This is a genomic window from Streptomyces sp. 1331.2, from assembly GCF_900199205.1.
Taxonomy (GTDB): domain Bacteria; phylum Actinomycetota; class Actinomycetes; order Streptomycetales; family Streptomycetaceae; genus Kitasatospora.
In genome coordinates this window covers 1-55776 of record NZ_OBMJ01000002.1, presented here as the reverse complement: position 1 = coordinate 55776, position 55776 = coordinate 1, and the positions used below count along the sequence as shown (strand labels likewise).

Annotated in this window: 53 protein-coding genes, 1 pseudogene and 5 CRISPR repeat arrays (1 of these 59 only partly in view); of the genes and pseudogenes, 26 read left to right on the top strand and 28 right to left on the bottom strand. The window is 71.4% G+C overall.

Annotated elements, in window-relative coordinates; translation table 11 throughout:
* Together CRP52_RS33320 and CRP52_RS33315 are read left to right on the top strand one after the other, a co-directional pair.
* Nucleotides 1–417, top strand: the 3' end of a protein-coding gene (locus tag CRP52_RS33320; protein ID WP_097240578.1) for a hypothetical protein. 831 nt of this gene lie to the left of the window's left edge; 417 of the gene's 1248 nt are visible here — the last part of the coding sequence; its start codon lies beyond the left edge, outside the window; its stop codon occupies nt 415–417.
* Entirely contained in the window at nt 414–1244 is an 831-nt protein-coding gene (locus tag CRP52_RS33315; RefSeq protein ID WP_097240577.1) for a hypothetical protein, read from the top strand. Before CRP52_RS33320 ends, CRP52_RS33315 begins: the two co-directional genes overlap by 4 nt.
* A 38-nt stretch (nt 1245–1282) precedes the next feature.
* Here the strand turns inward: CRP52_RS33315 and CRP52_RS33310 are convergent, their stop codons facing one another.
* On the bottom strand, nt 1283–1858 hold the full coding sequence (locus CRP52_RS33310; protein ID WP_097240576.1) for a TetR/AcrR family transcriptional regulator: 576 nt from the start codon (nt 1856–1858) through the stop codon (nt 1283–1285).
* A 63-nt stretch (nt 1859–1921) separates the two neighbouring features.
* Here CRP52_RS33310 and CRP52_RS33305 point away from each other — a divergent pair, with 63 nt between their 5' ends.
* Nucleotides 1922–2506, top strand: a complete 585-nt coding sequence (locus CRP52_RS33305) for a GNAT family N-acetyltransferase (protein ID WP_097240575.1) — start codon at nt 1922–1924, stop codon at nt 2504–2506.
* A gap of 47 nt (nt 2507–2553) precedes the next feature.
* On the opposite strand, the gene CRP52_RS33300 is transcribed toward CRP52_RS33305, so the two are convergent.
* On the bottom strand, nt 2554–3273 hold the full coding sequence (locus tag CRP52_RS33300) for a TetR/AcrR family transcriptional regulator (RefSeq protein WP_097240574.1): 720 nt from the start codon (nt 3271–3273) through the stop codon (nt 2554–2556).
* A 110-nt stretch (nt 3274–3383) separates the two neighbouring features.
* Between CRP52_RS33300 and CRP52_RS33295 the strand changes: the two genes are divergently transcribed.
* The 7 genes from CRP52_RS33295 to CRP52_RS33270 all read left to right on the top strand — a co-directional run bounded on the left by CRP52_RS33295 (nt 3384) and on the right by CRP52_RS33270 (nt 10253).
* Nucleotides 3384–4445 carry a medium chain dehydrogenase/reductase family protein gene (locus CRP52_RS33295; protein WP_097240573.1) on the top strand — a complete coding sequence of 354 codons (1062 nt, stop codon included), beginning with the start codon at nt 3384–3386 and terminating at the stop codon, nt 4443–4445.
* Nucleotides 4446–4545: 100 nt separating this feature from the next.
* Nucleotides 4546–5010: a hypothetical protein gene (locus CRP52_RS33290; protein ID WP_097240572.1), complete on the top strand. Its 465-nt coding sequence runs from the start codon at nt 4546–4548 to the stop codon at nt 5008–5010.
* 280 nt (nt 5011–5290) lie between these two features.
* Nucleotides 5291–5686 (top strand): hypothetical protein, encoded by a 396-nt coding sequence (locus CRP52_RS38680; protein WP_179853103.1) that lies wholly within the window; start codon nt 5291–5293, stop codon nt 5684–5686.
* Nucleotides 5686–7452: an alpha/beta hydrolase gene (locus CRP52_RS33285; RefSeq protein WP_179853102.1), complete on the top strand. Its 1767-nt coding sequence runs from the start codon at nt 5686–5688 to the stop codon at nt 7450–7452. Before CRP52_RS38680 ends, CRP52_RS33285 begins: the two co-directional genes overlap by 1 nt.
* A complete protein-coding gene (locus CRP52_RS33280) occupies nt 7449–8081 on the top strand; it encodes a hypothetical protein (protein WP_097240570.1) in 633 nt (210 codons plus the stop codon). The genes CRP52_RS33285 and CRP52_RS33280 overlap by 4 nt, the downstream gene beginning before the upstream one ends.
* Before the next feature lie 53 nt (nt 8082–8134).
* A complete protein-coding gene (locus tag CRP52_RS33275) occupies nt 8135–8614 on the top strand; it encodes a hypothetical protein (RefSeq protein WP_097240569.1) in 480 nt (159 codons plus the stop codon).
* 340 nt (nt 8615–8954) lie between these two features.
* Nucleotides 8955–10253 (top strand): PQQ-binding-like beta-propeller repeat protein, encoded by a 1299-nt coding sequence (locus CRP52_RS33270; protein WP_097240568.1) that lies wholly within the window; start codon nt 8955–8957, stop codon nt 10251–10253.
* A gap of 36 nt (nt 10254–10289) precedes the next feature.
* Here CRP52_RS33270 and CRP52_RS33265 read toward each other — a convergent pair whose 3' ends face one another.
* On the bottom strand, nt 10290–12713 hold the full coding sequence (locus tag CRP52_RS33265; RefSeq protein WP_257033177.1) for an ATP-binding SpoIIE family protein phosphatase: 2424 nt from the start codon (nt 12711–12713) through the stop codon (nt 10290–10292).
* A gap of 137 nt (nt 12714–12850) precedes the next feature.
* Between CRP52_RS33265 and CRP52_RS33260 the strand changes: the two genes are divergently transcribed.
* Both CRP52_RS33260 and CRP52_RS33255 read left to right on the top strand, forming a co-directional pair.
* The gene (locus CRP52_RS33260) at nt 12851–13057 is read left to right on the top strand and encodes a hypothetical protein (RefSeq protein WP_097240567.1); all 207 of its coding nucleotides are present in this window, start codon (nt 12851–12853) and stop codon (nt 13055–13057) included.
* 80 nt (nt 13058–13137) lie between these two features.
* A CRISPR array of direct repeats spans nt 13138–13836; the repeat unit is 28 nt; unit sequence GGCTGACCCCCGCTGGCGCGGGGACGAG.
* Nucleotides 13837–13965: 129 nt separating this feature from the next.
* The gene (locus CRP52_RS33255) at nt 13966–14235 is read left to right on the top strand and encodes an HAD hydrolase-like protein (protein ID WP_097240566.1); all 270 of its coding nucleotides are present in this window, start codon (nt 13966–13968) and stop codon (nt 14233–14235) included.
* Here CRP52_RS33255 and CRP52_RS33250 read toward each other — a convergent pair.
* The 5 genes from CRP52_RS33250 to CRP52_RS33225 form a co-directional block, all read right to left on the bottom strand.
* Complete coding sequence (locus tag CRP52_RS33250) at nt 14216–14551, bottom strand: hypothetical protein (RefSeq protein ID WP_097240565.1); 336 nt, start codon at nt 14549–14551, stop codon at nt 14216–14218. The genes CRP52_RS33255 and CRP52_RS33250 overlap by 20 nt on opposite strands.
* A gap of 617 nt (nt 14552–15168) precedes the next feature.
* On the bottom strand, nt 15169–15930 hold the full coding sequence (locus tag CRP52_RS33245) for a bestrophin-like domain (RefSeq protein WP_143685894.1): 762 nt from the start codon (nt 15928–15930) through the stop codon (nt 15169–15171).
* A 268-nt stretch (nt 15931–16198) separates the two neighbouring features.
* Nucleotides 16199–16561 carry a hypothetical protein gene (locus CRP52_RS33235; RefSeq protein WP_143685893.1) on the bottom strand — a complete coding sequence of 121 codons (363 nt, stop codon included), beginning with the start codon at nt 16559–16561 and terminating at the stop codon, nt 16199–16201.
* A 24-nt stretch (nt 16562–16585) separates the two neighbouring features.
* The gene (locus tag CRP52_RS33230; RefSeq protein ID WP_143685892.1) at nt 16586–16957 is read right to left on the bottom strand and encodes a hypothetical protein; all 372 of its coding nucleotides are present in this window, start codon (nt 16955–16957) and stop codon (nt 16586–16588) included.
* Nucleotides 16958–17547: 590 nt separating this feature from the next.
* Nucleotides 17548–18090, bottom strand: a complete 543-nt coding sequence (locus CRP52_RS33225; protein WP_097240560.1) for a hypothetical protein — start codon at nt 18088–18090, stop codon at nt 17548–17550.
* A 245-nt stretch (nt 18091–18335) separates the two neighbouring features.
* Between CRP52_RS33225 and CRP52_RS33220 the strand changes: the two genes are divergently transcribed.
* A complete protein-coding gene (locus tag CRP52_RS33220) occupies nt 18336–19367 on the top strand; it encodes an asparaginase (protein WP_257033176.1) in 1032 nt (343 codons plus the stop codon).
* Between the two features lie 83 nt (nt 19368–19450).
* Here the strand turns inward: CRP52_RS33220 and CRP52_RS33215 are convergent, their stop codons facing one another.
* Genes CRP52_RS33215 through CRP52_RS33205 form a run of 3 tightly spaced genes read right to left on the bottom strand, consistent with a single transcriptional unit; the run spans nt 19451 to nt 22095 of the window.
* Nucleotides 19451–19984, bottom strand: a complete 534-nt coding sequence (locus CRP52_RS33215; RefSeq protein WP_097240558.1) for a hypothetical protein — start codon at nt 19982–19984, stop codon at nt 19451–19453.
* On the bottom strand, nt 19981–21684 hold the full coding sequence (locus CRP52_RS33210) for an alpha/beta hydrolase (protein WP_097240557.1): 1704 nt from the start codon (nt 21682–21684) through the stop codon (nt 19981–19983). The genes CRP52_RS33215 and CRP52_RS33210 overlap by 4 nt, the downstream gene beginning before the upstream one ends.
* 3 nt (nt 21685–21687) lie before the next feature.
* The gene (locus CRP52_RS33205) at nt 21688–22095 is read right to left on the bottom strand and encodes a hypothetical protein (protein WP_097240556.1); all 408 of its coding nucleotides are present in this window, start codon (nt 22093–22095) and stop codon (nt 21688–21690) included.
* A 492-nt stretch (nt 22096–22587) separates the two neighbouring features.
* On the opposite strand from CRP52_RS33205, the gene CRP52_RS33200 reads away from it, so the two are divergent.
* Nucleotides 22588–23724 (top strand): DUF4185 domain-containing protein, encoded by a 1137-nt coding sequence (locus tag CRP52_RS33200; RefSeq protein WP_097240555.1) that lies wholly within the window; start codon nt 22588–22590, stop codon nt 23722–23724.
* A 41-nt stretch (nt 23725–23765) separates the two neighbouring features.
* Here the strand turns inward: CRP52_RS33200 and CRP52_RS33195 are convergent, their stop codons facing one another.
* The 3 genes from CRP52_RS33195 to CRP52_RS33185 form a co-directional block, all read right to left on the bottom strand.
* A complete protein-coding gene (locus tag CRP52_RS33195; RefSeq protein ID WP_097240554.1) occupies nt 23766–24467 on the bottom strand; it encodes a DUF4328 domain-containing protein in 702 nt (233 codons plus the stop codon).
* A gap of 106 nt (nt 24468–24573) precedes the next feature.
* Complete coding sequence (locus CRP52_RS33190) at nt 24574–25872, bottom strand: damage-control phosphatase ARMT1 family protein (RefSeq protein ID WP_218893209.1); 1299 nt, start codon at nt 25870–25872, stop codon at nt 24574–24576.
* Nucleotides 25873–25962: 90 nt separating this feature from the next.
* The gene (locus CRP52_RS33185; protein WP_097240552.1) at nt 25963–26535 is read right to left on the bottom strand and encodes a TetR/AcrR family transcriptional regulator; all 573 of its coding nucleotides are present in this window, start codon (nt 26533–26535) and stop codon (nt 25963–25965) included.
* Between the two features lie 126 nt (nt 26536–26661).
* On the opposite strand from CRP52_RS33185, the gene CRP52_RS33180 reads away from it, so the two are divergent.
* The gene (locus CRP52_RS33180; protein ID WP_097240551.1) at nt 26662–27102 is read left to right on the top strand and encodes a nuclear transport factor 2 family protein; all 441 of its coding nucleotides are present in this window, start codon (nt 26662–26664) and stop codon (nt 27100–27102) included.
* A gap of 217 nt (nt 27103–27319) precedes the next feature.
* On the opposite strand, the gene CRP52_RS33175 is transcribed toward CRP52_RS33180, so the two are convergent.
* Nucleotides 27320–27715, bottom strand: a complete 396-nt coding sequence (locus CRP52_RS33175; protein ID WP_097240550.1) for a hypothetical protein — start codon at nt 27713–27715, stop codon at nt 27320–27322.
* 180 nt (nt 27716–27895) lie between these two features.
* On the opposite strand from CRP52_RS33175, the gene CRP52_RS33170 reads away from it, so the two are divergent.
* Nucleotides 27896–28891, top strand: a complete 996-nt coding sequence (locus tag CRP52_RS33170; RefSeq protein ID WP_143685891.1) for a winged helix-turn-helix domain-containing protein — start codon at nt 27896–27898, stop codon at nt 28889–28891.
* A gap of 526 nt (nt 28892–29417) precedes the next feature.
* Here the strand turns inward: CRP52_RS33170 and CRP52_RS38675 are convergent.
* Both CRP52_RS38675 and CRP52_RS40680 read right to left on the bottom strand, forming a co-directional pair.
* Entirely contained in the window at nt 29418–30431 is a 1014-nt protein-coding gene (locus CRP52_RS38675; protein ID WP_179853101.1) for a hypothetical protein, read from the bottom strand.
* 655 nt (nt 30432–31086) lie between these two features.
* Nucleotides 31087–32055, bottom strand: a complete 969-nt coding sequence (locus CRP52_RS40680; RefSeq protein ID WP_179853100.1) for a hypothetical protein — start codon at nt 32053–32055, stop codon at nt 31087–31089.
* Nucleotides 32056–32394: 339 nt separating this feature from the next.
* Between CRP52_RS40680 and CRP52_RS33150 the strand changes: the two genes are divergently transcribed.
* On the top strand, nt 32395–33120 hold the full coding sequence (locus CRP52_RS33150) for a uridine kinase (RefSeq protein ID WP_097240546.1): 726 nt from the start codon (nt 32395–32397) through the stop codon (nt 33118–33120).
* A 501-nt stretch (nt 33121–33621) separates the two neighbouring features.
* Nucleotides 33622–34626: a CRISPR direct-repeat array (repeat unit 29 nt; unit sequence CGGCTGACCCCCGCTGGCGCGGGGAGAAC).
* A gap of 91 nt (nt 34627–34717) precedes the next feature.
* Nucleotides 34718–36760: a CRISPR direct-repeat array (repeat unit 29 nt; unit sequence CGGCTGACCCCCGCTGGCGCGGGGAGAAC).
* Nucleotides 36761–37558: 798 nt separating this feature from the next.
* Here CRP52_RS33150 and CRP52_RS33145 read toward each other — a convergent pair.
* Nucleotides 37559–38323, bottom strand: a complete 765-nt coding sequence (locus CRP52_RS33145) for a D-Ala-D-Ala carboxypeptidase family metallohydrolase (protein ID WP_097240545.1) — start codon at nt 38321–38323, stop codon at nt 37559–37561.
* 94 nt (nt 38324–38417) lie between these two features.
* Between CRP52_RS33145 and CRP52_RS33140 the strand changes: the two genes are divergently transcribed.
* On the top strand, nt 38418–38834 hold the full coding sequence (locus CRP52_RS33140) for a hypothetical protein (RefSeq protein WP_097240544.1): 417 nt from the start codon (nt 38418–38420) through the stop codon (nt 38832–38834).
* Nucleotides 38835–39003: 169 nt separating this feature from the next.
* Here CRP52_RS33140 and CRP52_RS40945 read toward each other — a convergent pair whose 3' ends face one another.
* On the bottom strand, nt 39004–39330 hold the full coding sequence (locus CRP52_RS40945; protein ID WP_373560583.1) for a hypothetical protein: 327 nt from the start codon (nt 39328–39330) through the stop codon (nt 39004–39006).
* Here CRP52_RS40945 and CRP52_RS40065 point away from each other — a divergent pair.
* Both CRP52_RS40065 and CRP52_RS40675 read left to right on the top strand, forming a co-directional pair.
* Nucleotides 39256–39540, top strand: coding sequence for a hypothetical protein (locus CRP52_RS40065; RefSeq protein ID WP_097240543.1), 285 nt, complete (start codon nt 39256–39258; stop codon nt 39538–39540). The two genes, CRP52_RS40945 and CRP52_RS40065, sit on opposite strands and share 75 nt — an antisense overlap.
* 148 nt (nt 39541–39688) lie before the next feature.
* Nucleotides 39689–40144: direct repeats of the CRISPR family, unit length 29 nt; unit sequence CGGCTGACCCCCGCTGGCGCGGGGAGGAC.
* A 93-nt stretch (nt 40145–40237) separates the two neighbouring features.
* A CRISPR array of direct repeats spans nt 40238–40694; the repeat unit is 29 nt; unit sequence CGGCTGACCCCCGCTGGCGCGGGGAGGAC.
* Nucleotides 40695–41441: 747 nt separating this feature from the next.
* Nucleotides 41442–41696, top strand: coding sequence for a hypothetical protein (locus tag CRP52_RS40675; protein WP_306458927.1), 255 nt, complete (start codon nt 41442–41444; stop codon nt 41694–41696).
* Nucleotides 41697–41848: 152 nt separating this feature from the next.
* On the opposite strand, the gene CRP52_RS33125 is transcribed toward CRP52_RS40675, so the two are convergent.
* The 3 genes from CRP52_RS33125 to CRP52_RS33115 all read right to left on the bottom strand — a co-directional run bounded on the left by CRP52_RS33125 (nt 41849) and on the right by CRP52_RS33115 (nt 43784).
* Nucleotides 41849–42334, bottom strand: a complete 486-nt coding sequence (locus tag CRP52_RS33125) for a hypothetical protein (RefSeq protein WP_097240542.1) — start codon at nt 42332–42334, stop codon at nt 41849–41851.
* A gap of 247 nt (nt 42335–42581) precedes the next feature.
* Entirely contained in the window at nt 42582–43064 is a 483-nt protein-coding gene (locus CRP52_RS33120; RefSeq protein ID WP_097240541.1) for a RidA family protein, read from the bottom strand.
* 159 nt (nt 43065–43223) lie between these two features.
* A complete protein-coding gene (locus CRP52_RS33115; RefSeq protein ID WP_121179343.1) occupies nt 43224–43784 on the bottom strand; it encodes an NUDIX hydrolase in 561 nt (186 codons plus the stop codon).
* Between the two features lie 880 nt (nt 43785–44664).
* Between CRP52_RS33115 and CRP52_RS33105 the strand changes: the two genes are divergently transcribed.
* On the top strand, nt 44665–45084 hold the full coding sequence (locus CRP52_RS33105; protein ID WP_097240539.1) for a CPCC family cysteine-rich protein: 420 nt from the start codon (nt 44665–44667) through the stop codon (nt 45082–45084).
* Nucleotides 45085–45475: 391 nt separating this feature from the next.
* Nucleotides 45476–47178 (top strand): annotated as a pseudogene (locus tag CRP52_RS33100) (rhamnogalacturonan lyase B N-terminal domain-containing protein).
* 436 nt (nt 47179–47614) lie between these two features.
* Here CRP52_RS33100 and CRP52_RS33095 read toward each other — a convergent pair.
* From CRP52_RS33095 to CRP52_RS33080, 4 genes are all read right to left on the bottom strand, one after another.
* Nucleotides 47615–48343, bottom strand: coding sequence for a hypothetical protein (locus tag CRP52_RS33095; RefSeq protein ID WP_143685889.1), 729 nt, complete (start codon nt 48341–48343; stop codon nt 47615–47617).
* A 103-nt stretch (nt 48344–48446) separates the two neighbouring features.
* Nucleotides 48447–48683, bottom strand: coding sequence for a hypothetical protein (locus tag CRP52_RS33090; RefSeq protein WP_097240537.1), 237 nt, complete (start codon nt 48681–48683; stop codon nt 48447–48449).
* Nucleotides 48680–49099, bottom strand: a complete 420-nt coding sequence (locus CRP52_RS33085; RefSeq protein ID WP_097240536.1) for a polymorphic toxin-type HINT domain-containing protein — start codon at nt 49097–49099, stop codon at nt 48680–48682. Before CRP52_RS33085 ends, CRP52_RS33090 begins: the two co-directional genes overlap by 4 nt.
* Entirely contained in the window at nt 49096–49728 is a 633-nt protein-coding gene (locus CRP52_RS33080) for a hypothetical protein (RefSeq protein ID WP_097240535.1), read from the bottom strand. The genes CRP52_RS33085 and CRP52_RS33080 overlap by 4 nt, the downstream gene beginning before the upstream one ends.
* Before the next feature lie 241 nt (nt 49729–49969).
* Here CRP52_RS33080 and CRP52_RS40060 point away from each other — a divergent pair, with 241 nt between their 5' ends.
* Entirely contained in the window at nt 49970–50092 is a 123-nt protein-coding gene (locus CRP52_RS40060) for a hypothetical protein (RefSeq protein ID WP_257033174.1), read from the top strand.
* 100 nt (nt 50093–50192) lie between these two features.
* Here CRP52_RS40060 and CRP52_RS40940 read toward each other — a convergent pair whose 3' ends face one another.
* Both CRP52_RS40940 and CRP52_RS38665 read right to left on the bottom strand, forming a co-directional pair.
* Nucleotides 50193–50636 carry an ALF repeat-containing protein gene (locus CRP52_RS40940; protein WP_373560582.1) on the bottom strand — a complete coding sequence of 148 codons (444 nt, stop codon included), beginning with the start codon at nt 50634–50636 and terminating at the stop codon, nt 50193–50195.
* An 86-nt stretch (nt 50637–50722) separates the two neighbouring features.
* Nucleotides 50723–52579 carry an ALF repeat-containing protein gene (locus CRP52_RS38665; RefSeq protein WP_179853099.1) on the bottom strand — a complete coding sequence of 619 codons (1857 nt, stop codon included), beginning with the start codon at nt 52577–52579 and terminating at the stop codon, nt 50723–50725.
* Nucleotides 52580–53059: 480 nt separating this feature from the next.
* On the opposite strand from CRP52_RS38665, the gene CRP52_RS38660 reads away from it, so the two are divergent.
* The 3 genes from CRP52_RS38660 to CRP52_RS33050 are packed head-to-tail and all read left to right on the top strand — an operon-like array spanning nt 53060 to nt 55655.
* Nucleotides 53060–53554, top strand: coding sequence for a hypothetical protein (locus CRP52_RS38660; RefSeq protein ID WP_097240532.1), 495 nt, complete (start codon nt 53060–53062; stop codon nt 53552–53554).
* A 40-nt stretch (nt 53555–53594) separates the two neighbouring features.
* The gene (locus tag CRP52_RS33055) at nt 53595–54113 is read left to right on the top strand and encodes a hypothetical protein (RefSeq protein WP_097240531.1); all 519 of its coding nucleotides are present in this window, start codon (nt 53595–53597) and stop codon (nt 54111–54113) included.
* Between the two features lie 42 nt (nt 54114–54155).
* A complete protein-coding gene (locus CRP52_RS33050) occupies nt 54156–55655 on the top strand; it encodes a trypsin-like serine protease (RefSeq protein WP_097240530.1) in 1500 nt (499 codons plus the stop codon).
* Nucleotides 55656–55776 lie beyond the last annotated feature (121 nt).

The following is a 55776-nucleotide window of genomic DNA, read 5'->3' as shown; positions in this document are numbered from 1 at the left end:
TACCTGCTCACCCCGGGTCTGACCGCGCTCCACGAGTCGCTGGCCCTCGGACGGATGCCGCTCGCCCTCCACGAGCAGCACTACGCCCACCTGTTCACCGTGCGTCAGCTCGACGGCACCCTCTTCGGCCGGACGGCAGGGCGGTTCGCCGACGTCCTGCCGGACCACCCGGTGCCCGAGGACGACTTCGCGGGGACGCAGGCCCTGATGGAGATCGCCGGGCGGATCCGCGAGGACGACGCCCTGTACGCGAGGTTCCGGCGGAGCATCAACGGGCGGATCGAGCAGTACGTGTCGCTCACCCCGGCACAACACCGGGGCGGGGTCGGGGAGTTGCGGACCTTGTTGGACGGCGATCCGCTCCCCGAGGTGCTGGCCAGAACCATCCCGCGTTCCCACGGGAGGCACCTTCCGTGAGTTCCGCCTACTTCGCGCTCCGCGAGCGGCTGCTCGGGCCGTTGGGAGATCAGCTGCTCACCACCGACCAGCTGTGCGAGGCCGGTCGGGTCATCTGCGGTCGCCCCGAGGGCCTGTCGCTCTACGGCGTCCCCGCCCCCGAGCTGACCGCCCGGGGGCTTCGCGTGTTGGGACGGACTGCGGTCGAGTGCAGCAAGGACCCGCACCCCTCGGTCGTCGCCGAGCTGATTGCCGAGCTGACGGCCGGGCTGACGGCTGAGCCGACGGCCGAGCTGACGGCGGAGCCGGCTGCTGAGTTCCGGCGCCCGTTGGGCCGGCGCCCGATGGTGGTCGACCTGTTCTGCGGGTCGGGGAACCTCGGTCACCACCTCGGCCGGCGCCTGGGCCACCCCGTGTACGCCGCCGAACTCGACCCGCTGGTGTACGCCACCGCCAGCCACAACCTCGACCGCGTCGGCTCGTCCGTCGTCCTCCGCCTTGCCGACTACCGTGAGGTGCTCGCCGCGCTCCCTGCCCGCAGCGAGTGCGACACCTACGTCGTCGAGCCGCCATGGGGCGCGGCCTTCACCCCGGACGGTCTGGATCTGACCCGGACCGAGCCACCGGTCCCGCAGATCCTCGACGACGTCCGCCGATCCCGCGACGGCCTGCCCTGTCTGGTCGTGATCAAGACCAATGACCGGATCGTCAACGGTTCGCTGGACGGCTCGTTCGAGGGCGGCGTCCACCTGCGGTCCTTCGTTCCGGAGCCGGTGCTGCCGACGGGCCTCAATGCGGAGTTCCACATCTACCGTCTCGGTGAGCGGCCGCCGGGTCCGTCACGGTGACCTGCGGGCGAGGGAGGTCGGTTGGGCGTCAGCGTCAGTCAGGGGAGGGCGGCGTCGAGGAAGGCGTGCCAGGCGGTGTGGACGCGTTCGGTGTGGATGCCCTCTTCGGTGTCGTCGGCGAGGAGGTCGAGGAGGAGGCCGCGGAGGACGGCGAGGACCACGGTGGGGTTCGCTCCGGTGCCGGTGAGGACCCGTCGCAGGGGTGGCAGCCACTCGTCCAGGGAGGTTGTGCCGAAGTCCTGCCAGGGGCCGGAGTGGCCGAGAGCACGGACGTAGCCCTCGAAGAACAGGCGCAGTGCGCCGCGGCGTTCGGGCTTGGTGAGCCACGTCCAGAGGAGTTCGAGGGTTTCGCGGGCGTTGCCGCCCTCGGCCTCGGACTGTTCCAGCAGCGCCAGTTGTTCGGCCCGGCCGACCGCCAGGACCTCCCGGACCAGTTGCTCCTTCGAGCCGAACAGGTAGAGCAGCACGCGGGGGCTGGAGCCGATCTCGGCGGCCAGCGGGCGCAGGGAGAGGTCGGAGACGTTGTGCTCGGCGACGTAGCGGACGGTCGCGGCGAGGATTTCCTCGCGGCGTGGCGAGGACGGGCGGGTGGGTGCATTGGCGGGGGCGGTCACGTGGTCTATCGTTCCACTGAAACGAGTGTTTCAGTGAGCGTTCCAGTGAGAGGGGATGCCACCATGGCTGACACCGCATCCGGAGCCGAAGCCGGAGCCGCATCCGGAGCCGAAGCCGGAGCCGGGGCCGAAGCCGGGGCCCGAGTCGACGTCGCCGGTATTCGCGAAGCGCTCAGGCCCGGCGACCTCGGCGCCGTCGCCGCCCTGCACGGCGTCCTCTACACCCGTGAGTACGGCATGGACGAGACCATGGAGGCCTACGTCGCCGCCGGCATGGCCGAGCTGGTCCTCGCCCGGGCCCGTGAGGGCGGCGCCGGGCCCGGCCGGCTCTGGGTCGCCGAGCTCGACGGCCGGGTGGTCGGCGCCGCCGGTCTGGTCCGGGCGGAGGAGCGTCCGGGCTGGGGTCAGCTGCGGTGGGTGCTCCTCGACCCGGACGCCCGGGGCCGGGGTCTGGGCGGGCGGCTGCTGGCGACGGCCCTGGACGAGGCGCGCGCCCGCTCGTACGAGGGCGTGCTGCTGTGGACCGTCGCCGGGCTCGACGCCGCCCACCACCTCTACTCCAAGGCCGGCTTCGAGCTCACCGTCTCCCGGCCCGCCCGCAGGTTCGGCCTCGACACGGTCGAGCAGCGGATGGACCTGCGGTTCTGACGACCGGTTCGGACGACTGGTTGCGCCGACCGGTTCTGACAAGCGGTTCAGGCGTCCTTCAGGTGGGCGAGTGCTGAGACGAGGCGGTCGGCGATGTCCGGCGGCCAGGGGAAGGCGCGGGTGACGGCGCGCTGGTGGGCGAGGCCGTGCAGGCCCAGCCACAGGGCGACGGCGTCGCTGGACGGGTCGGTGCTGGTGGCCTGACCTGCGGCGACGCAGTCGCTGATGGCGGTGGCGATGACCTCCAGGGCTTCCGCACCGAGGGCGGTGAGGTCCGCCTCGGTGATGGAGCTGTCGCCGAGGGTCGGAGTCCAGAGGCCGCCGAACATGGTGCGGTAGCGCCCGGGGTGGGTGCGGGCGTAGTCCAGGTAGGCGTCGCAGATCGCGCGCAGCCGGCGGCGGGGGTCGTCCTCACCGGTGTCCTGCCCGTCCGCCGCGGAGTGAGCGGAGCGCAGGTGGCGTTCCAGCTCGGCGAACTCCCGCTGGACCACGGCCAGGACGATGGCCGGCTGGTCGGGGAAGTGCGGGTAGATGGACGGGGCGGCGATCCCGACCCGGCGGGCGACGGAGCGCAGGGTGATGGCGCGTTCGTCGCCGCTCTCGTCAAGGAGTTCCACGGCGGCGGTGATGATCTCTTCGCGCAGGCGCCCACCCTCGCCGCGGCGGTTGCGTGTGCGGGTCGGCTTCGCTGCGGCGGCTCCCGGTACGGAGTCTTCTGATGCGGCGGCTTCCGGTGGGGCCGTTTCCGTTGTGCTGGTTTCCTTCACGCTCGTCACCTTACGCCGTGAAGCTTACGGGCGTGAAGCCTTGCGGGCGTAGCCTTACACCTGTAGCTTTACGGATGTAAGCACGTCGGTCCGCACCGAGGAGTCCTGCCATGACCGGTCCCACCACCGCCCGCGCCGCTGCCACCACCGTCGCCACCGAGATCGTCCTTCCCGGCCCGGTCGAACCGAGCGGCCTGGAGGTCCGCACCCGCCCGCTGCCGGCCCCCGCGGCCGGCCAGGTCCTCCTGCGGATGGACGCGACCGGCGTCTCCTTCGCCGAACAGCAGATGCGCCGCGGCAAGTACTACGACCAGCCGCCGTTCCCCTTCGTCCCCGGCTACGACATCGTCGGCACGGTCACCGCCACCGGCCCCGGCGTGGACACCGCGCTGACCGGCCGTCGGTTCGCCGCCGTCACCAAGACCGGCGCCTGGGCCAGTCACCTGCTGATCGACGCCGCGGACCTGGTGCCCGTGCCGGACGGCGTGGACGCGGCCGCGGCCGAGACCGTCGTCGTCAACGGCATCACCGCCTGGCAGATGTTGCACCGCCTCGCCGCCGTCCGCCCCGGAGGCACCGTCGTCGTCCTCGGCGCCAACGGCGGCGTCGGCTCCACCCTCGTCCAACTCGCCCGGCACGCCGGGATCACCGTGATCGGCACGGCCTCCACACGCCACCACGAGGCCGTACGCGCCCTCGGCGCCACCCCGGTCGACTACCGCGACCCGCACTTGTACGACCGGATCCGGCAGCTCGCGCCCGACGGCGTCGACGCGGTGTTCGACCACGTCGGCGGCCCCGGCCTGGTGGACTCCTGGCAGCTGCTGCGTCGCGGTGGCACGCTCGTGTCCTACGGCACCGCCGCGACCAAGGACGAGACGGGCAACTCGCGACTGCCCGTCCTGAAGCTGTTCGCCCGCCTCCTGCTCTGGAACGGCCTCCCCAACGGCAGGAGCGCGCACTTCTACAACATCTGGGCGGGCCGGCGCCGCCCCGAGGCCTTCCGGCGCCGCCTGGGCGCGGACCTCACCCAGGTGCTGCGTCTGCTGGCCGACGGCGTCCTCACCCCGCAGATCGCCGCCCGGATCCCGCTGGGCGAGGCGGCCGCGGCGCTGGAGCTGGCCGAGTCCCGTACGGTCGCGGGCAAGGTCGTCATCGTCCCGAGCGCGTGACGGGCCGTCGGCGCCCCTGCGTCCAGCAGCTCGCTCCTGTCTATGGGCTGTCTGCTGTTGTTATTTGTGTTCGGCGCTCCGGACTGGAAGGCTGCCCGCCATGAAGATCACGATCACCGTGGAGGACCCGACCCCCGAGGTCCTGGAGAAGCTGCTCGCCCTCGCAGCCGTGCCGGCAGCCGTCGTGACCGCGGTGCCTGACGACCGCTGGACGCCGGAGCGGGCCCGCTCGTACTACGACCGACTGCCGCCCCGGGCGCAGCAGATCCTGCTCCAGGTCATCGAGGGCGACGGCGAGTGCGGCGCCGAGGAGTTGAAGGCGAACGGCCGCAGCCTGCGGGGATCCACCGGCGCGTTCCGCCGGGTGCTCTCCGAGGGCAAGCGAACCGGGATCTGGCCGGAAGGCCTGCCCGTACCCGTGGTGTCCCACGTCGTCGGCGGGCAGCTCAAGAAGATCGAGATGCCGGGCCGCGGCACGGAGCAGTACGTACTCCCGGAGTTCGAGGAAGGCCTGGGCGATCTGCGAAGCGGCGGCGGCAGCGGCGGCGGCAGCGGCAGCGACTGACTGACCAGCCGTCAGGGATCGCCCGGTGATGCCGCGGGGCTGTCGCATGCCGGCGGGCTTGGGGGCGAGTGAGTGGGTGTGAGTCGTGCCCTGGTCGATGCGGTGAGGCGGTGCGACCGATCGGCGGCTGCGTCCCGGCTGCCGCCGGGGGTGAGCCGAGTCTGCTACCTTCACCGTGCGCGAAACGATCATTCGTGCGAATCATGCGAAATGCATCGCACGTGCGACCGGGGCGTTCCGGAGAAGCACCGAAGGTCGACTGACGGGGGGACGGACATCCATGAACGCGTACGCAGGTACGGGCGGGCCGGGCGGGTTCTACGCGCCGCCGACGGCCCCGGGCGCGCCGGTGCTCGGGCCGACCTTCGGGGTCAATCCGGCGGACCTGGACCCGGCGGCCAAGGCCGCGAAGGAGAGCGGTGAGGCGATGCCCGCCGAGCTCAAGGCGATCCACCAGCCCTCCGACACTGCGGCCGCTGCGCTGTCGGGCTGGCAGGTCGGTGCCGCGCTGCACAACTGCACCGCGGCATGGGAGGACCTGCTGAACAAGCTCGCCTCAGAGGTCGACGGCGTCGCCCTGAAGCTGAGCCAGACCGCCACCGACTACCGCAACGCGGACAAGAACGGCGCCACGGGCCTGAAGCCCTCCGGGCTGTTCCCGCAGGGGGCGAGCTGATGGTCTCCCTCGCCCAGCTGCGCGACAGCGACCTGTCCGGCCTGCTGCCGGCGGCCACCGCCTACGACACCCTCGCCACCAACTTCGGCAAGCATGTCCAGACCATGCAGCACGAAGTCCTCAAGCACGTCCTCAATGCGAACTGGGTCGGCAACGCCGCCGGTGCCGCCAACGCCTCCCTGCAGCGCACCAGCAACCGCCTGGACGCCGCTCACACCGAGATGTCAGCGGTCTCCGGGCTGCTGCGCGAGGCCTCCGAGAGCTTCCTGCTCGCCCAGTCCAAGCTGAAGGCGGCACTGCAGGAGGCACAGAACCTGGGGCTCACCGTCGCCGAGGACGGGACGGTGTCCTGGCCCGCCCCGTCCAAGGCCGAGAGGAACGACCCGGAGTACAACGTCCCCCAGCAGGCGAGGGCGCTGGCGAACCGGATATCCGGGGCCGTTACGGAGGCCGGCAACGCCGACCAGAAGATCGCGGGGCTCCTGAACTCCCTGACCGAACGCGCCCGCAACGGCACCGGGCTGGACACCGACAAGGCCGCCGCCGACCTGAAGGCCGTCACGCAGCAGGGCGTCGACCTGATGGCCGCGGGCTTCCCGCCCGCCGGCGCCTCGCCCACCGAGGTCAACAGCTGGTGGAAGGGCCTGACGCCCGACGAGCAGCAGCGGCTCATCGAGGCCCACCCTGACCTGCTGGGCATGCGCGACGGCATCCCGGCAGCGGCCCGTGACCAAGCCAACCGGCTGAACCTTGCCCACCTCATCACCAAGTACCAGCAGAAGCCGAACCTGACGGACGACGAGAAGCAGAAACTGGAAGGCTTCCTCGCGATCAGCAAGCGCCTGGAAGCGGACAAGGACAAGCAACCCCCTCGTTTCCTGCTGGGCGTCAGCGAGGAGGGCCAGGGCCGGGGCATCCTGTCCTTCGGGAACCCGGACACGGCGAAGAACGTCAGCGCGTACGTGCCAGGGCTGGGCACCACGCTCGGTGCCGTCGGCGGCAAGGACGGCGACCGTGCCCTGAACGTGTGGAACGCCGCGCACAACGCCGATCCCAACGCCGAGGTCGCGTCGATGGTCTGGCTCGGATACGACCCGCCGCCGGGCCTGGAGAAGCTCGCGGACGGCGACACCCGGCCCCTGGAGGTGATGGACGCCGACCGCGCCGCCAAGGGCGGGGCCGCCTACGACAAGTTCATGGCAGGCCTGCGCGCCACCCACGACGGCTCGCCCGCACACCTCGTCGCCCTCGCGCACAGCTACGGTTCCACCACCGTCGGCCTGGGCGCGCAGATGAGCGGTGGCACCGGAGCCGATGACGTCATCCTCGTCGGCTCCCCCGGCACCGGCGCCGCCAAGGCCTCGCAACTCCACATCGACCCCGGCCACGTGTGGGTCGGCGACGCGGAGAACGACCCGGTCAGCCACCTGCCGTCGAAGGGCCGCGTGGCCAATGACATCCAGGGCGCAACGGGAGGTTTCCTCGCGGGCCCGGTCGGGAGCCTCGTCGGCGGCTATGTCGCCGACAAGATGTACGACTGGTTCGGCCCCGAGGACCAGCTCTGGTTCGGTCAGGACCCGGCAAGCAAGGGCTTCGGCGCCAACCGCTTCGCCGTTGCCGACGGGCCGGAGCTCTCCTTCGACTCCCACTCCGACTACATGACCGACCCCAACGACTCGACGTCGAAGACCCTGGAATCGGTCAACAACATCGGCCAGATCGTGGCCGGGAAGTACGACCACGTCACGAGGCAGGACCACCGATGAACGACCGTCCGAGCCTGAGTCGCCGTCCGGGCACCGCCCTGCGCTTGTCGGCAGCCCTCGCATTCCTCGCCGTCGGTGCCACCGCCTGCGTCGGCGGCGCCGGAACGGGCGCCGACCGGGGCGAGGGGGAGAGTCCGGGCCCCCTCATCCCGCCGGCCCAGGCCCTGCAGACACTCGACTCCCTGCTGGAACAGACCACCGCGGGCGTGCAGCCGGCGCTGCAGTACTGGGACGCCTGGCCGCAGGCCACCGTGCAGTACTCCAAAGGCCTCGACGAACACTCCCTCGGCTACGCCAAGGCCTCCCGCCAACGCCACGTCAAGACGAAGGTCGCCCCCGGCAAGTACGGCGCACTGCTGGACGCGGTGCGCAGCACCTGGCAGGCCAAGGGCTACCGGGTCGAGACGGGGCCCGCCAACCTGCAGGCCCTGTTCGCCACCACGCCCGAGGGCAACGGTGTGAGCATCACGATCCACCCCGCCGGGAACATCGACATCGGGGCCACCGTCAGCCCCGTCCCGGTGCCCGACGGCCGGGACCTGTTCGGCACCCCCACTCCCGACCCGGTCATGGCCAACGGAAACCCGGACGTCGTGCCCACGTACGAGGACCCGTACTGGTCCGCCTGATCACCGCGCCCTTCCAAGGCCGCCGTTCGCCCCATCGTTCCGAAAGCTTCCGTATGACCCCCGAACAGGCCGTCCAGGTACTCGACGCGCTCCTCGACGAGGCGATGTCCGCCATCCGTCCGCCGCTGCGGTACTGGGACGGCTGGCCCCGTTCCACCGAGCAGACCGCAGGCCCGGACAACCACTCCCTGGGCCACGCCGTCGCCACCCGCGACCGGTACGTCATGACCAGGGTCGCTCCGTCCAAGTACGGCGCGCTGCTGGGCGTCACCGAACGCGGCTGGCAGGCCCTGGGGTACCGGATCACCGCCGTCAACCCCCGCCAGCCCGCCATGTTCGCCGCCACGCCCGCCGGGTACGGCGTGTGCGTGCTCATCGGCGCCGCGGGCAACATCACCTTCCAGGCCACCGTCGGCCCCATCCCCGTCATCCGCGACCGAGACCCCTTCGGCCCCTACGTGCCCGAGCCGACCCTGCCCAACGGCAACCTCGACATCATTCCCCGCTACGAGGATCCGTTCTGGTCGCACTGAATGCCCGCACCGGCTGCCCGAAGGTACGGTTGGCCGCTGATCAGCCGTGGCGGGGAGGCTCCAGCGGTCAGTCACTCCATCGACAACCCGGGTCGCGCAGGGCCCAGCCGTCGAGCAGCAGCAGGCCGGGCGCCTCGGCTTCACCCCCCACCGGCGAGACCGAGCGCTACGTGGTGGCCACCGGGTCGGGGTGGTACGGGAACACAGGAAGCGGCTCTGTCACGGGCAGCGACCGTACCACCGCCCGCTGAGTCGTTCGGGAGCGGCGGGCTCGGGGTGGCCACGTAAGATCGTTTTCGGCGCTGCTGCGTCGACGAACGCATGGGGGGCGACGTACATCATGGGGATCTCGGATCGACCTGCCGCCGAGGACGCTGAGGCCGCAGGGACCGCTGGTGGCGCGGGCGTCCCGCCTCGCCGGCCCGGGCGGCGGGCCCTGCTCGCCGGCGGCATCGCGCTCGCGGTGGCCGGCGGCGCGGGGTTGGCGCTGTCCCGGCGGGACGGCGGGCCGTCGCAGGCCGCCCCCGCCGCGGCCGACTCGCCGTCGACCACGCCGCTGCGGGAGTCGCCGACGCCGATGGCCCCCCGGGCGGACTCCGGTGCGCCCGAACCGCTGTGGACGTTCACCTCGGACGCCGACCTGGTGCCCGCCTCGACGCTGGTCGCCAACGGCACGCTCTTCACGCTGAGTTCCCACCTGACCGCGATCGACACCGCGACCGGCTCGGTGAAGTGGGCCGGCAAGGGCGTCAACACGCTGTACACGGCCGCCGGCGCCGGGCTCGTCTTCGTCGGCTCCTTCCAGGGCGCGACCGGCTACGACGCGGCCACCGGCGCGGAGACGTGGCTCAACGTCAACCGTCAGGCCAACGCCGACGACCTCTCCAACGTCTCCGTGCTCCGCGCCGACGACAAGGTGCTGTACGCGGTCGCCCGGGTCAGGCCCGTCGGGGCCACCACGTCGCCGAAGCTCGACCTGCTGGCCTTCTCGATCGACACGCACGAGAAGCTGTGGTCCCTGCCGGTGGAGGTGGGGGCCGGGCCGCAGTACCTCCACCACGCGGTCGCGGACGGCAACCTGTACTACACCGACGGCAGGTGCAACCTGGTCGCCCGCAACGGCCAGGACGGCCGACAGCTGTGGCTGGTCGAGACCGGCGCCACCAGCTCGATCACGCCCGCTGTCGCCGACGGCCGCGCCTACTGCCGCACGGGCAGCAACGGCCTGCGGGCGGTGAACCTGGCCGACGGCAGGCGGCTGTGGGAGATCAGCACCGCCGACGGCGGCACCAAGGCGTTCCCACCGGTGACGGCCGCCAGCGGCACGGTCTACGGCGGCAACGGTACGGCGGCGGCCTGCGCCTGGGACTCCCGCACCGGGCAGCAGCTCTGGACCAGCCCGATGCCCTTCCGGCCGACCATGACCGAGCCCGTGCTCGTCCAGGACACCCTCTTCGTGGCGGGCCTGGCCGGCGACGGCGTGCACGCGGTCGACGTGAGGACGGGCCGACCGCGGTGGACCTTCACCGTGGACGCGATCTCGCCGGCCGCCCAGAACCAGCCGTGGGGCCTGGCCACCGACGGGCAGCGGCTGCTCGCCAAGCTGGGCTCGACGGTCTTCGCCCTGCCGGCGGCCTGACGCCGGTCCGGCGCCGGACCGGGGCCCGCTCGCCGCCTACGTCCGGGGCAGCGGCAACTCGAAGAAGACGACCTTCCCGACCGCCTTGCGGGCCGTACCCCAGCGCTCGGCGAGCTTGGAGACCACGACGAGGCCGCGGCCGCCCTCCTCCAGCTGCCCGCCGGGCTCCATCGACGGCAGGTTGTGGTTGTCGTCGCTGACCTCGACCAGCAGCCTGTCCGTCCGGATCAGCTGCACCTGCACACCGTCCCGCGCCACCCGGATCGCATTGGTCACCAGCTCGGACACCAGCAACTCGGTGGTGTCCATGAGTGCTTCGAGGCCCCAGGCCTCCAACTGCTCCAGGACCAGCCACCGTACGCGCCGCACCACCGCCGTCTCGGGTTCGAGCTGCCAGGTGGCCACGTCGGCCGACGGGATCCCGACGAGGCGCGCCACCAGCAGGGCGATGTCGTCGGTGCGGTCGTCCGGCCGGAAGTGGGCGAGAACGGTGTCACAGACCTGGTCGGGGCTCTGCTGCGGGTCGATCAGGCCGCTGCAGAGCGCGGCCAGACCCTCCCCCAGGCCGCCGTCGCGGAACTCGACCAGTCCGTCCGTGAAGAGCACCAGCATCGACCCGTCCGGGACGTCGACGGCGGCGGTGACGAACGGCACCCCGCCGACGCCGATCGGCGCGCCCGAGGGGATCTCCAGCAGCTCGCCGACGCCATCCGCGTGCACCAGCACCGGTGGGACGTGACCGGCGCTGGCCAGCTCGCAGGTGCGGTTGATCGGGTCGTAGACCGCGTACAGGCAGGTGGCGAGCTGTTCGGGCCCGAGCATGTGGGCCAGGTTGTCCAGGTGGCGCAACAGCTGACCCGGCGGCAGGTCCAGGCCGGCCAGCGCGTGGATCGCGGCGCGCAGCCGCGCCATCGTCTGGGCCGCGTGCAGGCCCTGGCCCATCACGTCGCCGACCACCAGGGCCACCCGGCTGCCGGGCAGCTGGATCGCGTCGAACCAGTCACCCCCGACGCCGCCCCTGCGCTCACCGGGCAGGTAGCGGTGGCCGAGCCGCACGCCGGCCATCGCGTCCGGGAGCGTCGGGAGCATCGACTTCTGCAGCGTGGCCGCCATCCTCAGCTCCGCGCCGTGCAGGCGCGCGATGTCCATCGACAGGGCCGCGCGGACGACCAGGTCCTGCAGGTGGTCCGCGTCGCCGTGCCCGAACGGCCCGCGGCCGGCCAGCCGGACCAGCCTGACCACGCCGAAGACCGTGCCGCGGACGGACAAGGGCAACGCCAGGACGGAACTCCCCACCGCCTCGGACAGGAACGGCGCGCCCGGGGGAAGCGCCGGATCGACGACCGCATCGACGACCGCATCGACGGCCGCATCGACGGCCGCCTCGGAGCCGGTCACCGGCACGAGCACCGGGGCGTTCTGCTGCAGCGCCCGGCCCTGCGGGGTGGAACCGGGCGCCGTCAACAGGTCGCCCTCGACGGGCTCGCGGCCCCAGCGGTCGGAGAGGCCCGGCGTACAGGCGAGCGAGACCCGGCGCAGCAGCGTACGGTCACCGGGCCGTTCCGAGGGCAGCGCGGAATCGTCCGTCAGACCGGCGACCAGGTCCACCGAGGCGAAATCGGCCACCCGGCGCACCAGCAGCGCGCACAGCTCGCCGGCGACCGCCCCCAGATCCAGCGAACGCTCCACCCGCTGCCCGAACTCCCTGCTCAGAGCCATCCGTACGGACTCCAACTCGGTGTGCGGTGCCTGGAGCCGCCCTGCCGTCCGCTCCGCGTCGAGCGTCGCCTCCGCGGCCAGCAGCCGGGCCTCCAGCCGCACACAGCGCTCCTCCGCCGCGTGCTTGAGCGACTGCGCACGCGCGAGCTCCGCCCGCAGGGCCTCCAACTCCACCTTGAGGCCCAGCAGTTCGTCCCTGACCCCGCTTGCCCCGTCCGGCTCCCCGTACAACTCCAGCGCACCCACTGCACCCGACGCGTACTGGGCGGTGGCCCAGTCCGACTCCAACTGCCGGTAGCGCTGCTCGGCCTGATGCGCCTGAGCCTCCGTCGCCTCCAGAGCGCGCAACAGGTGCCGCTCGCGCACACTCGCCAGATGCAACTCCCGCTCGGCCGACCCGAGCTTGTCCCGCAACTGCTCCACCTCGTGGCGCGAAGCGTTGCGCACCCGCAACGCCTCCATCCGCAACCGGTGCGCCTCCTCCTGGACCTCGGCCGTCACCGGCTTGCCGCCGAGCTCCCCGACGTGGCGCAACAACTCGTCCACGAAGTCCTTCGGGGCGATCCGCTGACCCCGGAAGTACCGCGAGACGGAGCCCTTGTCACGGCTGCAGCGGGCCGCGTACCTGGTCAGCGTGGTGCCCAGCACGGCGAACAGCCGCCCGATGAACTCGACGAACGCCCGCACCTCCGGCTCCGGCGGCTCGTAAGGCTCCGGAACCTCCCCGCGTCGCTCCAACACCCGCAACCCCTCCGGCCTTCTCCGCCACCGCCGCGTTCCGTTGCCGCCGATCGGCAACACGTTGCCCCTGGCGCAACGCCGCCACCGGACGAAAGCGTAGGCGCCGAGCCCAAGTCCCCGCAGCCGAAGGACAATTGATGATCACCGCCATCGCCCGCCAGCTGGTCGCCTGCCAGCGCACCCTCATCGTCGCCCTGGCCCTCATCCCCCTGATCCTGGCCCTCACCGCCTCCCTCCCAGCCCTCGCCCTCCTCCCCACCCTCCCCCACGGCACGGCCCGCTCCGCCGCCCTGATCACCCACTTCCGCCGCTGGACGGAAACGGTCCTCACCACGAGCCGCTGACCCGGCCGCACGCCGTAGGCGGCTGCCCCCGCTGGCGCGGGGATGAGTTGATGCCCTGCTCGGTCATCAGCGCCGTGTACGGCTGACCCCCGCTGGCGCGGGGATGAGCCGCCAGCTATGCGAAGGGCGGCTTCGAAGTCTGGCTGACCCCCGCTGGCGCGGGGACGAGGCGGCCATGTTCGGCATGACCGCCGCGCAGATCGGCTGACCCCCGCTGGCGCGGGGACGAGTGCGCGGCAGCCTCGGCGCCGAGTTCAGCGGCCGGCTGACCCCCGCTGGCGCGGGGACGAGACCTGAGACAGGTACTCCTCCCACGCCTCTTGCGGCTGACCCCCGCTGGCGCGGGGACGAGCCGGCGGTGGCACGCTGGAGGCCGACTCGGCCCGGCTGACCCCCACTGGCGCGGGGACGAGATGACCATCGCCCACGCCGAAGTCAAGACCCGTGGCTGACCCCCGCTGGCGCGGGGACGAGAGGATAGGAGCCCCGTTCTCGTCACGGACGGGCGGCTGACCCCCGCTGGCGCGGGGACGAGCACCGGCACTACTGGCACAGCACCCCTGGCGACGGCTGACCCCCGCTGGCGCGGGGACGAGGGACCTGGCGAACGCCTTCGGTTCCGGCATGGTGGCTGACCCCCGCTGGCGCGGGGACGAGACGCCCTCGACGCGGCGTGATGCACAGGACGCCAGCTGACCCCCGCTGGCGCGGGGACGAGCGGGTGCGGGGCCGGCCTTCGAGTTCACCGGTCGGCTGACCCCCGCTGGCGCGGGGACGAGGCTTTCTGACCTGCAACGTAGCGTCGTCTTTGCTATTTCTTTGCCATGATCGACGGTCGCCGAGGCGCTGGGCTTCGGTGAGTTGTTGTGGTGTCAAAGAGCGTGTAGCCCATCGTGCCATGTCTCCCGATGGTGGCGTGGGCGACAGTACGGGAGTTCCACCGCCTCACGGTTTGGCAGGAGCGGGGCCAAGGGGCCAGGGCCCCAGGGATCGGAGACCGGCTCGACAACGACGTGCTCCCCGCCGCGAAGGCGGGGATGCGGACGGCGCTGATCCGACGCGGCCCGTGGGGCTGGATCCATCAGCACGACCCGGCCGCCGAGCAGGCGACGGTCCGGATCGACTCGCTGACGGAACTGCCGGAACTGATCGCCGAGTTCAACGCTGCAGCGAACTGAGCGTCGCCGACCAGGAGTAGAGTCGGCGGTCCACGTGCTGGATGGCCGCCGATTCCTGCCACGGGGCGAGCGCTCGCCGGGCCTTGCGCACGCGCTCCATGCCAGGGGCGTACCACGTGACGGCCGACTGATCGAGCGCCTGCTCCAGCAGCGCGCACGCGGTGCGATCGGCCAGGGCCTGGTGGTCCCAGAACAGGCGCCACATCGACAGCGCGAGCCCGCGCGAGATGCGTGCCAGGCGGCCATGAATGCGCATGGCCTCGCCCAACTGAGCTTCCGAGATCGTCTCGCGGCGGAGGCCCGCTTGCTCCGCCAAATCCTCCTGCGGGCTGACCCCCGCTGATGCGAGGACGAGGTACGGGAAGGTCCGCCGAGTGGCGTACAGCGCGCGGCTGACCCCTGCTGGCGCGGGGACGGAGCAAGAGGGCGGGATCGGGACCGGTCTCAAGCCTGGCTGATCCCGCTGATGCGGGGACAAGGCGGTGAACGCCGACCGGCCGACCGACAACCCCGGTTGACCCATGCGGGGATGACGCGTTTCGACTGGGGTGCGGCCGGACAGTTGCCTGGCTGACCCCCGTAGGCGCGGAGGTGAGACCACGCTGGTCGCCTTGCGGGACGCCTGAGGGCTCCGCACTGCCTCGACGTGGGGACGAAGGGGGGGTGCGCTTCACCCCCGGAACAGCGCACCCAGCCCATCGTCAGCCTCCCCGGCCGCTGCGCCGAGCCGAGCTGGACACGGCCTGATCGCGCCCCGCCCCCGGCCCGTCACTCTCACAACCCAACCAGCGCGACACACTCGACGTGTCCCACAGCCCGACAACCGACCCGCAGAGAGCGCGACGCGACCAGACGCCGCGGCTCATGAGACACCTCCTGCCCGTGGCCGAGCAGGACCCGCGAAACCCGTCCGCGGGCAGGGCGCCGCCGGTGTCAGCCGCCGGCACCCACATCGGCGAAGGACGCCGGACTCAGGCCGAGCGGGCCTCCAAAGGGGGAGTTCAAGGCGTAGATGAGGACGAGCATGAAGGCGATGAGACTGGTGAAGCCCATGGCCAGCACCAGGTGGGTCCCGTTGCGCTCGACCCCGAAGAGGAACATCAGGCCCAGGGTGAGAGCACCACCGGCGAGCAGGCCGAACCACATCACGCCCGACATGCCCCGGCCCCCGGCCACCTCACGACCGTGGCGTGCCTGGTAGGCGTCGGAGATCCGCCCGATCGCCAGCTGGCCGACCAGCTGTTGCTCGTTGGTCGTGGGCTCGAAGGACGTCCACGCGTTCTGCACCTCGTGCAGGAGGGTCCAGCCCCGCGTGCCCAGCGGCTTGTTCTGCTCCATCAGGGGCCACTCCTCGGTCCGGACATAGGTGGCGTAGGCGTCCGCCGCCTGATGGACCTGCTGAGCGGCGGTCGGCGGCAGCCCGTCGGCGAGCAGATACGTCTGGTGCAGGGCCCCCACCTCGGCGCTGATGTTCGTGTAGGCGTCGTCCTTGGCCTCCCACACCCAGACCAGCGCGACGCCCAGCACCAAGGCGTACAAGACGCCGACCATCATCGTCAGGTACTCGGCAGTGTTGTCGCGCGCTTCTGCGGCCGGCGCCGACCGCCTGGCCCTGCGGGCGTTGAGCAGGACGGCGCCCCCGGCGATGACGACGAATCCGGCGACGATGGCGAGCACTCCGATTACGTGTCCCACGGGCCCCTCGCCCTTCGGTCGGTAGGGCGGCGCCTACCGCGACGCCACGCGATGGCCGCGGCGGCGATCGCGGGAACGAACAGGAACAGGAAGAACAGGACGATGGCGCTGCGCGGCAGCGAGGCGATGCCGTGGTCGAAGGGGCCGGAGCGCAGGAGGGGTTTCGGCCCCTGCCCCCCGCCTGGCGTTCCCGGGGAGGCGGAGGGCTTCGGCGACGCGGTACCGGAGGCGCCCGGCGAGGCACTGGGCGAGGCGCTCGGCGAGCTCTTCACCGGGTTTCGCCCGTTCCCGACCGCCCCGGTGCCGGATGACCCCGCTCCAGGCACTCTGGCTGCACCCGCGGATCCCCCGGCGGCGGGAACTCTGGCGGACGGCGCACCGGCCGCCAGGGCACCGGCACCGGCGCCGGTTCCCGAAGTACCGGCTGCTGGTGCCCCGGCGGCAGCGGCACCAGCAGCAGCACCACCTCCGACCCCCGGAGCACCAGCCGCAGATCCGCCGGTGGCAGGCGCGCCACCACCCCCGGGTCCACCGGCGGCAATCGCACCGCCGGCGCCGGCACCGGCAGCTCCGGATCCCGAAGCACCGGCTGCAGGTCCGCCGGCAGCAGGGACACCGGCAGCAGGGACACCGGCACCCGCCCCCGGAGCACCGGCTACGGGAGCACCGACAGCTCCGGCACCGCCAACAGCCGCACCCCCACCCGCAGGAGCACCGGGTACCCTCGCGCCGCCTGCGGGAGCGCCAGGCCCAGGAGCGCCGGGCGCAGCCCCCGGCACCGGAACGCCAGGCCCAGGCACCCCAGGCCCGGGAGCACCGGCCCCAGGCGCCTCAGATCCAGGCACCCCTGGCGCAGGAGAGCCGGGCCCGGGAGTACCTGGAGCAGGAGAGCCGGGCCCGGGAGCACCTGGAGCAGGAGAGCCGGGCCCGGGAGCACCTGGAGCAGGAGAGCCGGGCCCGGGACCACCTGGAGCAGGAGAGCCGGGCCCGGGACCACCAGGTGTCGGACCACCAGGCCCGGGGACACCGACTCCGCACGCAGGTGCTCCGGAAGCTGCCGAAGGGGCCGATCCGCCCGTCCCCGGCCCGTCGGAGAGCACGGCGACCGACCCGACCGAAGGCAGACCCGCGGCCGAGCCGGCCAGCACCAGGCCGGCGGCAGCCGCAGAGAGGGACAGTTTCCAGCCGGGCATATGATCTAGTTACCGCCAGGAGGGCGGCCTGCGTGCTGCCGACACGCCTTCCCTCAGGCATTGAGCCGCGCCGGTCACACCAACAGGGGTAACGGCAGCGAGACCGCTGTGAGGCCTACGACTCGGGAGGCTGCGCACCGTCGGGACCGGCGTCGGCGGTGCCGGGGGCGATCTGCCGGGCGCTGTTCGGCGATGCTGCCGTAGTGGTCGGTGACCTCGATGCCCACGGCCGGTGGGGTCTGCCCGGCGGGCGGGAATCCCGCAGACGCCGACGAGGGCGGCGGACGGGTGGCGGTCGGAGCAACCCGTGCGCACGGATCGACCGGCTGCGCATCGTCAACGGACCGGACGAGAACCGCATCGAGCTCGGCGCGGCTCATCCGGACTACGTGCGGTACGGGCTGGGCCGTTGAGGGCGTCAGCGTCAGTCCCGGTCCAGGCCGGAGAGGACTTCGGCGATCAGGCGGGTGGCGAAGCTGTTGTCGTCGTTGCCGGAGATCCGGTTGATGTGTTCCGCGAGCAGGACGGCCGTGGCTTCCAGGGGGTTCATCTCGGCGTCGGTCCAGGGGCCGTACTGGGCGCGCCAGAGGTTGGGGCTCAGGCCGGTGCCTGCGGCGACGAGCAGGGCGGCCATGGTGGGGACGACTTCGGGGCTGAAGGTCCTGGGCATCATGCGCATGGTGCCCACCAGGGCGGGCACCACGTACTCGACGACGTCCTCGTCGTGGTGTTCGAGCGTCCCCCGCAGCCAGTTCATGTACATGTAGATGAGGGTGCAGGTGCCGTCCAGGAGCGACTTGAGCCCTGTGGGGCCCATGGACGCGGCGAACTGGTTGACCATCCGCTGGTGTTCGGGGTCCGTCCCGCTCTTGCCGTCGTACACGGCCTTGAGGCGCGAGTCGACCACCATGAGTGCGGCGCTCACATCGCCGGCGGGAGCGTGTTTCGGGTCGCAGGACGATGACATGGGGCTCCTTCTCGTACGGATACGGCACGTAGCGCTGCGTGTTCGCAGGGTAGACCTCTGATCGGCCCGGGATTCGGGGAAATCCGATGGAGGGGCCTTTGGTGATCACGTGCGGAAGGACGTGGGCCTTTTCAGGACTCTGATTGCTCATTCGTGACGGTAGATTGCCCCGAGGCCAGTCGGCCACCGCCACACCGCTGCGGGGGCTGCGCGGGCGGCGGCACCCGGACAAGGAGGCAACGGCGTTGGCTACGAGGACAGTTGCGATCTTCTCCCTGGGCGGCACGATCGCCATGACCACCGATCCGGCCACCGGCGGGGTCGTGCCCGCGCTCTCCGCCCACGACCTCCTCGCCGCCGTCCCGGCACTGCAGGAGCTCGACGTCGAGCTGCGCGTCCACGACTTCCGGCGCCTGCCCGGGGCGTCTCTCGCCTTCGGTGACCTCCGCGCGCTCTCGGAGGCCGTCGCCGACGCCTTCCGGAGCGGCTGTGACGGGGTGGTGGTCACCCAGGGCACGGACACCATCGAGGAGACCGCCTACCTGCTGGACCTCTGGCACCCCGGCGAGCAGCCGATCGTCGTCACCGGGGCGATGCGCAACCCCACCCTGCCCGGTGCGGACGGCCCGGCGAACATCCATGCGGCCGTCATCGCCGCCGCGGCGGCGGAGCTGCGGGGCGCCGGGGCGGTGGTCGTCCTCGGCGACGAGATCCACGCCGCCCGCACCGTCCGCAAGTCCCACAGCACCAGCCCGGCCGCGTTCACCTCCCCGGCGACCGGGCCGCTCGGGCGCCTCTACGAGGGGCGGGTCCACCTCCACGGCCCGCTCGCCCCGCGGACGACCTTCCCGCGGCCGACCTTCCCGCGGCCGGCCGCCGGGCCGGCCGCCGGCTCGACGGTCGGCGACGCCGTACGCATCGGCCTGTACGGCGCGACGCTCGGCGACGACGGCGCCCTGCTGGCCGCGATGGCCGAGGCCTGCGACGGGCTCGTCATCGCCGCGTTCGGCGTCGGCCACGTGCCCGAGGCCTACGTGGGCATCCTGGAGCGGGCCGCGGCGCGGATCCCCGTCGTCCTCGCCAGCCGGATCGGCAACGGGCCCGTCTTGGAGGGGACGTACGGTTTCCCCGGCTCGGAGAAGGACCTGCTGGCGCGCGGACTGATCCGGGGCGGTCACCTCGACGCCTACAAGGCCCGCCTGCTCCTGCACGTCCTGCTGGAGCAGGGGCGGAAGACCGACGAGATCGCCGCCGCCTTCGCCGCCACGGCCCACTGACGCCCTTCGGCGCCGCGGCCCACTGACCCCTTCACCGGGACGGGGCCTCACCCCCGCCCCGGTGAAGGGGGTCAGTCACCCCGTCACGCCGGCGGCGTCCCCTTCGGCCAGACGCAGGGCGACCTCACCCGCAGCGTGAGGTCGTGACTGGTCTCGGCGACCCCGTCCAGGGTGGCGAGGAACTGGTCCTTCGGGTTCCTCAGCTTGATCCAGTCGTTGTGGAAGTTGGGCGGGTCCTGGACCGGCTGGAAACCCTGCCCGGTCAGGAACGTGCGGTAGGCCGTCACCGCCTCCGCCTTGGCCGCGGCCGGCACGTCACCGAAGTCGTACCCCCGACCGGTCTGCGTCCTGCCGTGCGGGCCGACGTCGTTGGCCTCGCACTCCAGGTCGCTGAAGTCGCCCAGGCTGTTCGTCGGCTTGACGGGCAGTGCGGCCAGTACGGCGGCGAGGTAGTCGTCGACCTGCTTCCTGGCCTGTTCCAGCGTGATCGTGGGCTTGGACCGCTCGTTCACCGTGCTCGCGCCGCAGGCGTTCAGGGCCAGCACGGCGACCGCCAGTACGGCCCCGGCGGTGACCCGCTTCCTCAGGCGAATGGACCCTCCGGCCTTGGCACTCACGAGACCTGCTTTCCGGCGATGATCTGCCCCATGGAGGTCAGGGTGGGTGACCCGTCGTTCCAGTAGTCGGAGTGTCCAGCCTCCGGGTCGGTGGGCAGGACGTGCGCGCCGAACTGGGGGACGGTGGTCTGCCGGCCGTGGATCAGGTGGTGGTCGCCGTCGCCCATGCCCCACGAGGTGGAGACGTTGTCGACGATGTTGTCCCACATCCCGCCCGGGTCGACGGCGGCGGCCCAGCCGATCGCGTCGGCGGGGCTCTGCGCCGCGTACACGTGGGACGGGTCGATGCGCAGCTCCTTGGCGTTCTCGACGCCGCAGCCGGGGCTGGCGATGAGGACGGCGTTGTCGACCGGGAGGCCCTTGTCCCGCATGGCGTATCCCACGGTCGTGGTGCCGTAGCTGTGGGCGAGGACGGTGTTGTTGGCGATCTTCCCGTCGTGCGTGGCGTGCAGCCCGAGCTCGAAGTTGCGCAGCTTGTCCTCCGCGTTCTTCGCGTACGTGTCGTCCGCGGCCTCGGGGACGATGTTCTGCGGCGCGTCGTAACCGACCCAGGTGATCGACGAGTTGGTGCTCTTGTCGCCGGCCTTGCGGTTGGCCTCGTCGGCCGACTGGACCATCAGGTCGGAGCGGTTGATGTCGCTGCCGATGCTGCCGAGCCGCGCGCCGGTCCCGGGCACGTACGTGGAGACGTTGTCGGCGGTGTCGGGGTTGTTGACCGCGATGATCGCATGGCCCTTGCCGTTGGTGTCGAAGCCGAGCAGGAAGGTGGGCGGGTGCGAGGCGTCGACCGGCTTGTTCAGCCGGTCCTCGATGGCCGTCACACCGTGCATCTTGTCCTGGAGGTCGTCGCGGGTGGACTTCCACTTGGTGTACTCGGGGTTCTCGATGCGGTCCTTGCCGAACCCGATGAAGTGCGACGGCTCCGGGCCGAGGCCGTCGAGCTGACGCTGGAGGTCCTGCTTGCCGCGCTGCAGGTTGATCCGGTTGGCCTGGTCGCGGGCGGCGGCGGGGACGCCGTCGAGGTTGCCGACCTGGTCGGGGTGATTGAGGATCATCCGGTGCTGCTGCTCGTCGGTCAGGCTGTTCCACCAGGCCTTGACGTTGTTCGGGTCGGTGCCGGCGGCCGGCACCTCCTCCAGCTTCTTCGCCGCGTCCGTGTCGGCCTTGACCGTGGCGGCGTCGAGCCCGGTGCCGTTGCTCGCGTTGGTGGCGAGGTGGGCGAGCCGGGCGTTGATGGTCTGGTCGGCGTGGTCGGCCTCGGTGAGCGCGGCGGTGATGCGCCGACTGATCTCCTGGGCCTGTGCCTCGGCGTCCTTGCCCGCGAAGTTCGCCGAGGCGGGGTCGTTGTCCCAGGTGATCCGCCCGTCGGGGGCGACGTTCAGCTTCTTCGCCTTCGCGTCGTCCAGGGCGTTGACCAGGTGCGCCTGCGCCGCCGCGAAGCCCTCGGAGGCGTCCCGCAGGGCGGTGCTGACCAGCCCGAGCTCCTGCTTGGCGGCCTGGAGCTCGTTCTCCAGCAGCTGGATCCGCGCCTTGGCGTGGTCGGAGGCGGTGCCCGTCCACTGCGAGTTGTTCAGCCGCTTGACGACCTCCAGCTGCCACGACTCGACGTGCTGGCCGAAGGCGGTGGAGAGGGTGTCGAAGGCGGTCTTCGCACTGGTGAGGTAGATGAAGTCGGCGTCGTAGAGGGTCTTGATGTCCATCGCTTACTGGGCCGCCTTCGCGCTGGTGCCGGCGGGCTTCACGGGGCCCGGGACGAAGGTCGTGTTGAACGGGTCGGGCTCGCTCGGGGCCGGCGCGGACGGGTTCTTCATGCTCCCGTGGATGTCCTGCTCGACCTGACGGTAGTAGGCGGCCGAGGAGGCCAGCTTGGTGCCGACGTCCCCCATGTCCCCGCCGAGCTTGTCCAGCAGCGTCTTCCAGTTCGTCCCGCAGTTCTGGATGGCGGTCGCCGTGAGCCAGCCCTTCAGCCCGCCGGCAGCCTGGTTGCACGGCTCGGTGATCTTCCCGGTCTCGCCCGGTATGAGCCCTCCGATGTGCTGGGCGCTCTGCCCGCAGCCATCCAACTCGGCCGGGTTGACCTTGAACGCCAAGGCCATGTCCGGATCGGCCATCTCTTTCCCCCGTTGTTCCGTGTTCCGTCCGGCCCCGGGCGTCGCCGCCCGTGGCCGTGTTCCATCGACAAGATCGTTGAGGGGGGATGGTAGCCGGTCGCATTTCGGCCGGGATAGTCGGGTTCGGGCACGCCTGCGGAGTTCATGCGGAATCGATCCCACGGGCGGTACGGTGCACGACAGTTGGGGTGGGGGCGGTCGGTCGCCCCGGCGGCGACCGGCGACGCCGCAGGCGTCCGACGATGCCGGCCGACATCGATCACGGCTGCCCCCGCGGGTGCGGGGACAGGTCGAGCGGCACACCACCCTCGGTCGGTCGGAGCGACCCGTATTCCGATTGTGAACTTCCCTGGCGCATAGCTCATTTGAGTGAAGGTTCGTTCACCGATGGACCGAGCGGCGGCGGAGCCCCGTAGCCTCGGTGGCGGCCCGTCGCCACCGAGGCTACGGCGCTCCCATCCGTCGACTCGGAAGGTCAAGGTCATCGACGACATGACGCATTCATCGGGCGGGAACGACGCGACCACCGGCGGGCCGTCCCGCCGCAGGCTGCTCAGGATCGGCGTCGGCGTCGCGGCGGGGCTCGGGGCCGGGGCGGGGGTCCTCGGTTCCGGCGCCCGGGCGGCGTTCGCCGGCGGCCCGAACGACCCGGCCGGTCCGACGATCGCGACCAAGCTGAAGAACCTCAGCGGTCCCGGCGAGACCGGGTCGCTCGGCGCGCCGTGGACCGACCTCGGCATCCCCGTACGGTGTCCGGACGGCACCATGCTCTTCGTCTGCGGCGACACCTTCGACGGCGACCGGGTCGGCGACGGCAACTGGTACGCCCCGGTGGGCCTGCGCTCCGGCAGCGCGGACCTGGACAACCTGCGGATCGACGGCGTCGTGGGTGGGGGCCACGCCAGGAGCCTCGTCGACGAGCCGCACACCCCGGTCGGCGACGACAAGGCCACGACGGCGATCCCCTCCGACGTGTTCGTGGTCGACGGCGTGATGTACATGCACCTCATGCGCGGCGTCATCTTCGACACCCACCACACCGACTTCTGGCGCTCCACCGACAACGGTGAGACCTGGGAGTACCTGTGCCAGTGGCCCGGCGACCTGTACGGCGGCCAGTTCCAGCAGAAGACGTACGCCGTCGCCGACGACGGCTACTGCTACGTCCTGTCCACGGTCTTCAACCGCGAGGTGGAGTCGGGGATGCTGCTGCACCGGGTGCGGAAGGAGAGCCTCGGCAACCCGGACGCCTACGAGCCCTGGGGCTACGACGGCGGCTGGCGGTGGAACGCGCCCGCCCCGACGACGGTCTTCGGCACCCGCAGGTGGGGCGAGATGTGCTTCCGCGCCATGGACGGCAAGTACGTCCTCACCTGGCTGAACATGAACCCGCTGTCGATCAGGGCGATGGTCTTCCCGCTCCCGACCTCGGACCTGACCACCACTCTGGAACAGGCCATGATCCTGCCCTGCGACCCGGGCCAGGAGATCGGCAACCTCGTCGCCGCCCCGTACGGCGGCTTCGTCATCCCGGGTTCGACGTTCGGCAACTTCCACATCGTCGTCAGCCAGTGGTACGACCCGACGAACTACCGGATCATGCAGTACCGGATCAACATGCTCTCCTGACCCTGCGTGCCGCACTCCGCCGGCGTGACCCGTCGGCTGGTTCAGCTGCGGGCGGTCGAGGAGGCCACCCCGTACGCCCGGGCCGCGGACTCGGCGAAGCGCTGCTCCTGCATGGCCGTCACCTTGCGGACCACCAGGACGGCGAAGACCGCCGCGGCCAGTTTGAGCAGCTCGGAGGCGACCAGCCACAGGACGGACTGCTGGTAGGTGTCCGCGTACTCCGCCTTCGCGTTGTACTGGGCACCGATCCGGCCGAGCACGGCGGCCGCGAGGAAGGTGCCCCACCAGAGGTTGAGCAGCGTCTGGGGGAGCGGCGGGCGCACCCCGAGCTCATCCGGGCGAGCGCCCGCCTGCCAGATGTCGCCGGCGATCTGGCGGGGGAACCAGAGCGCGACCACGGGGGTGAACCATCCGCCGATCGCCCAACCCCGCTTGTACCGGTGCCCGTGCGGGTGGAGCGCTTCGGCGTTCACCCGCACCAGGTAGAACCAGGTGATGAACGCAGCCGCCGTGGCCACCATGACCAGCGTGTTGATCAGGCTCGCGTTGGAGCGGAGCTGGTCCACGTCGCTGATCGCGGCGGAACCGGCCAGTTCGGCGTTGGTGAGGAGGTCGCCGGCGACCTCGTACATGCGGAAATCGGCGACGAGTGAGAACAGCGTCGCGGCACCGCTTGCGGCGAGCAGGGCCGTGGCGGCGATCGAGGCGACTCGCGGCGAGCTGTAGGCGGCGGGGGAAGACATCGGCGAAGGGCTCCAGGTCCGGACCGGATTGACGAAGCGCCACCCTAGGGGTGGAACACTCGTTCGCACCAGGCCATTTCGCGGATCGATCTCCCCGCGTGCCCGGCTACCGCCGCGTGTCGACCTGGACGACCGCGTGGCGCCCGTTGGTGCGCCACGGGGTGCCGGTGGCGTCGAGCCGGGCGACGGTGGCGGCGTCGACCCCGACGATCACCTCCGACTTCAGCGTCCGCAGGGCGGCGACGGCCGACGGGAAGTACCCCGTCGTGTCGGCGAACGGCGTGGTGGGCGGCCGGAGCCGGTCGCCGACGAGGCGGCGGTAGTTGAGGTCCCCCTTGAAGACCGTCAGCGCCGCGTCCGCGAACTCGGCCCGGAGGTCGGCGGGCAGGTCGTGGAACGGCAGCGGCGCGCAGAAGAACGGGTGCGTACGGACGGCGAGCGCGCCGCTGCCCATTGCCTGCCACAGCCGTTGGCCGACCGCCGCGGCAGCCTGCGGGGGAGGCGTGGCCGATGCGGGCGACGCGGGCGACGCGGGCCGCGCGGGCCGCGCGGCCCGCGCGTTGCGAAGGCGGTCGAGGGCGGCGAGGACGTCGGTCATCGTCGCGTCCGACACGTAGTACGGCTGCGGCTTGACGTACAGGACGACCTGCGCCGCCAGGCCGTGGGTCAGGAGGTGGTCGATCAGCACGAGGTCGGGCAGCAGCTCCCGCCCCGCGTTGTCCGCGACGACGCAGACCCGCCCCTCGCCCCCGGCCCGCTCCAGCGTGGCCCACAGCAGCGCGCTGTCGTCGGCGACCAGGTCGGAGACGGCCGGCCCACCGGGCTCCGCGGTGATCCGGAAGCTGAGGTCCGCCCGGTTGCCCCACAGCGCGGAGGACAGCAGCACCTCCGCCCGCCGGGCTTGCGGCAGCCCGTCGATCCCGTCCAGCGCGGCCAGCTCTTCGTCGACGGCCGACCCGGCCAACTCGGCGGCCTTGAAGGGCGCGAACGGGTCGACGCCCTGCCACGCGCCGGGCCGGAAGTACCCGGTGGCGTCCAGCAGCCGGCGGTAGAAGTAGCTCTCCGCCCACAGGAACGGCGCCTCGCCCCACGGCCGGCCCCACAGGGCCTCACCCCACCGCGCCCACCGGGCGGCGTCCGCGGCGTCCGGCCCGTCCACGACGGCGTCCGCGGCGTCCGTGGAGTCTGCGAGGCGGGGGCGCAGCGGTTCCAGGACGCCGGTGGTGCTCTCCACGAGCAGCCGCTCGACCGCCGCCCGCTCGGCGGGCCCGTACGGAAGGGCGTCGAGGACCTGCCGGACGAGCGCGGGGTGGCGCTCGTGGAAGACGCCCCAGGGGAAGGACCCGGGGACGTCACTGCGGATCAGGGGCGCTTCGGCCACGAAAGGCTCCGTCTCTCTCACCATCATCATCGTCGGGCGGGCGGGCGGGCGGGCAGGCAGTCGGTCAGGCGGGCAGTCGGTCAGGCGGGCGACCAGGGGTCCGTACAGCCGTGCTCACTGCGGCCGCAGCCCGGCGAACACCACCTCGAAGACCCGTTCCCGTCCCGCCGGGTCGCCCGCGAGCTGTTCGACCGCCGTACCGACGCCGACGAGCAGCGCGATCAGCTCCGGCAGCCCCACCTCGGAGCGTACGGCCCCGACCCGCTGCGCCCCGGCCAGCAGCTCGGCCAGCTGCGCGCGCATCACCGTGCTCGACTCCCGCAGGGAGGCGTGCACGTCCACCCCGGCATCGGCGAGGGCGCGGGTGAACTCCTGCTTGCCCGCGGACTGTTCGACCACCAGCCGGAAGCCGGCGAAGAAGGCGTCGGCGGGTTCGGCCTCGGCGGCCAGCTGCGCGGTGCGGGCGGTGATCGTTTCCAGCCTGCGGACCACGACGGCTTCCAGCAGCGCCTCCTTGGTGGGGAAGTGCCGGAAGAGGGTGCCCACGCCGACCCCGGCGGCGCGGGCGATCTCCTCGGTGGGCACGCCGACCCCGCGGGTGGTGAACACCTGGGTGGCCGCGTCGAGCACCTTGGCCCGGTTGCGGGCCGCGTCCGCGCGCAGCGGGCGTTGCGACGTGTCGCTCATCAGACTTCTCTCCCTCCTGCTCCGCACCGGTCCCGATTCAACCCTGGACAACCGGAGTGGCCAGTCCGTATCGTTCTAAGCGGAGTCGCTGGTCCGATTCTAGCGACGCGATCCCGGGGGTTGATCATGTCCGAAACGCTGTCTCCGCGCGAGGTCTTCCTCAAGCTGCTGGAAGGCATCACCACCGGCCGGTTCACCGAACTGGCTCAGCTCTACGCCGAGGACGCCGTGGTCGAGACCGTCTTCCAGCCGGTCGGGCCACGCCGCTTCGAAGGGCGGGCCGTACTCGCCGAACGCTTCGACGAGGTCGGTGTGCAGACGCCGCTGGAACTGCGGGCGTCGAACGTGGTCGTCCGGGAGACCGACGACCCCGAGGTCGTCGTCGCCGAGTTCGACTACCACGTGCTCCACCGGACCACCGGGCGCAGCTTCGAGTCCGCGAACGTCCAGATCCTCCGGGTCCGCGACGGCCTGATCGTGCACAGCCGCGACTACCACGACCACCTGGCCCTCGCCGTCGCCGGCGGCAACCTGCCCCAACTCGTGGCGGCGCTGGAAGACAAGTGACACCGGCACGGAGGCGGCTGGCGCAGGCCGGAACCCCGCCGGCCGGCCCGACCCCGTAGTGCGCGACTTCCTGGAACGCAACGCCGTACTGACCACGGAGGAGCGCGGGACCGTCGACCGGCTGTCCGCCGGACGGACCCGGGGGTACAGCCGGGCTCAGAGCGCCGGTGCCCGGCCATCGGGTGTGGGGGACGATGGCCGGGCACGCGGGGCTGACTCAGTTGATCGGACCGCAGGTGTGGCTCAGGCGGGTGCCGTTGTACCAGCGCTCGACGCACGCCTGCATGTTGTGCCCGGGGCCGTCGGCCCACCAGCCGGACCCGGCGCCGGTCGAGTGCCAGACCTCGGTGCCGTTGTCGATCAGGCTGAAACGGCACCAGTACGGGTCCGTGGCCGAGGCCTGGATCGGGTTGTTCTCCATGAAGTCGTGCAACCCGGTGCTGGTCGACTGCAGCTGGATCTCCTCGATGGCCACACAGGAGCCGCTGCCCACCGTGAAGTTGCCCTCCTGCGCGAACGCCGGGTTGGCGCCCAGCGCAAGCATCGCGGCCGCGCCGAACGTGACGGCCAGGCCGATCCTGGCCTTCCTGCCGATGCCGATGTCCATGCCCATGCTTGTTCCCCTCCGTGGTTTATCCATGGATTTCCATCGATCTCCGTGGTTTCTGTCGGTGGAACCATGGAAGCGGCGGTGCTGGAGGCCGGTAAAGTCTTGTCGATTTCCTCGAATGTGCTTGCGGCAGCGGCCTAGTGTGTGCGCGCCAAGGCGGTGGCGTACCGGGGGAGGGCAGCCGTGATCAGAATCGGCATGGGGGCGCAGGGCTGGGCGAACACACGGTTCGTGATCTCGCCGCTGCACACGCTGATCGACGGGCTGATGTTCGCGTACTGCCCCGTACAGCCGCAGGCCCGGGAGTTGAGCGCGCGGCTCCGGGACACCCTGCGGCAGCGGCGGCTGACGGTGCTGAGCGGGCTGTTCGCCGGGCACTGGAACTACATCCCGGACTTCACGCTGCCCCGTCCGGCGGTCGCGCAGGGATCGCTGGACGGAGAACTGCACGCCGTCGCCACCACGAACCCGGCCCGGCTGACCCGGGAACTCGACTTCATGCTGCACCAACCCGCCACGCGGCGCACCCAACTCGCAACCACACCACGGGAATTGCTCAAAGCGCTGGACCGCGGCGAGGCATCGTTCGCCGAGCGGGCCGCCGGCGAAATGGCGCGGCTGTGGGACGGCGCGATCGCCCGGCAGTGGTCCGCCCTGCAGGCCCGGATCGAATGCGACATCGCACGCCGCGCCCGCACCATGTCACGTCAGGGCCTCGCGGCCGTCTTCCCCGGCCTCGACCCACGGATCGGCTGGCACGGCGACCACCTGAGCATCGACATGCCGTTCGACGCCGACGTGCCGCAAGCCGACGTGCTGCTCCTCGCGCCCTCGGTCTTCAACGGCTCACTGTCGGTGGCCCTGGACCCGCTCCCCGAAGCCGGCCCGCAGCACCCGGTGATCTCCTACCCCGCCCACCCCACCGCCGCCGACCACCGCGACGCAGGCAAACCCGCCGCCGATCAGCTGGCAGGCACCCGAGGCCGCATCCTGCGCGACCTGGCCACCCCACGCACCACCACCGAACTGGCCCACCGCCACTGGCTCACCCCCAGCGCCGTCTCCCACCACCTCACCGCCCTCCACCGGGCCGGCTTCCTCCTGAAGACCCGGGAACAGCACCGCGTCTACTACCAACTGAGCGACCGCGGCCACAACCTGGCCGCCCTCTACCACTGACCACGTCGCCCGAGGCCGGCGGCGATCCCCTACACGCCCACCCCACCCAAACCCTCGATCCGCCAGGATCATCGGATCCACCAGGTGGAACCCCCGCTGCCGCAGGGAGCACCCGACCTTCAACGGGTACGACCTGGAGCTGCACGGCCGACCCCCGCTGACCGGGGAGGACGCGTTCTCCACCTCGTGAAGAACCTCCGCGAGCGGCTGACCCCCGCTGGCGCGGGGAAGACGTGTTCGAGATCTTTCAGTACTGGGGTAGATGGTGCGGGCGAGCCTCGGCTACGCCACTTAGCCGAGCTGTGGTGCCGCAGAGTGCTCCAGGGCGGGCCACGCGAACCTGTCGCGCAAGCATGGTCTTCTGGCTGTGGGGTCGGACCGGTCTCGTGGGCCCTGGCAGGGTGCCGATCCGGCGGGAGACCCGCCCGGGTCACACCATGTCTGTCTGCGTCGGCAGGTCGGGCGCGATGTACCGGGCCTGCCGCCTGGGCCGGCTGGTCAGCCGGCCCGGAGGGGGCCCATGCTCTCAGTAGGTCAGTACGAGGCAGCCACTCTGGCCGGCCTTACCGTCCTCACCCGGCTTGGGGTAGAAGTTGTCATAGTTCCGGTTCCAGTCCCCTGCGTCCCCGCCGCGTCCGCCGTCGCCGCCCTTCCCGCGCGCGTTCTCGGGGCAGGGCGCCATGCTCGGCAGCGGGACAATCGCGCCCCAGGGCGTCTCCACACCGGCGTCCCCGCCGCGTCCGCCGTCACCTCCGCGGCCGTCTCCCCGGTCGTGGCTGCCGTCCTCCCCGTTCCGACCGGGATCCCCGTGCTTGCCGCCCCTGGCCTGCGCATCGTTGGCGCATTTGGGGCCGCGGGTGTCCCAGGTCCCGCCACCGACCCTGTCGTTGGACGGGCCGCCCTTGCCGCCCTTACCGCTCAGATCGCGGGTGGTTTGCGAGCTCCCCTTCGCCGACTCTCCTCCCCCTCCGCCCCACGCGCCCAGGCCGCCCCTGGCCCTGATGGAGTTGTTCGTCGTCTTGTCCCACACCCACGAATCGTCGCCGTAGTCGCCGCCCTGTCCGGCTTCGCCGTTGTAGCGGTTGTCGGGGTCCCAACTGTGGCTGCCGCGGCCGCCGGGGTAGCCCTTCCCCACGGCGAGGTGCATCACCTGTCCGGGCTTGACCGGGAAGACGCACTCGACGGCCCCGCCGCCGTTGCCGCCGGCGCCTCCACCGCCGCCGCCACCGAACTGGAACTGGTTCCCGTTGCCGCCGGAGCCTCCACCGCCTCCGCTGCCGCCGGCGCCGACCGCCGTGGCCCTCAGCTGGGTGACGCCCTTCGGGACGGTGAACTCGTAGGTGCCCGGTGTCGCGTACACCTTCGTCACCGGTGCCGCCGCAGCGGCATCACGGGCAGGCGCCTGCGCCCGCGCCTGCGCGGGCATCGCCGAACCGCTCAGCACCGCCGCGACCACCAGCACGGCTGCCTGCCCAGCCCGGCTGCTGCTGCGGCCCTTGCCCAGAATCCCACCGATATACAGACCAGATCGTCCGGCCATGCCGTTGTCCTCTCGCTCGCACCTGGACCAGGCCTCAGGACGCCGAAGCGTCCAGGCCCGGGGAAGACGGAAGCCGCGCCACACCACGGCGCCCCGGGCCACCACGACCGGGGCACCGCACAGCTCGGCTGTTCAACCTGCTTCAACGACCCGGGTACACGCCAGTCACCGCCCGGCCCCCCGGAACACTTGGCTGATTCGGCGGCAGCCGGATGGCCGGGCCGGTTTCTCCATGCCGCTGCAGAACCGGGCGACGTGCGCCTTCAGGACGATCCGTCTGATCGGGCCCCGCCCCCGAGCCGGCCTGAGACGGCGTCGCTCGAACAAGGTGCCAACAGTGTGAGCGGCTGGCCTCGATCCTCCGATACAAAAGCCGTTCACGAGTTCACAATTGGCTCTCGAACTCGTGCCCAGGTGGCTCCCGTTCTACCTGTCGAAAACAATACCGGCCTCCGTCTGACCCCGCTGGCGCGGGGAGACCGCCGCAGCCCTGGAACCGGCCACCCGCTCGGGGCTGACCCCCGCTGGCGCGGGGAGAACTGGGGTACGTACCCGCTCCTGCACACCAAGGACGGCTGATCCCCGCTGGCGCGGGGAGAACAACCCGGGCCCCATGAACCAGAAGCTCAACACCGGCTGACCCCCGTGTCCGGTCTCACTGATCATGGCGGACGCGACTGTGTCGAGCTGCGGATTGCCAGGTTTGGTGAGACGGATCGGGGATGCCAAGCTCAGGGATCATGGCGCTTCTCAGTTGGCGCCATCGGTGACGCCCGCGCGTCAGCCGGACCTGGTCGACGTGGTTCCAGATCGCATCAGCGGACGTGCGGGGGGCACTGCACGGCCACTGGCAACCAGCGGGTGCGAGGGGTGTCAGCCCGAGTGCCGCTCTCGTCCGGTCGACCAGCGCGCGGATCTCCTCCTTGTTCTCCGCGTAGAAGAACTCGGTCGGGGCGACGGTCAAGGGCGCCAGGAAGGCGGCCAGGGTCGCGACTTCAGGGTGCGAGATGATCGCGCCGGCCTCGCTGTTCTGCGTGATCGTCTCCGCTTCGGTGGGCCAGTTCAGTTTGCGTGCGCGTGTCTGCCAGCGTTGCACCATCGCTGGTTCCGCCCATCGGTCTGCGGCCCACCTCTCGGCGATCGAGCGGGCGCCGCGAACGCTCATGACCAGAACATCGGGGCCGTAGCGGCGGAGGACCTGGGCCAGTCGTCTCTGAGCTGCGACCATGCCTGCAAGGGGGCTCAGCTCGACCGGTGGCGGGAACGGCGGCCCTTCGGTCACATTCGTCCACGATCCGCTGACGGTGACGCTCTGCCAGTGCTGGTGGCGGGTGCAGATGACCCGGGTGATGGGCAGTTGGACGCGGGGCGGGGCGATGTTGCGCCGGCTCGCACGGTGAGGGCATGCCCGGCGGGTGTAGCCCTTGGCGGCTTGGAACCGGACAGCCGGGATCTTCTTCTCCATGAGGTCCGGCGCGTGCTGGCGGGCCCAGCCCAGGGCCGGGAGCGCCGCTGACAGCCGCCCCAGGGGCAGGCCGCTGATCACTGCCAAGCGTTCGGCGGCCGGCGGGTTGAGCGGCTGCGACGCGAAGCCGGTGACCTGCTGGTCGAAGTCCAGCAGCATCGCGTGGTCGCTCGACCCATGATTCGTAGCCGACGTGCCGGCCAGACGTCGAAGACCACCACAGCCCGGGATAGTTGCGCTGCCCTCGCCAGGAGGGACAAGGACCGTACCGGCCGTCCGTCCTCGAACCGCACCCCGGCAGCGTCAGCCAACGCCACGCGGTGTTCGCCGCCGTCCCGGTCGACATACGCGACCTCGAACCCCCGCACTACAGCCGGCGCTCCACCGGCAACACTCCGAGCGACCGTCACGCCACCACGATGATCAGACGCATAGGCCCCTGTCCCCCAACTTCGTCAACTTCACCGAGACGAGTGGCGCACGAGATAGGTTCTCCTCATGGGACTGCAGCGGGCGGGCGTGCATCATTCGGTTTCGACTTGGCAGCAGCCGTGTCCTCCGACGACCTCTCACGAACGCACTGCGCTGGTCGAACGGATCGCGAAGCGGATCCTGGCCCTCGGCCAGGGCCGTCTGATGGTAGGGATCGACGGTTTCACCGCTGCGGGCAAGACGAGTTTCGGACACGAATTGGCTGAGCGGATCAGTACTGCGGGACGGCCCGTGCTCCGGGCAACCCTTGATGACTTCAAGAAGCCGTGGAAGGACCGGCACCTGTATGACCGGGAGTCAGGTGAGGGGTACTACCGCAACGCGTACGACTATGACGCGGTCAAGCGGCTGCTGCTTGGGCCCTGCCGGTCGCCGGAGGCAACGTCGTGCGTGCTGTGCAGCATCGACCCGCTGACGCAGAAGGATCATTCCTCACACCGGACGCCCCTTGCTTCGGATGCGGTGCTGATCGTGGATGGCGTCTTCGCCTTCCGGCCGGAGATCAACAAGTACTGGGACTTCCGTGTCTGGCTGCAGGTAGATGCGGAACTGTCCGTTCAGCGAGGCGCCGACCGTGATCAGGACTGGGCCGGGAGCGATGCGGAGTCGATTCACCGCAACCGGTATCTGGTGGCAGAGCGCATCTATCTTCAGGAAGTCGACCCGATCCCGATGATGGACGTCGTCATCGACAACTCGGCGTTCGCCAGCCCGCGCGTCGTGGAGTCGTGACCTCTGGAGGGATCTGCGGCTGCTGGTAGCGGGCTCGGTTCAAAGTGTCTGCCGTCGTCTTTCCCGGTGGGGAGGCTGATGTGGCGATAGACCGTTCCGCGCGAGACCTTGAAGGTCTGGGCGAGTCGCGGGACTGACGGGTGCCCGTGCCGTGGAACTGCAAGAGTTCGTCGATCCGAGAGTGCGTGCGTCCTGTCAATGGGACGACCATCACGGGTCCAGTGAGACCAGCCGGATCAGATGAGACTCAATCCACCTTGAAAGGTGAAAACCGGGCACGGCCAGCCGCGCGCGCCGCGAATCGGCCGACTACCGCCTGGGATGAGTGAGACACCACCAGGCCCGATGAGACCGGACTCATCTGCCATCCTCGCCAACTTCACCGAGACGAACGAGGCCGAACTCGCCACGATCACCGAGACTCCGCCACGCTCACCGAGACAGGACACCCCGCTGGCGCGGGGAGAACCCCACCGGCTCCAACACCGTGACGTTCGCCCATGGCTGACCCCCGCTGGCGCGGGTAGAACGACCCGGCCGACAAGTTCGACACTGACGAGCACGGCTGACCCCCGCTGGCGCGGGGAGAACGCCGTGGTCGTACTCGCCGCACTCCGGAAGTACGGCTGACCCCCGCTGGCGCGGGGAGAACGGCGGCCTGCTAGCCCACCAGACCGGTCTGTCCGGCTGACCCCCGCTGGCGCGGGGAGAACTACTTCACGGACCTGACCGTCGCGAAGATGGACGGCTGACCCCCGCTGGCGCAGGGAGAACGCCGCACCGTCTGCCAGGCGCAGGCGGCCGGACGGCTGACCCCCGCTGGCGCGGGGAGAACGTCCGCCCGAGCCTGCCGCCGGTCGACAACTACGGCTGACCCCCGCTGGCGCGGGGAGAACACGAGTCCGCAGGAGACTCCGGCGGCCAGCACCGGCTGACCCCCGCTGGCGCGGGGAGAACCCGTTACGGGCGGGGCCGCAGTAGCTCCTCCGCGGCTGACCCCCGCTGGCGCGGGGAGAACTGCTCCAGGCGAAGGCGCGTCTCCTCGATCTGCGGCTGACCCCCGCTGGCGCGGGGAGAACGACGGGCTGCACGTCCTCGGACATGGCGAGCGCGGCTGACCCCCGCTGGCGCGGGGAGAACAACAGACAAATGGAGCTGACAGCCAGTTCGGCCGGCTGACCCCCGCTGGCGCGGGGAGAACGACAGTGCCGTTAGTGCCGTTGACTGGGAATTCGGCTGACCCCCGCTGGCGCGGGGAGAACCCCTCTCGGGCTGCCACGTCCGAGCGTTGTTGCGGCTGACCCCCGCTGGCGCGGGGAGAACCCCCTCCCGGTGCCGTCGCCGGTGCCGGACGACGGCTGACCCCCGCTGGCGCGGGGAGAACAGCTGTCCGCCGATCACCTCCCAACTGGTGCCCGGCTGACCCCCGCTGGCGCGGGGAGAACAGCAGGATCACAGCGAGCCCGATGAGGACGGCCGGCTGACCCCCGCTGGCGCGGGGAGAACAACATCCGCACCGGCAACCCCAAGGTCAGCGGCGGCTGACCCCCGCTGGCGCAGGAGAACTCGGTGGTGGCGGCGGCCCAGCCATGGCACGGCGGCTGACCCCCGCTGGCGCGGGGAGAACACCAAGCTCCAGGAGTTCACCACGACCGACGACGGCTGACCCCCGCTGGCGCGGGGAGAACTCCCAGCCGAGGCGGGCCAGCGCGAGCAGGCACGGCTGACCCCCGCTGGCGCGGGGAGAACGCCCCCCAGGAGAAGTCCGGTGCGCCGTGGAGCGGCTGACCCCCGCTGGCGCGGGGAGAACCGCCGCATCGCCCGCATGGCCTGGCCTGGGGTCGGCTGACCCCCGCTGGCGCGGGGAGAACGTTCACGGGGGGTTGGCGCTTTTCACGCCTGGCGGCTGACCCCCGCTGGCGCGGGGAGAACTGTCGGCGGGTGAGCAGGCCGTCCGGGGCCATAGGCTGACCCCCGCTGGCGCGGGGAGAACGAGATCTCGCTGTCCGAGATCACCGACCACGCCGGCTGACCCCCGCTGGCGCGGGGAGAACCCTAGGGATCAGGCCACGGCGAAACCGTGGCGCGGCTGACCCCCGCTGGCGCGGGGAGAACGGCAGATCCCGTCACTCTTTCGTGATCAGGTCCGGCTGACCCCCGCTGGCGCGGGGAGAACGCGGAGGGGACACGTGCGTAGAGGCTGACGTCCGGCTGACCCCCGCTGGCGCGGGGAGAACCGTCACTCAGCGCACCAGCGAGTTCGAGGCGGCGGCTGACCCCCGCTGGCGCGGGGAGAACTGGTAGCCGCCCGACCCCCGAAAGTGCCCGTGCGGCTGACCCCCGCTGGCGCGGGGAGAACGCTGCGGCGGCGGCCAGCTTGGCGGTGCTCAACGGCTGACCCCCGCTGGCGCGGGGAGAACTTCCTCCTGTGGGCGTCGCTTCGCCTCTCCCTCGGCTGACCCCCGCTGGCGCGGGGAGAACGCGGTCTTGCGCTGCTCCTCGGTGGCGGCGGGCGGCTGACCCCCGCTGGCGCGGGGAGAACCAGTGGGGTGACGGCTCCTCGTCTGACCAGGACGGCTGACCCCCGCTGGCGCGGGGAGAACGGGCCGCGTGGATGGAGGGCGTGCAGGCCGGGCGGCTGACCCCCGCTGGCGCGGGGAGAACTCGCCCTGGCCCAGCCACGGCGTGATGATCACCGGCTGACCCCCGCTGGCGCGGGGAGAACCTCGGCCACCCCGACTACCAGGCAAGGGCGTTCGGCTGACCCCCGCTGGCGCGGGGAGAACATCGGCGCCGCCTGGATGAGCCGCCACGCCAACGGCTGACCCCCGCTGGCGCGGGGAGAACCAGCAGCACCGGAACCCCTCGTCCATGGCGCACGGCTGACCCCCGCTGGCGCGGGGAGAACGTTTCCTCCTCATGGTGACGGGTGGTCACCACCGGCTGACCCCCGCTGGCGCGGGGAGAACATCGGCGCCGCCTGGATGAGCCGCCACGCCAACGGCTGACCCCCGCTGGCGCGGGGAGAACCAGCAGCACCGGAACCCCTCGTCCATGGCGCACGGCTGACCCCCGCTGGCGCGGGGAGAACGTTTCCTCCTCATGGTGACGGGTGGTCACCACCGGCTGACCCCCGCTGGCGCGGGGAGAACCTCAAGGCCCGCACTTCGTGGTGGACAACCGCCGGCTGACCCCCGCTGGCGCGGGGAGAACGTGCCGAACAGCCCTGGGGAGCGGTCGCCGTTCGGCTGACCCCCGCTGGCGCGGGGAGAACGTGCCGAACAGCCCTGGGGAGCGGTCGCCGTTCGGCTGACCCCCGCTGGCGCGGGGAGAACGGTCACCCGATCCGGTTTCGAGGACGGGCTGTTGGCTGACCCCCGCTGGCGCGGGGAGAACGCCCGTGCCGGGTCGGCTGACGTGCTACCGGCCGGCTGACCCCCGCTGGCGCGGGGAGAACCGTAGGTCGGCCAGGGCCTGCTGGTGGTGCCGCGGCTGACCCCCGCTGGCGCGGGGAGAACGCGCTCAACGAGACCGCCGCTATCAAGGCCCTCGGCTGACCCCCGCTGGCGCGGGGAGAACGGCCAGCGCGATGGCGGTGGCGGACTGGAGCGCGGCTGACCCCCGCTGGCGCGGGGAGAACCCTTTCTGACCTTGGGCGATGCGGCGGCTTTGCTGTTTCTTTGCCAAATGTGGCGTGGTGCAAGTGAGCTTGTGCAGCAGCCGGTCTGTTGAGGTGTCAAAGAGCCTGGGACATCGTGCCACGGGCCGGTGACGCTGTGACGAGGCAATAGCTGCCCCCAGAGGAACTGAGCCCGCCGTTCCGGCAGAGCCCCGGCCCGTTCCCGCGGCACCGGTGGGGCGGAGCCACCTACAGGAGAGCCGGTCCCCGCTGCTCAGTTCCTCCGCCCGCCACCCGGAAATCCGCCCGTCTGCTGACCGGCGCACGAACGGTCGTGTGCCGCAAGGCCGATGCAAAGAGGCGTGCCCCCGCCCCCGGCACTGCCGCCATCGTCAGCCGTCATCCGGCGCGCTCGCCTCGTCGTCGAGCCAGGAGCCAAAAGCCCCGATGGGGCCCTCCCTGACGCCTCCGACTGAAACTCGGCAACCGAGATCCCGACGCGGACGCGGGCCACAACCTTCAAGTCACCGATTCCCGGCGCCACCTTCAAGGAGACGTTCGACTGGACCGAGCAGGCGCCGATCAGCGAACCGTCCACCTGGGTGGCTGACCTCGCGGCACGGCTGAAGCCGCCGGGGAGGCGGGCAACCAGCCCGCCTCCCCTTCCCAGAGCTTTCTCATCTCTCCAGCCCAGCCCAGCCCAGCGGACGCGAGACGGAGCCGACGTGCACGCTGCCTTCCGCTCACGCCCGCCACTGCCACCGATGCGGCCGAACACCTCCCGGTTCGGCCGCACGCCCGGCCGGGCCCGGGGCGCCGCTACGCGACGCCGTCCTGCCACCACCAGAAGCCCGAGCCGTAGTTGCCGTGCTCGACCCGGCTGTCCACGTGCTGCCACGAGACGGTGTAGGTCTCCAGGCCGGAGAAGCCGCAGGTCTCGGCGATCCGGTAGACGGAGAGCGTGGACAGGCCGGAGACCGCGATGTCGGCAGCGACCCCGTAGGTGTGCATGGAGTTCGACGCACCGCCGACCTGGGCGTTGTACGCGGTGCTGCGGAAGCCGGAGTTGATGGTGATCGCGCGGCCGCCCGCCTTCTTCCGCAGCGCCTCCAGCTTGTACATGGTGCGGCGTACGTTCTCCCGCACCTCGCCGGAGCCCACGTTGCCGCCGCCGAAGCCCGAGCCGTCGTGGCTGGTGAACTCCGACCAGTCGAAGTGGGAGGTGGAACCGTCCGACTTCTCCAGGGAGTTGAGCACGCCGAAGGTCTGCGGTCCGGCAACGCCGTCGGCGCTCAGGCCGTACGCAGCCTGGAACCGGCGCACCGCGGTGGCGGTGCCGGGCCCGAAGGAGCCGTCCACGGCCACGTACGTCTGGGACGCGACGTCGGCGGCCCACCCCGCGACGCGGATCTGCAGCTCGGCGACGGCGGCACCGGAGGAGCCCTGGCCGAGCGAGCCGGGCCACCCGTAGGCCGCCGCGGGCCGGGCGAGGCCGACCTCGGCGACGGCGGCGAGCCCGGCCGCGGCCACGACGCCGGTGCCGTAGCGCAGGAGTGAACGGCGGTCGAGGGAAGATCTGTTCATGTCCTGATCCTTCGAGGAGTTCGAACGGGTCGGGTACGGTGCATGATCAGCGGTGCCGGGTCAACGGTGCCTGTTCTGCAGTCCACGGTCAACGGTGCTCGGCCACCGGAGTGCGGTCGGCGACGCGCTCGGCGGCCTTGTGGTGCAGGGCTCGGTCTTCAGTGACGATCTCCCGCTGGTGGCGTTCAACGTGCCGGTGAGTTCGGACCTCGCAGGCATAAAGTCGCTGCTGGTTCATGGAGTGGCCGATGGCTGGTGGCACTTCGAGACTGCGTGCGTCACCGACGATTGGATCAACGCCCAGCGTCCTTTCCTACTGGGCGAAGTGTTCATCAGCGCTCCCGGGGATGATCGGCATACCGAGGTCGACCGAGGCACGGGGCCGGTTTCGGGCCAGGCGGTCGAGCGCGGCGAGCATGTTGCGGGCGGCCTCGGCGCGCTCGCTGACAGTCAGGCCGCGTTCGGCGAGTTCTCGGTGGAGGCGGGTCGGCGCTGGTGCAGCCCTCGTTGAAGCGTGCGATCAGGTAGGCGGCGTGGCCGTCCAGGCTGCTCTGGCAGCCGGCGAGGCGATCGCCGATCAACCCGTCGGCCGTGGCGGCCCTCATGAACGTCCGCACGGTCCTCGGTCGGGTTCAGAACCAGCTCGGCGACGATCTGGCTGGGCGCCATGCCGTTGCCCATCAGCGCGTGGACCGCGGAGTGACGCTCGCGGGTGCGCCGAGCCCGTCGTCCGTCGGGCAGTACCACCCGCCCCTTCTCGGGCATGGGCGGGACCCACTGCGGGCACGGGCGGGCGACCAGCCGTTCGGCCGTCTCGCCGAGGTTCTGCCAGAGGTGAAGCCTGTGCGCGACCTGCGTCGCCGTGCCGGCGCCCGGTCAGCCCCATCTGCGTAGTAGCGGGCCCGGTCGCGGCAGAGCATGTCGACGCCGGGATGCTCGGTGAGCCGCTCCGCCAGGGCATCGGCGCACCGCTCGGGCAAGACCTCGACGGGACGGCGGCCCTCGATGTCGACCAGGACCGTGCCGTAGTCGTGGCCCTTGCGAAGGGCGAAATCGTCGACGCCGAGCATCCGGACCCGTCCGGTGGGCGGGTCCGGATGCGAGCGGATCAGGCGTATCTGGATGTCCCGGCCGGTCCCGACCGCCAGGTGCTCGGCGAGCCGGGTACCGGCCCGGCCACCCAGCGCCAGGGCGACGGCCTCGCGAACCGTCCCTAGCTCCACGGGCGGGGATGATGTTCTCCGGCGGCTGACCCCCCGCTGGCGGGGAGGACTGACGATCCAAGGGAGGATCACGCATTTCCGACGACTGACCCCGCTGGCGAGGGGAGGACGAAGCCATGAAGGCGGGGTTCCAGGATGGTTCCGGCTGACCCCCGCTGGCGCGGGGAGGACCGGAAGGGGATGCCAGCCTCGGAGAGGAGCGCCGGCTGACCCCCGCTGGCGCGGGGAGGACACCTCGACGCCGAGGACGTGCGCGATGGCGGGCGGCTGACCCCCGCTGGCGCGGGGAGGACGCGCCCCTTCAAGGACCACAGCCGGTAGAGCACGGCTGACCCCCGCTGGCGCGGGGAGGACTCCATGTACAGGCCGAACGCCGGACCGTACTCCGGCTGACCCCCGCTGGCGCGGGGAGGACTCGGACTGCGGAACCAGCCTCTGCAACATCACCGGCTGACCCCCGCTGGCGCGGGGAGGACATGGCGATGTACACCGACCAGATCCGCCAGATCGGCTGACCCCCGCTGGCGCGGGGAGGACTCCGGTGGTGTCGTGCGGCTCGGCGGCCGGCTCGGCTGACCCCCGCTGGCGCGGGGAGGACAGCGGAGTCGCCGCGTCCGCCGGAGTGTCTGACGGCTGCCCCCCCGCTGGCGCGGGGAGGACGTGGATGAGGACGGCCGCCCCTACGCCGACGGCGGCTGACCCCCGCTGGCGCGGGGAGGACGCCGCCCACACCAACCTCACCGGCGGCCGGATCGGCTGACCCCCGCTGGCGCGGGGAGGACCGCTCCCACAGCGACACCGCCTTGCCGATCGCCGGCTGACCCCCGCTGGCGCGGGGAGGACTTGTCCTCGACGGCGTAGCGGCGCTCCCAGGTCGGCTGACCCCCGCTGGCGCGGGGAGGACACCACGTAGGCGAGTTGGGTCCGCAGTTCGGCCGGCTGACCCCCGCTGGCGCGGGGAGGACGTCACCACGCAAAAGCTGAACCCCAGCACCGGCGGCTGACCCCCGCTGGCGCGGGGAGGACTCCAGCCCCAGCTCCTTAGCCAGCTCGGCAAACGGCTGACCCCCGCTGGCGCGGGGAGGACTCCAGCCCCAGCTCCTTAGCCAGCTCGGCAAACGGCTGACCCCCGCTGGCGCGGGGAGGACCTTTCTGACCTTGGGCGATGCGGTGGCTTTGCTGTTTCTTTGCCAAATCTGGCGTGATGCCAAGCGAGCGTGTGCAGCAGCCGGTCTGTTGAGGTGTCAAAGAGCCGGGGACATCGTCCCATGTGCCGGTGACGTTGCGACGGGACGTAGCCTCCCGCTTGCCAGAGCCCAGGTCGATCCGTGCGGCAGCCGGCCATTGCTGCGGAGTCACACGTGGGAAAGTCAATTCCCGCTGCTCGGCACTTCCGTCCGTTGTCCGGAAGACTCGGCTGCCTGCTGATCTGCACACACGTGACGGCCGGGTGCCGCAACGTCAATGCAGGGGGCGCCCCCGGGGAGGATCCCGGCGCTCTCCCGTCGTCGATCGCCGTCAGGCGCGGTGACCTCGTCGCTGAGCCAGGAGCCTTGATCGGGCTCTCCCTGTTGCGCCACGGGTTCGTCCGGAACTGAATGGGGCTCGTGCGCGACGGGGAGTAGCGAGCCGACGTGCAGCCATCACCCGTCGGCCGCCAGCCAGTTCCCAGTCCCCGTGACCGTTGAGTGGGCATGGAGTCAGGAATGTCCGCCAACCCGTACGCCCTGCTCGACCCGCAGATGGCGTCGTTCACGCTGACCAGTGCGGACTCCCGCGACGGCACGCCGTACTGCCGACGAGCACTACAGCGGCATCCTCGGGGCCCCGGTGGCCATTACGCCTCGCCGTAGCTGTCCTGGTCCGGTGCGCCAGCCGGTACGAAGAGCTTCGCGGTGACGATCATCGACCCGGACGTCACCGACCTGCCGCCCCGCTCTGGTGATCCGGACGCGACGCTGCCGGGCGCGGCGTTCCAGCTGAGGAACGTCGGGTACATCGGAGCGGCCCCGGCGCCGGCCGCGGGCACCGGGCTGCACCACTACTACACCGCCGTGCACGCGCTGGACGTGGAGTCGGTGCGGACCTGGGTGTGGACGACGATTCCACGCTCGCCCTGCCCCACCTCGTCATCCGCGGCCACGTCCTAGCCCGGGCGGTCGCGGCGCCGACCGGCGAGCCCGGCGGGCCCGGCGCACGCATAGGCCCCTGACGAACGCGCCTCGATACTCGACTCGTCCCCTCTCCGGCCCACGGCCGGACCACATCCTGAGGGTCGGCCCCAGACGGGACGGATCGCGGCTTACGGCCGCTGGCCGCAGTCGCCGCCGCTGCCACAACTGCCGCAGCCGCCTCCGCAGGCGCCGCAGTCACCATGGTGAGATGGCCACAGGCTCAGGTCCGGCTCGAATCCCGCGGCCCGGATGGCGTCCAGCGCGTAGCGGTGCCCCTGCGTGGGGACCGGCCTGGTTCCGGGCTCGTCCGGGTAGTGGTCCACGAACCGGCCCGCGGAGCTGCACAGCGCACGGTACAGAGACGTGTGCAGGAGGAGCGCGTGCCACCCCATGTCCACGGCCCTGGACGGGCGCATCAGGCGCCCGGGGTGCGTGGCCGCCGCCACGACGAACTTGATGGCCTCGTCGGCGATCCGTACGGCGTGCGGCTCGTCGATGCCCTTGTTGTCGCGCTGGATCAGACGTACGACGCTGGCGAACCCTTCCTCCGGCAGCAGGTGTCGGCTGCTGCTCGTGCGCTCCGCCGTCGGCTCGGTCCGGTGTGCCGTGGTCAACTGACGTCCTTCCTCGGGAGCTGAGAGCGCCGCGTAGTGCCGGTCTCCACGACTCCGCGAACCCGCGACTGTCAGAACTGTCACTCCCCGGACTGCGCCCGCACACCCCCATTTCCGGTCACTTCGTGAGCCTCCGGCCGGATCCCCGAACAGCGAACCGGCCAGCCGACCCACCGGCCAGCCGACCCACCGGCCGGCCGACCCACCGTCCGACCCACCCCGGCAGCCGCCATCCCGTCCCGCGCGCTCAGCCAGCGATCTCCACCTCGGCCGCGATGATGACCGGCAGGTCGAGCGGCAGGGCGTTCACGCCGATCGCGGTGCGGGCGTGGGCGCCGGCTTCGGGGCCGAAGAGGGACAGCACCAGGTCGGAGCACGGGTTGAGGACGCGGGTGGTTCCCGGAAAACCCGGATCGGCGTTCACGAAGCCGCTGATGCTGAGCCAGGCGGTGATCCGGCCCAGGTCGCCCAGGGCCCGGCGGAGGTCGCCGAGCAGGGACAGGGTCGCCAGGCGGGCCGACTCCTGGGCCTCCTCAAGCGTGACCTGGCTCGGCACCCGCCCGTACGGGCCGGCCGGCGTCCCGTCGGGCCCGAGGGCACCGTGTCCGGAGGCGTAGGCACGGTTGCCGTGGACACGGACCCATACGAAGGGCAGCTCCAGCCCTGGGGGTGCCTGCGCCGCCGGGGGAAGCGTCAGGCCTGACTCTGCCAGCAACCGTTCGACGGACATGGCGCGCTCCGCTCCGAGCTCGGGATTCCGAGTCTGCCGCCGGTCGGGTGGCAGCACAGCCGACGCGCGGGCGAGCTGACCCTTTCGGCCTTCGTCGTCGATCTCGGCTGACCTGGCCCCCGCAGGTGCGGGGAGCGCGGCAGGGACGCCGCCCCCGGGTCAGCCCAGCTCCGTGCCCCGGCGGCCGGCGAGCCGGTGCGGTCCCAGGTAGTAGGAGAGCGCGGCGTGCGACGGGCCGTCCGCTACGTCACCGTTCACGAGGAGCTTGACCACCTCGGCCTCCGGGATCCATTCGACCCGGGTCGCCTCGGAGGTGTCCTCCGGAGGGCCCACCCGGGTGCAGCCGGTGACGTGGTAGCAGCGGAAGTGGGCGTCCGAGATGCCGGCCATGGCGTCGTACTCGGTCAGCAGCTCGACGCGGCCGGGCCGCCAGCCGGTCTCCTCCTCGACCTCGCGGGTGATCGCGGCCGCCGGCTCCTCGCCGGGCTCGGCCCAGCCGGCCGGCACCTCCCAGCCCCAGCGGCCGGTGATGAACCGGTGGCGGTGGAGGAGGAGGAACCGGCCCTGGTCGTCGGTGACGACGGCGCTGGTCGACGCACGCGGGTAGCGGACGACGTGGTGGTCGATCCGGCCGATACCGGGCACCTCGACGTCCTCCAGCCACACCTCGACCCAAGGGCTGCCGTAGACCTTCCGCCGGCCGAACGTCTCCCACTCCACGGCAGTCTCCTCACGCGCGTACGAGTTGCGCTCCCGACCCTCCCACGCGCCCGACCGGCTCGAAGCCCAGCAGGGACAACCAGTGCAGGTGCGGAGGGGCGGGGGTCGGTGTGGGTGTGCCGCCGGTGGCAGTGGCCGGACCAGACGATCCGGTCTCGATGCGACCGCGACGTCGAAGGTGCTGCGACTTCTACCGTCTCGTCACGACCAAGCCTGCCAACAGGCCGCCCGCCAAGGGCTCCTGACCGCCGGTGTCACCGTTCCCGAATGCGCCACCACCACCAGCGGCCCGCCGTCCACTCGCTCACCGAACCAGGGTTCGGAAGAGTGCGCCGCTCGAACTCGACGTCGATCCGCTCCACCAAGCGGCCCAGGTCAGACCGGGCTCCTCTCGGAAGGCGCCGTAGGGCCACTTCCAGATTGTCTCGGCCGTCTTCGATCTCGATGCCAGGACTCTCACCCGGGCCGGTCAGATATCGTCCCGGCTGCCTGAAAGCCCATTCGAACCGGCTCAGAGCATCAGCAACGGCGTTCGGCCACAGGTATTCGTCCTCAACACGACGCACCGCTGCTCGGGTTCGAGCGGCTACGCTCGGAATCCGACGGACCGGCACGTGCTTGCGTGGCCGCCACCGCTCGGCGCGGACAGCCTTCGGGCGCCTACGCGGCATCGCCCTTTCGGAGCAGAATCATGTCGGCATTCTGCCACGGCCGGCGTCTTCATAGGTGGGGTCAACAGACTCGGTCACGTTCCGGCCTCGGCGCCCAGGGTGATCAGCAGGTGGGACGTGCCGGTGCCGGATCCGTGGAACGCCCCCGGACGCGGGTCTCGCCGGCAACCCCGGGAAACCAGTTGGGCCTCTCGGTGAGATGGGCCAGGATGACGGGCGTGACCCTGAAGTTTCCCTGCGTGTGCTGTGGCCGTCTGACCATGGACGGGCAGCCGGGCTCGTACGAGATCTGCCCGGTCTGCTTCTGGGAGGACGACGCGATCCAGCTTCGCTGGCCGGACTGCTCCGGCGGAGCAAACCGACCTTCGCTGATCGAGGCCCAGGAGAACTACCGGGCCTTCGGGGCTTGCGAGGAACGGTCTGTGGAGCATGTCCGCCTGCCTGAGGACGACGAGCCGATGGACCCGAGCTGGCGCCCGATCGACCCCGGGCGCGACCGCTTCGAGCCCAGAGGGGTTCAGCTGGCCGAGTGGCCGGACGATCGCACTGCCCTGTACTGGTGGCGCTATCGGGACACGGGGTTCTGGCGTCGCGCGGCGCCGGCCGGACGGAGTCGCCGGCCTTCCTGATCGACCGTCACGACACGTCGTGCGGGGACGCGATCTCCCGCATGCCGCCCCGGTGGTCGCGCAAGGTCGCACCGAATCGCACCGAATCGCGCCGGGTCGCGCCGGGTCGCGCCGGGTCGCGCCGGGTCGCGCCGAATCGCGCCGGGTCGCGCCGGGTCGCGACGTACAGCTCGCCCGTTGCCTGACGCCCGTCTCGCCAAGGGAATCGCCCAGGGAAATCGCCAGGATCCAGGGCGTGGTCGGGCTCGGACGCGGCTCGGAAAAACTTTCCGACGCGGGCAACCTTTCACGGCCGGGCGGCCACCAACAGGCAGAGCGCGACGCCGCGTTCCGGGTGGCCCTGCCCTGGTTGGGCCGCCCACCGGTCCCGTCGAAAAGGAAGCACCGCAGCATGAGCAAGCATCGTCCAAGCCGCCGCCGGTTCCTGTTCCGGGCCGGGGCGGCGAGCATCGCCCTGGGCGGGGCGGCGGTCGGCGCCGGCCCGTCCGGCGCACAGGCCGCCACCGCGGCGAGCAGCACGGCGAGCAGCACGGCGAGTGGCACGTTCGGCTACACCGACGACGGCCGCGAGTACACCGTGCACACCGGCGCCGACCTGATCTTCCGGGTCAGCAGGAGCACCGGCGACCTGACCTCCCTGGTCTACCGGGGCGTCGAGTACCAGGGCTACAACGGGCAGAACTCCCAGGTCGAGTCCGGCCTCGGCCCGTCCGCGGTGAGCATCGCCCGGCTCGACCGGACCATCCTGATCAGCGTGGTCCACGGCACCCTGCGCCACTACTACGCCGCACGCCAGGGCGAGAACAACGTCTATCTGTGGACCGACAAGGCGGACGACTCGATCACCGTCACCCGCTACATCGTGCGGGTCCGCCCCGGCCTCTTCCCCAATGACAACCCCGACTCCTGGGACGCCACCCGGGACGTCCTCATCGAGGCCCAGGACGTGCGTCGCCGACCCGACGGCACCACCCGGTCCAAGCACTACTCCAACCAACGGGTCGTCGACTACCGGTACGTGGGCTGGAGCAAGCCCGGCGTCGGTCTGTGGATGGTGCGCAGCAACCACGAGAAAGCGTCCGGCGGACCGTTCTACCGCTCCCTGATGCGCCACTCGTACGACAACGGCGCGGGCCTGTACGAGATCCTCTACTACGGCGAGAACCAGACCGAGCCGATGCGCTTCGGCCTCCAGGGGCCGTACGTGCTCGCCTTCACCGACGGCGGCGCACCCTCATCGGAGCTGTGGCACGACCGCATCGACACCTCGTGGGTGGACGGGCTCGGCCTGGACGGCTGGGTCGGCGACGGCGACCGCGGAGCCGTGGCCGGGGTGGGCATCTCGGGTCGCAACCCGGCGCTCGCCTACACCGTCGGGTTCGCCAACGACGACGCGCAGTACTGGGCGACCGCCGAACCGGGCCGCGGCGCGTACATCGCCCGCCGGATGCTGCCCGGCGACTACACCTGGACCGTCTACCAGGGCGAACTCGCCGTCCGCACCGGCTCCGTGACGGTCGGGCCCGGCAGCACCACCGCCCTGCACACCATCGGCCTCACCCCCGCCGACGACCCGGGTCAGGCTCCGGCGATCTGGCGCATCGGCCGCTGGGACGGTACCCCGGCGGGCTTCCGCAATGCCGACCTGGTCACCCACGCACACCCCTCGGACGTGCGCGCCGAGCCGTGGACCGGCGACTTCACCGTGGGCCGGTCCAGGGACGCCGACTTCCCCGCCTATCAGTGGCGGGACGTCAACGACGGCAGGAGGGTCACCTTCGACCTGACGGCAGAGCAGGCCGCCCAACCGCGCACCCTCAACATCGGCGTCACCACCGCCTTCCTCAACGCCCGCCCCCGGATCCGGCTCAACGACTGGACCTCACCCGTCCCCAGCCCCACCCCGAACCGAGCACCCGCTCGCTCACGGTCGGCTCCTACCGCGGCAACAACCACACCTACGCCTTCACCGTCCCCGCCTCCGCCCTTCGGCCCGGCACCAACACGCTCACCATCACCGTCGTCTCCGGCAGCAGCGGCTCGCAGTTCCTCAGCCCCGGTTTCGCCTACGACTGCGTCGAACTGCTCACCTGAGCCCGGCACACCAGGTGGAGCCGCCCCAGCCACGGGCGGCTCCACGGACTGCCTCCGCCCCCCCCGGGATACGACCCCCTTCGAGCTGGATCAGGGGGCGGGTCGGGTGGGTGTCCTGACGACGGACGGTCATGCGGTGGTCGAGGACGGCGGTCTCGCCGGCGCCTGGACCGACCCGGCCGGCGGCGTCCAGCAGCTCGGCCTCACCAGCTTCTGACGCCCGCCCCCGCGAGCCGCGCCGCCCCATCGCCTCACCCCGGGCGTGCGGCGGCGCGGCTCAGGTGTTCTGGAAGCAATCGCCGCGACCGATGCGATCCGCCGGGACGACGCGACGTACCTGCTGGACGACCTCGGGCTGCGCCGCATCCACTGGGAGCAGCCCTAGGGGAACACGGATACGGCCTCCGCCCGTGAGGCGGAGGCCGTATCCGGTGGCTCAGAGGGTGTTCCGCAGGGCGGCTGCGGCGGCGACCAGGTCGTCGAGCCGGCGGAACTCCCGCTGGTCCTCCTCGGTTTCCGAAGAGGACCACAGGAGGTAGGAGCCGTCGTCCTGTTGCCGGATCAGCAGTTCGCCCGGCTCTTCGCGGTAGGCGTCCTTCGCCAGCCGCAGCGTCCACATCGAGAAGAACGGGAACATCCGCGCGAGCTGCGGCTCGGCGCGCAGTGCGATGAGGAGGTCCCGGTACTCCTCGAACTTCGGGTCGCCGATTTGCAGATCCCACATCACGGCTTCCGGATTCCCGTCCTCGTACCCCTGGCTAAGCCTGGTGTACGTCATGAACGGGAATCGCTCGGAAAGCTCGGTGAGGGTCGCGCCGTGCTTCCATGCCGCGAGCACCCCGGCGGCCTCGGCGATGTCCGGGGTCGCGCCTTCGGCCCAGGGGTGTCCTCCGCGGCTGTTGCCCAGCTTGATGCTGAACCCGCGTTCTTCGAGCCACAGGTTCACCCACATCGTTCCTCGCGGCGAGTCGAACTGTGCGGCCGTCGGCGTCCAGTCGGGCTCGGGAGCACGCAACTCGTCGCCGAGGTCGATGCCGTGCTCGGCCGCGGTCGCGAGGAACGCGGCCGTGAGACCCCCGTAGCGGGCGAGCTCCGGATAGTAATCGGAGAAGCCCGACGGGAGGCCGCCGATCACGTCGTTCATAGAAGAGTTGGTCCTTTCCACCTGTACTCGCACACGAAATGACCGGCCGGTGGGGCGGCCGCCGTGGAAAGCGGCAGCCCCACCGGCCGCGGGGGAGTCGGCCCGAGGGCCGGTCAGCCCGGGGTCAGGCCCACTCGAAGATCCAGGCCTTCTGCCATTTGGCTTCCTGCCACTTCGGTTCCGGGACGCTGATCAACTTTCCGTCCTTGTCGTAGAACTTGAACTTACTCCACGGCACCCTCTCGCCGATCACGGCCCGGGCGATCCACGACATCTCCTCCTGGGTGGCCTTGGCCCCCGCTGCCGAGCCCCCGAGGCCGGTCACGGCCATCTGCTCGAAGTCGCCCTCGAATTCCTTCATGTTGACGTGGATGTCGATCTTGGGGTCGTCGATGGCGCTCTTGACGTATCCCGCCAGGTCTTCTCGAACTCCGGCTTCATGAAGTGGGTGAACCCGAGACCCTCAGCCCACTTGGCGGTACCGGCCGCCTGGTAGCCGAGGGCGACCGCTGTGACGGCGCAGTTGTTGTTGTGGACGAGGACCGGGGTGTCGCCCGCCAGCACGTAGTACGTGTGCAGGTCGGCGACGGTGAGGTTGTAGGCGGCCTGCAGGCCCTCCCACTGCCGGGTCGCACTGATCGTCGCCTGCTGCCCGGAGGGGGTCAGCAGGGAGTCCCCGGCCCGCAGACGCGAGGCGTCGGCCCAGGCCCGCTCGGAGGCGTTCCAGAAGCGGTGGCTGCTGGTGGAGGTGAGCGAACCGCCGTCGGCCAGGGTCACGTCCGTGAACTGGCGGTCGTCGGGGTGTAGATGGTGGCGTCGACCTTTTGGCCCGCGCTCTGCCCCGTGAGCGGGTCAGTGGCCAGGACGGTGTCGCCGACCCTGATGGTCTCGATGGGCTTGTGGCTGCCGTCGCCCATGAGGACCGGGGTGCCGGCCGGGAAGCTGTTCGGCGAGGGGCAGCTCGGAGGGATCCGAGTGACCAGCTTCTTGATGAACGTGACGGCCTTCTCGCCCCAGGAGCCGAACTTCTTGGCCCACTGGGCGAGCTTGGCGACGGCCGCGCCGTCACCGATGAAGGGGATCGCGCCGATGCAGGAGGTGATGGCGTCGGCGGTGCGGCCTTCGACGGCGTAGTAGGCGCAGTTGATCAGGTCGGCGATGTCGGCGAGGCCGGGGGCGATGACCCCGCCCGCGCCCCCGATGATGTCGAGGGTGAGGTGGATGCTCTCGGAGAACAGGTGGTAGATGGCGCTGACGGTCTCGCTGTCCTCCTTCTCCTTCTTGATCTCCTCCTCGATCGCCGAGACCTGGGAGTCCTTCTCCTTGGCCTTCTGCTCGTCGGCGGCCTTCTGATCGGCGGCTTCCTGCTTGCGCAGTCGGTCCGCTTCCGCGCGTGCCGCTTCCATGGCCTCGCGCTTGGCCTTCTCCTCGGCTTCGTGCCTGGCCTCGTAGGTGCCGAACGCGTCGTCGGCGGCGGCCTGGGCGGCCGTGGCGTCCTTGCCCGCGGCTTCGGCCGAAGCCCGTGCCGACGCAGCGGAGCTGTACGCATCGGACGCGGAGCGTCGGGCCGCGCTCGCCGACTGTGCCGCCCGCTGGGCGGAGTACGTCGCTAGAGCGGCGTCGTGCCGGGCTGAGCCGGCGGCGGCGTTGGCGTTCTTGGCGGACTGGGCGGCGTTGGTGGCGCTGGTCTGGGCGGCGTCGGCGGCGGCCTGGGCCTTGGTGACCTGGTCGGCGGCGGTGTTCGCGGACTGCTGGGCGTTGCCGGCGTAGCCGGCGGCTTCGCTTGCGGCGCCGCGGGCGAGGGCGGCGACGCGCTGGGCTTCGGCCGCGTTCTTCTGGGCGGTGGCGGCGGCCGCGCTGGCCTGGGCGATCAGGCCGGTGACGTCCGCGACGTGGACGGCGGTGAGGCGGTCCTTCTGCTGGGCGGTGTACTGGCCTGCGGCGACGAAGGCACGCAGTTTGACGGCGGGGCCTTCGAGGGCGATCCGTGCGGCGGCCTTGAGTTCGGGTTCGTTGTCGGGGGCGTCGGCGAGCCGGGTCGCGGTGAGGCGGTCGTCGGCGGCCTGGGCGTCGGTGAGGCCCTTGTCGAGGAAGTCGCGCAGCGCTTCGGGGTGTTGGTGCGCAGCGCGGTGTCGCCGGCGGTCTTGACGGCGGGGCCGGCCTTGTCGAGGAGGCGGGTGATCGTCAGCCGGTTGTTGGGCGCCGCGGCCTCGTACTGGCCGCTGTTCAGGAACGCGCCGATCTTCGCCGCGTCACCTTGGAGGGCGGTGTAGGCCGCCGTGCGAACGGCCGGGTTCTCGTCGTCCTGGTAGATCTGGGTGGCGCGATCCTGTGCGTCGTGCTCCTCGGCGGCCTTGCGGCCGGTTTTGAGGTAGGCGAAGACGGCGGTGTCGTTGCCGGTCAGGGCGGCTTCGGCGGCTGCTTCTCCCCAGGATCCGGAGATCTTGCGGGAGAGGAGGGCGAGTTTGCGGCCGTCGGTGGCGACCTCCTGGGGGGTGGTGCCGGGCTGGTTGACGGCCTGGGCGAGGCGGTCGGCCTCGGCGCGGGCGTTCTGGACCTGCTGGCGGGCCTGTTCGGTCTCGGCCTGCTTGTCGCTCTCGTCGGCGCGGGCCTTGCGCGCGGTCTCGATCGCGGCCCGCTCCGGTTGGCCAGGTCCTCCGCCTCGGTGCGGCGGGCCAGGTCCTGGACGGCACCGGCCTTGTCGACGGCGGTCTGCGCGTCCCCGGCGAAGCCGGAGGCGGCGTTGGCGTGGTCGGTGGACTCCTGCGCGGCGTTGGCGCTCTGCCCCGCGTGGTCCGCCGCGTCCCGCGCTGCCTGCGCCGCCGCACTGGCGTGTGCGGCCGCAGAGACCAGCAGCGTCCTCGCGGCATCGGCCTGACCGGCGGCCTCCTCGGCCAGCTTCTGCGACGCGGTGGCGGCACGTCCGGCCTCCGCGGCCTGACGACGCGTCGCCTCCGCCGCCCGCTTGGCCTTCACGGACTGACCGCCCGCACTGTCGGCATACGCCCCGGCCTGATCGGCCGAACCCGCCGCCGCATCCGCATTACCCCTGGCACTGAGCGCAGCCCCGGCGGCATCCTTGCTGCTCGCCGCAGCCTTGTTCGCCTCCACCAGCGTGGCCTGCGCATCCGCAGCGATCTTCGCCGCCGCATCCGCCGCATCCGCCGCCACCCGCGCCTCATGCGCCTTGCCCGCATCACCCGCCGCAGCCGCAGCAGCCGTACGAGCATTGGCAGCAGCCCGCTGCGCACCCGCCGCGGCAGCCGCCGCGTTGGAGGCCGCATACGCCGCCGCGCGGGCGGAGGCGTTGGCCGAACGCGCCGCGGTGATCGCGGTCTGCGCGGCCTGCCCGGCCCGCTCCGCCGCCGTGGCCGCGTTGTTGGCGGCCGCGGTGGCCTTGGCGGTGTCACTGCCCGCGGCCTGCGTCTCGGCCGCCGCCCGCGCGGCATCGTCCTTCGCCAGCTGCGAGTTCGCAACGGCCTTGTCCTTGGCCTCCACCGCCGCAGCCGTCTCGGCGGCGGCCTGCGCGCCCGCGTCCTTGGCCTGCTGGGCCAGCTGTGCGATGCTCGCGCGTTCCATGTCGCGGTTCTGCGCGATGTACTGTCCGACCGTCAGGAAGTCCCGGACGTCCTCGATCGAGCCGTTCAACGCCGCCCGCGCCGCGGCCTGCGTGTTCGCACCACCCGCACTCAGGACCTGGACCAGCTTCACCCGGTCGTCCGCGTCCTTCGCCGCGAACTGCCCCTCCGTCAGGAACCGCTGAAGGTCGTCACTGCTGCCACGCAACGCCGTATCGGCCGCCGCCTGCACACCCCGACCCGCACCCAGCGCAGGATCCGCGATCCGCGTGATCCACAGCCGGCGATCGGCATCCAGCGGCAACTGCCAGCCGCTCTGCAGGAAGGTCTGCAGTTCGGCGGCGGTGCCGTCGAGCGCCTTGCCCGCCGCCTCACGGACCTTCGGACCACCCAGACTCGCGATCTGGGTGGCAGCCAGCAGATCATCCGCATGCTGCGCACCGGCCAGATCACTGTCCAGGAACCGCTTCACGTCCTGGTCGGACCCGGCCAGCGCCGACTCCGCCAGCGTGTGCACGCTCGGCCCGCCCTTGAGCCACGCCTGCAGCGCCCGCTCGCGGTCGCTCGGCTGCTGCACCTGCCCGCCGGTCGGCTCGGCAGCGACGGCGTTCGGCAGCCCCGTCCCCACCAGACCCGTCACCAGCGCGAGCGGCAACAGGCCCAGGGAAAGCCTGCCCAACAGCGGCGGCCTTCCCCTCCCCCCTCGCCGGCGTGAACGGGATATCGGATGACGCACCAGGAACCTCCACTGTCGATGTCGGCCGAATAAGGCCGCAGCGGAGCTTACCGGCAGATCACGCCACAACAGAAAGCGTACGAAGTCACGAGGTTGGGGAGTAAAGGAAGAGAAATGAACAACAGTTCTCGGCGCATAGTCAGTAAATTCCGACGCATCGTCAGCAAGCGCCCAGGCTGTTCGAAAACGTGACATAGTGCCTGCTCAGAACGGGTCGGAAGTTGGCGTAATGTCAGACTCTCTGGTTCGATGGCCCGGATTCCGTTGTGATCGCCGGGGGTGGCGAAGCGATCGTTCCGAGGTGTCCTCCACCCCCCTTGACGCGCCGTCCCAGCGAGTCGGTCCGCCTGCCGTCCAGGTCGGTTCACCGCATTCCGAGGACCCGCCCAACGGGCAACACGAGATGAACGAAGAGGAATAGTCATGGCAAAGCACGTGTCCCGGTGGATCGCCGCCGGCGCCGTCGCGGTGGCGACCACGCTCGGCGCCACCGCGCTCGCCTCGGCCGAGGGCACCCCCGCGGACAACTCCACCGCACCGCCCGCGGTCGAGGACTTCACCTACCCCGGCCCGGCCCCCTACAGCAACGTCAAGCTGCTGCGCGGCGACGGCCACATCCTGCTGTCGGACTGCGCCGTCGACGACCAGATCAAGGTCCTGAGCATGGACCTGCCCAACGAGAGCGGCAACCAGATCTGCTTCCGCGCCACCACCAACACCGGCTACCTCGCCCTGGAAGTGCCGAACGTCATCCGGATCCGCACGGACGACTACGCAGTCAGCGCCAAACTCACCAGCGAAGGCGTCTCCCAGACCATCGACATCGCCAAGGGCCCCGGCGGCGCCAGCGTCGGGATCGGCAGCGGCACCGGCACCGGCAAGCCCGCAGCCCTCCTCGAACTGCGGATCATCGGCTGACCACCGCCGGCACCCGCTCACCCTCCCCCCAGGAGCCCAGGTGACCCACAACCCCCCGCGCACGGCGAAGACGACCGGCCGCACCACCGCCCGCCGATGGACGGCCGCCCTCGCCGCGACCACCGCAGCCCTCCTCGGCGCGACCGCACTCGCCGCGGCCGACACCACACCGCCCGCCGACAACTCCACCGCACCCCCCGCCGTCGAAGACTTCAGCTACCCCGACGCCGCAACCATCACCCGCGTCAAACTCATACGCGGCGACGGACACATCCTGCTCACCAACTGCACCAAGCCCACCCAGATCCAGATCTGGACCCGCGCCCCGGGCAACCCGGACAACAAGATCTGCTTCACCGCCGACGGCACCACAGGCTCACTCACCCTGCAACTGCCCGACGTATTCGCCCTCCAGACCACCGGCCGCGCCATCCGGGCCGGCCTCACCGCCGGCACCGCCACCCAGACCCTCGACATCCCCAAGGACGGCTTCAAGGCCACCGGCGAAGGCACCGGCAGCGCCCCGACCAGCCTCGTCGAACTCACCGTCACCGGCTGACACCGCTCCCCGCACCCCTCTCTCACCCCCGGAACCCAACCCATGCCTCGCAACTCCTCGCCCCGCCGCCGGGCCGGCGCACTGACCGCCGCTCTCGCGACCGGCGCACTGGCCACCTTCGCCACCTCCCCGGCCGGTGCCGTGGGTGACGCTGCCGCCGACGGCTCCTACGCCTCGACCGCCCGGCTGGTGATCGGCGACAACCTGCGAGGCTGCACCGGTGCGCTGGTCGACCAGTACTGGGTGCTCACCGCCGCCTCCTGCTTCGCCGACGACCCGGCGCAGCCGCAGGCACTGGCCGCCGGTGCACCGAAGTGGAAGACCACCGCCACCGTCGGTAGCACGTCGGCTCAGGTGGTGGAGCTGGCGCCGCGTCAGGACCGGGACCTGGTGATGGCCCGCCTGGCGGCGCCGGTCTCCGGCGTCACCCCGCTGACGATCGCCACCACCGCACCGACCGCCGGGCAGACGCTGCGCGTCGCCGGGTTCGGGCGCACCAAGGACGAGTGGGTGCCGAACAAGCTGCACACCGGTGCCTTCTCGCTGGACACGGTGAGCGCGGCCGGGATCGGCATCACGGGCACGGGCGGTGCGGCGGTCTGCAAGGGCGACACCGGTGCTCCGGCGATCCGGGAGGCCGACGGCAAGGCCGAGCTGGTCGCAGTGGCCTCGCGTCCTGGCAGGGCGGCTGCCTGGGCACCCCGGCCACCGAGACCCGCACCGGCGCCTACGGCACCCGGGTCGACGACCTCGGCGCCTGGATCGAGAAGGTCCGGCACAGCACCCGTCCGGACCGTGGTGACCGGCTCGCCGTTCACCGTCGCCGACCCGGTCAGCGGGCACCTGGTCACCTTCGTCCAGGACAGCAAGAACCACCTGTGGTCCGTCGACCCGCAGAACGAGGGCTGGAACGACCTGGGCGGCTACCCGCCACCCGCCCCACCGCGATCGTCAACCCGCCGACAACCACGTGATGGTGTACGTCAACGGGCCGGACAACAAGCTCTGGTCCTACGACCGCACCACCGCAAGTGGACGGAGTTCATCCGCACCACCGCCGGTACGGTCCTCGCCCCGGACGCCGTGCCCCGTACGGTGGTCGACCCGGCCACCGGGCACCTGGTGACCTTCGTCCGCGACACGGCGCACCACCTGTGGTCCGTCGACCCGCAGGGCGAGGGCTGGTACGACTACGGCCCGCTGGCCGCCACCGACCCCGTGCCGGTCGTCAACCCGAACGACGGACACATCGTGGTGTACGTCAACGGGCCCGACAACAAGCTGAACTCGATCGACCGCCGGGGCGCCGGCCGGGTCGAGTTCGTCCCGACCGCCGCCGGCACGGTGCTGGCTGCCGACGCCGTTCCCTCGACGGTCGTCGACCCCGCCACCGGGCACTTCACCACCTTCGTCCGGGACACCGCCCACCACCTGTGGTCCGTCGACCCGTACGGCCCGGCTGGCGCGACTGGGGCGGGATGGCCGCCACCGACCCGGTCGCGATCGCCGACCAGGGCGCCCGGAGGGCCGTGGTGTACGTGAACGGCCCGAACAACCGACTGAACTCGCTGGACTTCTCCACCGGGAAGTGGACCGAGTTCATCCTCACCCCGGCCGGCACCGCCTGGCCGCCGACGCCGTCCCGCAGACCGTCGTGGACCCG

Bases quoted from the DNA above. Each gene is read 5' to 3' on its own strand.
- CRP52_RS33295 (WP_097240573.1), top strand. From the start codon at position 3,384: ATGACCGGTCCCACCACCGCCCGCGCCGCTGCCACCACCGTCGCCACC.
- CRP52_RS33270 (WP_097240568.1), top strand. From the start codon at position 8,955: ATGGGGATCTCGGATCGACCTGCCGCCGAGGACGCTGAGGCCGCAGGG.
- CRP52_RS33225 (WP_097240560.1), bottom strand. From the start codon at position 18,090: ATGTCATCGTCCTGCGACCCGAAACACGCTCCCGCCGGCGATGTGAGC.
- CRP52_RS40680 (WP_179853100.1), bottom strand. From the start codon at position 32,055: ATGCTGCTGGACTTCGACCAGCAGGTCACCGGCTTCGCGTCGCAGCCG.
- CRP52_RS33210 (WP_097240557.1), bottom strand. From the start codon at position 21,684: ATGGACATCAAGACCCTCTACGACGCCGACTTCATCTACCTCACCAGT.
- CRP52_RS33050 (WP_097240530.1), top strand. From the start codon at position 54,156: ATGCCTCGCAACTCCTCGCCCCGCCGCCGGGCCGGCGCACTGACCGCC.
- CRP52_RS33285 (WP_179853102.1), top strand. From the start codon at position 5,686: ATGGTCTCCCTCGCCCAGCTGCGCGACAGCGACCTGTCCGGCCTGCTG.
- CRP52_RS33280 (WP_097240570.1), top strand. From the start codon at position 7,449: ATGAACGACCGTCCGAGCCTGAGTCGCCGTCCGGGCACCGCCCTGCGC.
- CRP52_RS38675 (WP_179853101.1), bottom strand. From the start codon at position 30,431: ATGGCCGGACGATCTGGTCTGTATATCGGTGGGATTCTGGGCAAGGGC.
- CRP52_RS40065 (WP_097240543.1), top strand. From the start codon at position 39,256: ATGCTCGGTGAGCCGCTCCGCCAGGGCATCGGCGCACCGCTCGGGCAA.
- CRP52_RS33105 (WP_097240539.1), top strand. From the start codon at position 44,665: ATGACGGGCGTGACCCTGAAGTTTCCCTGCGTGTGCTGTGGCCGTCTG.
- CRP52_RS33290 (WP_097240572.1), top strand. From the start codon at position 4,546: ATGAAGATCACGATCACCGTGGAGGACCCGACCCCCGAGGTCCTGGAG.
- CRP52_RS33150 (WP_097240546.1), top strand. From the start codon at position 32,395: ATGGGACTGCAGCGGGCGGGCGTGCATCATTCGGTTTCGACTTGGCAG.
- CRP52_RS33255 (WP_097240566.1), top strand. From the start codon at position 13,966: ATGGTGGCGTGGGCGACAGTACGGGAGTTCCACCGCCTCACGGTTTGG.
- CRP52_RS33205 (WP_097240556.1), bottom strand. From the start codon at position 22,095: ATGGCCGATCCGGACATGGCCTTGGCGTTCAAGGTCAACCCGGCCGAG.
- CRP52_RS33120 (WP_097240541.1), bottom strand. From the start codon at position 43,064: ATGTCCGTCGAACGGTTGCTGGCAGAGTCAGGCCTGACGCTTCCCCCG.
- CRP52_RS33275 (WP_097240569.1), top strand. From the start codon at position 8,135: ATGACCCCCGAACAGGCCGTCCAGGTACTCGACGCGCTCCTCGACGAG.
- CRP52_RS33195 (WP_097240554.1), bottom strand. From the start codon at position 24,467: ATGTCTTCCCCCGCCGCCTACAGCTCGCCGCGAGTCGCCTCGATCGCC.
- CRP52_RS38680 (WP_179853103.1), top strand. From the start codon at position 5,291: ATGAACGCGTACGCAGGTACGGGCGGGCCGGGCGGGTTCTACGCGCCG.
- CRP52_RS33185 (WP_097240552.1), bottom strand. From the start codon at position 26,535: ATGAGCGACACGTCGCAACGCCCGCTGCGCGCGGACGCGGCCCGCAAC.
- CRP52_RS33190 (WP_218893209.1), bottom strand. From the start codon at position 25,872: ATGGTGAGAGAGACGGAGCCTTTCGTGGCCGAAGCGCCCCTGATCCGC.
- CRP52_RS38660 (WP_097240532.1), top strand. From the start codon at position 53,060: ATGGCAAAGCACGTGTCCCGGTGGATCGCCGCCGGCGCCGTCGCGGTG.
- CRP52_RS33175 (WP_097240550.1), bottom strand. From the start codon at position 27,715: ATGGGCATGGACATCGGCATCGGCAGGAAGGCCAGGATCGGCCTGGCC.
- CRP52_RS33090 (WP_097240537.1), bottom strand. From the start codon at position 48,683: ATGAAGGAATTCGAGGGCGACTTCGAGCAGATGGCCGTGACCGGCCTC.
- CRP52_RS33200 (WP_097240555.1), top strand. From the start codon at position 22,588: ATGACGCATTCATCGGGCGGGAACGACGCGACCACCGGCGGGCCGTCC.
- CRP52_RS33145 (WP_097240545.1), bottom strand. From the start codon at position 38,323: ATGAACAGATCTTCCCTCGACCGCCGTTCACTCCTGCGCTACGGCACC.
- CRP52_RS33080 (WP_097240535.1), bottom strand. From the start codon at position 49,728: ATGGAAGCGGCACGCGCGGAAGCGGACCGACTGCGCAAGCAGGAAGCC.
- CRP52_RS33260 (WP_097240567.1), top strand. From the start codon at position 12,851: ATGATCACCGCCATCGCCCGCCAGCTGGTCGCCTGCCAGCGCACCCTC.
- CRP52_RS33305 (WP_097240575.1), top strand. From the start codon at position 1,922: ATGGCTGACACCGCATCCGGAGCCGAAGCCGGAGCCGCATCCGGAGCC.
- CRP52_RS33180 (WP_097240551.1), top strand. From the start codon at position 26,662: ATGTCCGAAACGCTGTCTCCGCGCGAGGTCTTCCTCAAGCTGCTGGAA.